The following is a 57,671-nucleotide window of genomic DNA, read 5'->3' on the forward strand; positions in this document are numbered from 1 at the left end:
AGCCACATTATAAAAGCTGGTCAAAGCTAAAGAAAGCTATTCTTTGTATTTTTAAAGAGTATGGTTCAACGTACACCATCAATTTCACAAAACTCATCATGAAAAATACTCAAACTAATATCAAACTTAATTCTGCTTGATTACTTAACAAACGAATCGACCGGGAAGCCGCGCGAAATGGCAACAATGCCCGGGCTGCGGCCGTTTCGACACCGGCTAATTTTAGTTTAGGAGCTTATGGCGGGTTCTTCACCTTTGCGGATCTACCGGTTATTTTTGATCGGATGCGGGCGTTGTATCCCAACCTGATTACCGTAAAAACGTCCATTGGTAACTCGTTGGGCGGTCGGCCGATCTACATGGTCAAAATCAGCGATAACCCCGACGTTGATGAGAACGAGCCAGAGCTGTTACTCAACGCCCTGCACCACGCCCGGGAACCGATTGGCCTGAGTCAGTTGATTTTCTTTATGTGGCACGTGCTGGAAAACTACAACAGCGATAAAGAAATCAGGACGCTGCTCAACAGTTCGGAGCTTTACCTCGTGCCCTGTGTAAATCCCGACGGCTACGTGTACAACCAGTCCACCAATCCCAACGGGGGCGGCATGTGGCGCAAAAATCGGCGGGCCAACGCGGGTGGCTCCTTCGGCGTGGACCTCAACCGCAACTATTCGTTCAACTTTGGTATCGACAACAGCGGTTCCTCCCCTACGCCCTCCTCGGACACCTACCGGGGAACGGCTGCGTTCTCAGAGCCAGAAACGGTGGCCCTGCGGAATTTCATAGACCAGCATCAATTTGTGACCGCCAATAATTACCACTCCTACGGCAACTACTGTCTGTACCCGTATGACAGCCAGAATCCCAATAACAATCCCGAAATAACCACGTGTCGCGCTGCATCGACCTACCTGACGGCCGAAAACGGATTTCGGATTGGCAACTCCTACGAAACAGTCGGCTACAAAGCCAACGGCACCACCCTCGACTATGAGTTTGGGGAACGAGTAGCCAAAAGCAAAATTTACGGCTTCACAACCGAAGTTGGCACTTCGTCGGACGGTTTCTGGCCTGCCTCATCGCGGATTATTCCGATTTGCAACAGCACGATTGAGATGAACCGAAAAACGCTGCGCATCTCAACGTATTACGGCCGCGCCACGCCCACCGGTTCCAATGTTGTTGCTCAGCCGAGTGGAACACTGCGGTACCAGTTTCAGAACTTCAGCATTAAACCCGCCAGTTACACCGTTACGGCGTCGAGCCTGAGCGCAGCCGTCACCGCCGTTGGTCCCGCCAAAACGCACAGCGGTTTGGCGCTGCTGCAAACTACCCCCGACTCAATCACGTTTACGGTAGCAGCCAACACGCCAACGGGAACATCGTTACCCTTTGAATTGACGGTGGACAATGGCCTGTCGGCGATCAAGGACACCGTTACGCTCATTTATTCGCCCTCGTCGTCGTGCGGTACGCCAACCAGTTTAGCCGCCACGAACCTCTCGGAAACCGGGACTACGCTGTCGTGGAGCGCGGTAGCCGGAATTTCGTCCTACGCCTTGTCGGTTAAGCCCCAGAGCGCAACAACCTGGCCCGCCGATATCACCGTCAATGCAACATCGTACGGCCTGACCGGACTGGCACCGGGCACAAATTACGACTGGCGCGTGAAAGCACCCTGCGGCACCTACGCCACAGCCTCATTCCAAACCAGCCTGCAAACAGCGTGTTTCAATGAATCGGGTGGGGTAGTTGTGTTTGAAGCGGAAAGCTACCGCACGGCCGTTGCCGGAACGGGCGCGGCTGCGGGTCGTAGCTGGACACCATTAAATGTAAGCACCGCATCGGGTGGGCGGGCCATGACCATCACGGGCGTTAACCTGAATGTGCAGAACAGTTTAGTGGGACCGCGTTTGGATTATGCACTGAATTTCGCGACTACTGGCACATACAACGTGTGGGTACGGATGGCGGCTGGGGCAGACGGCGTCTACGATGACTCGTTCCACCTCGGTTTGGACGGAACCGCCGTAACGCTCAACCCCAACAGCCCCAATTACAACAATGGCAGCACGGCCTGGACCTGGATTAAAGCCGCCGGTTCAACGGCTTTCCGGGTAGTGGTGTCAACGCCCGGTTCGCACACGCTTAACCTATGGATGCGCGAAGACGGGGTTCGTGTCGATAAGTTCGTGATGACCACCAGTTCGAGTTACGTGCCTTCGGAAACCGGTCCGGCTATTAGCGGCCCGTGTGGAACTTCTCCAGTAACCACCGCATCCAGCCGGGTAGCGGCTGAATTCAGTGGCGAATTAGAGGCAGAGCTGCAAGTCGTGGCCTATCCAAATCCGTTTGAGCAGAGCGTTACGGTAAAGGTAAATCTGAACGGGCGGAGCAGCAGCCTCCGGTTGATTGGTGCCAATGGCCGGACGTACCAGCGGGCAACGATACCCGCCACCGATGCCGAACGGACGATCCAGACCGGTACCCTGCCGAGCGGAGCCTATTTCCTGGAAGTCATCCGCGATAACGAGCGCAAAGTTGTTCCCGTCCGCAAGCAGTAGTCAATAGTTACCCCCATTAAACGGGTCAGTCTCTGCGCAGAGACTGACCCGTTTTGCTTTCGTCCCGGACGGTTCCGATTATTGCGGATAAAACGTACCCGCTCACTCCGACGCTCATGTTACAACCAGCCACGCTCACGTTCCTCGCCGACTTGAAAGCCAACAATAACAAGCCGTGGTTCGACGCCAACCGGCCCGCCTACGATGCCGCTAAGGGTGATTTGATCAACCTCGTTGCGCAATTAATTGAGGGGTTGAACATCCTTGACCCGGCCATTGCCGAAACGCCCCTACAAGCCAAAAGCTGCATCTTTCGCATTAACCGCGACGTGCGTTTCGGTCCAAACAAATCACCGTACAAATCCAATTTTGGGGCGTGGTTCAACGCAGGTGGTAAGAAATTGGCCACGGCGGGGTATTATTTGAATGTGGAACCGGGCGGCAGTTTCGTAGCGGGTGGTCTCTACATGCCCGATGCGACCGTGCTGGCCACAATCCGGCAGGAAATCGACTATAACCTCGGCGATTTTGAGCAGTTGCTGGCTGAGCTTGCTTTTACAAAATACTTCGACGGGCTGAGCCGCGAAGAATCCCTCCAACGACCACCCAAAGGCTATGATGCGGCTAACCCCGCCATTGAGTACCTGAAACTAAAAAGCTTTACGGCTTCGCGGAAGCTACCCGACACCGCACTCACCAAGCCCGGTTTAACGAAGCAAGTGCTGGATGCATTCGGCAGTTTGCAGCCGTTGGTGGCGTATTTGAACCGGGCAGTGGTGTGACCGCTGGATGGAATCTATTCTCTCACGGATGCAGCCTTGCAGTCTCATTTAGCCGACAAAGTCGATCGATAGAAATCAGCTACGGCGCGGGTCATCTGGCCCAGCGACGGCCGGTCGATGTACATCATGTGCCCGGCTTCGTAGAACGACATGGTCACGTTCTTTTTCAGGGCTGGATCGAGCATCATGTGGCTGAACGTGTAGTCGGTAGCGAAGTAAGGCGTCGCCATATCGTAGTAGCCATTGCAGACGTGAACCTTCAGGTACGGGTTCCTGGTCATGGCCGACCGCAGGGTTTCGGCCGTGTTCAGAAACTGATTCTGCACATTGCTGTAGTTCCAGGGTCGTACCCGACCGGTCAGAATCTCGTAGGGCAAATCGTTTTTCACCTTCAGCACCCGGTGCAGATGATCGTTGACGGCCGTCGTGAACGGGCCGTAGATTGTGGCGTTGTAGCTGGGGTCGAACTCGTTTGTGTCGCCCGCCCGGTCGTAGTCCGACGCTGTAAACCGCCCATCCAATCGCCCGACGGTTTTGCCCTGTTTGCGCAGCAGTTCTTTCGTGAACCGGTCGTCCCGAATGCGCAGGTTACTGCCCAGCAAGTACTCCACCGATAAACCGGTAAATTTATTCAATTGAGTAGCTACCGTCTGCCGTTCGGCGGGGGTCAGGCGGTCGCCTTTCATCAGGGCCATCGTATAGTCGCCGAGGGCGTATTTCTCGACGTCGGTCAGCAGCGTTTTCAGGTCGGCGTAGGCGGGCACCTGCTTGTGATACCAGGCCATGGCCGCAAACGTGGGCAGAAACAGGCTGTAGGGTAGTTCATTGCCGCTGATCAGAAATTGAAGGGTGGCAAAATCGAGCACCGACGAAATCAGCACAATACCGTTCAGAAACAGCCCGTGGCGATCCTGCAAATACCCCGACAGCCCCGCCGAGCGCGTGGTGCCGTAGCTTTCGCCAGACAGGAATTTGGGCGAGGCCCAGCGGTCGTAGCGGGTGGTATAGAGCCGGATGAAATCGCCCACCGACTGAATATCCTCCACGTAGCCCGTAAATTCTTTCTTATCGACGCCTTCGGCCGGGCGGCTGTAGCCCGTCATGACCGGGTCGATAAAGACCAGATCCGTGAACGCTAACCACGTAAACTCATTGTCGGAAACGGTGTAGGGCGGGGCCAGCATCCGGCCGTCGTCGCCCATCTGAATGCGCTTTGGCCCCAATGCGCCCATGTGCAGCCAGACCGATGCCGATCCCGGTCCGCCGTTATAAGTGTAGGTAATGGGCCGGGTAGCGGGGTTTGCCACGCCATCGCGGGTATAGGCCGTAAAGAAAATATTGGCTCTGATTTTACCACTTTCGTCGCGTTGCGGCAGGTAGCCCGACGTGGCTTTGTATGTAATTTTCTCGCCCCCCAACGTAATCGTATGCGTGGTAACGGACAGTTCTGGGTCGGCCGCATTACCGGAGATAACAGGTTGTTCAGGCTTTTGGGCGCGGGCCGACAGGCACAGAGTTATCAGCAAGCAAAGATTGAGTAATTGTAATTTCATTCGTTTCGGTGGTAAAAATCAAATGTAGTAAAAAGGCTCTTCACAACGCCAGATGCGCCGACCGAATGGGTTCGCCGTAAAACACCGTCGCCCGCCGGTCGAAGTCGTCAGTTGAATCGGTCGTCAGAAACGTTCGCTGCCCGTGCCGACTGCATTGCACGTTCAGTTCGGGGTGCCGAAGCAGGTAGCTGGCCAAACTGTCGGCGACAATGCCGCCCTGACTCAAAATTGTGATGCCAGTGGGTGCAAACTCACGAATTTTGTCGAGCAACAGCGGGTAATGTGTGCACGCCAGCAACAGTGTGTCAATCTGGGGCGACTGAGTCAACAACCGGTCGATGTGCTGCTTCACGAAGTAATCGGCCCCGACACTGGCGAACTCGCCGTTTTCGACCAGCGGCACCCACATTGGACAAGCCTCCTGAACCACGCGCAGCTCCGGAAAAAACTTCTCAATCTCAACTAAATACGATTCCGAGGTAACGGTGCCGGGCGTTGCCAAAATTCCTACGTGGCCCGTTCTCGAGTAGGTTCCGATAACCTCGGTTGTGGGTCGGATAACGCCCAACACCCGGCGATCCGGGGCGATGTGTGGCAAATCGAGTTGCTGAATATTGCGCAGGGCTTTGGCGGAGGCCGTATTGCAGGCCAGCACGACCAACCGGCAACCCCGGTCGAACAAGTGCCGGACGCATTCGAGCGTATACTGATAAACCGTCTCGAACGAGCGCGTCCCGTACGGCGTCCGGGCGTTGTCACCGAGATAGACGTAATCGTACTGGGGTAATTCGCGGACAATTTCGCGCAGGACGGTCAGACCGCCGTAGCCCGAATCGAACACACCGATGGGTTGACTCATCTACCGCTACGAACGCTTCGGCCCAACGGCGTCATAAATGACCACTTTCTCCCACAACTGGGCGTAGTTGTTCCGAAATTCGTCGTGGATGGGGTGCTTCTGATAGGTTTCTTCATCAGCCGGATTGTCGAAGAAGCATAGCCATGAGAAGGCGTAATCGCGATTAATCACGGCACGGTTCGTAGCGGCCGGCGTACCAATGTGTACCATTCGGATCGTCGGCACCTTAGCTAATTTATTAAGCCCCTCCAGCAGTTTGGCCCGGTCGGTCTCGCTGTCCGGATTTTTCAGGTAGAATAAAACATGGTGAACGAACAGTTCCTTCGGGGCGACTTCGGGCAACCCGGCTCCCAATCCAGCCACTATACTTCCTTTTACGAATGTCCTGCGCGATTGCTTAATCATGTATTTTTTAGGTTAGTTAGGCAGTTTCTCACCGCTTATTGATTGCTCTCCTTTTTTCATCCCAGCAATGCTTTGCCCTGCGCCAGCGCTGCGTCTAATCCCGACGAATCGGAGCCGCCCGCCGTAGCGAAAAATGGCTGACCGCCCCCACCCCCTTTGATGTTCTTTGCGAGTTCCTTTACCACCTGACCGGCGTTTAGGTTCTTACTTTGAATCAGCGAATCGGGCAGCATCACGGCGAGTTGGGGCTTACCGTTGATGTCGGCACCCAGCACGAGCGCGAGGTTATCGACTTTTGCTTTCAGATCGTAAGCGAGTTGCTTAAGCGCATCGGCATTGGGTACGTCAACCCGTTCCACCAGAACCATATGTCCGTTAACGGCCTGCACTTTGGTGAGCAGTTCGTTCTTCAGTTGCTGCACTTTCTCATTCTGCAACGCGTCGACCTGTTTCTGCAAAGCATTGCGCTCGTCCATGAGACTTTGCACAGCTTTGATAATATCTTGGGGAGCCTTGAGTAACTCTTTCAGTTCGCTAACAACGGCCATCTGCTCATTGACCAGCGTCTCGGCACCAACCGACGTTTTGGCTTCAATTCGTCGGATACCGGTCGACACGGAGCCTTCACCTGTGAATTTGAACAGACCAATATGACCCGTTGCCGGAACGTGCGTACCGCCACAAAGCTCGACTGAATAGTTGGGATCGAAGGTGATGACGCGCACGAAGTCGCCGTATTTCTCACCAAACAGGGCCGTGGCACCCATGTCCTTAGCCTGGGCAATGGGTACGTTTCGCTGCTCGTCCAGCGGAATGTCCTGCCGAATTTTCTCATTCACGGTGCGCTCCACCTGAGCCAATTGCTCATCAGTAACTTTGCTAAAGTGCGAAAAATCGAACCGGAGCGCGTCGGGACCAACATAGGAGCCTTTCTGACCAACGTGCGTCCCCAGCACCTCACGCAGGGCCGCGTGGAGCAGGTGTGTGGCCGAGTGATTGCTGGAGGTGAGCATTCGGCGACTGGCATCCACTTCAGCGTGAACTGTAATTGATGTCCATGAATCGTCAAACCAGTCTTCTATTCTACGATCATCACTGATAAGAACTGCTAAGTCGTTCTCCTTTATAGTATTGATTATGCGCACTTGGTGACCAATAATCGCAACTGGTTCCGTTGTTTCAGACCTAAGCCTTACCGAAACAATTTCAAGCAGTCCTGTGTCACCTACTTGACCACCAGATTCTGCATAGAATGGATTTTCGCTCAAAACTATTTGATAGCGAACACCTTCTTTACCCTCGGTTTTCCTCAGCTTCCTGATAGAAGAGTACGACTGAGTTTCATCGTAACCTACGAATCTGTAGTCATCTGTGTAAGTATATTCAATCCAGTCCCCAGCTGACGACGACGCATCTTTCCGCGAGCGGGCTTTCTGTTCCTGCAAGGCTTTCTGAAATCCTTCCTCGTCTATACTCAACCCTTTTTCGCGGGCGATCAGAGCGGTCAAATCAGCCGGGAAACCGAAGGTGTCGTTCAGTTCAAAAACCGTTTCGCCCGGAATTTCAGTCCCCGGCTGGATGGCCTTGCCTTCGCCCGTCAATTGACCAATAATCTGATCCAACCGACCCAATCCACTTCCCAGTGTCCGCAGAAACGCCACTTCCTCCTCCCGAATTACCGTTGCTACGAAATCGCGCTGGGCGTTGAGTTCGGGAAACACGTCAGCAAACTGCATAGCCAGGGTTGGCACGAGTTTGGTCATGAACGGCTCAGTCAGGTTCAGGTACGAATACCCGTAGCGAATGGCCCGGCGCAGAATCCGCCGAATCACATAGCCCGCTTTGGCATTACTCGGTACTAATCCGTCGGCAATGGCGAACGACACCGCCCGGATATGGTCGGCAATGACGCGCATGGCAACGTCAGACTTGGCGTCTTGCGAGCCACCGTACTGCATCCCCGAAATTTCTTCGATGACGTTGATCGTACCCGAGAATACGTCGGTATCGTAGTTCGATTTTTTGCCCTGAATGGCCATGCACAACCGCTCGAAACCCATGCCCGTGTCGACGTGGCGGGCGGGAAGTTCTTCCAGCGAACCGTCCGCCTTGCGGTTGAACTGCATGAACACGAGGTTCCAGATCTCCACTACCTGCGGGTGATCGGCGTTGACTAAGTCTTTGCCGGGCGTTTGGGCAACTTCGTCGGGTGAGCGCAGATCAACGTGGATTTCCGAGCACGGGCCACAGGGACCCGTATCGCCCATTTCCCAGAAGTTGTCTTTTTTGTTGCCGTAGATAATGCGGTCTTTCCCTACAATTGGCTCCCAAAGGTCAAACGCTTCCTGATCGAAGGGAACATTATCGCGCTCGTCACCCTGAAACACCGATACATAAAGCCGGTCTTTGGGTAAGCCGTACACGTCCGTCAGCAGTTCCCACGCCCAGGCAATAGCGTCCTTCTTGAAATAATCACCGAACGACCAGTTGCCGAGCATCTCGAACATGGTGTGATGATATGTATCGAAACCAACATCTTCGAGGTCGTTGTGCTTCCCCGACACGCGCAGACATTTTTGCGTATCGGCCACGCGCCGGGCGGGTGGGTTACCATTTCCTAAGAAAAAATCTTTAAACTGAGCCATCCCCGAATTGTTGAACATCAGCGTCGGGTCGTTTTTGGCAACGAGCGGGGCCGACTGAACAATCAGGTGTTGTTTGGAACGGAAAAATTCGAGAAAATGACGGCGTATTTCAGGGGAAGTCATAGCAATCCAAATCGGTGGTCAGTCAGTATCGGGCAATGCGCCCATGATTTCGTAGACCGTTAAATAAACAAATGCAATCGGTAGCAAAATTACGCCAAAACTTGCATGTTTACAGGTTCGTAATAAGTTTGTCAAATGGAAGGGTCGGGTAAGCTATACTACGGAATACAGGAGGTGGCCGTGATGTTGAGCATCAATGCGTCCAAACTGCGCTATTACGAAAAGGAGTTCCCCACGTTTCAGCCCAAGAAGAACCACGCCGGCGACCGAATCTACACGCAGGCCGATATTGATCACCTGACCGAAATTCTGGACTTGATCGACAAACGGAAGTTTACCCTACCCGGTGCTCGGGAGTACCTGAAAGAACGCGACATTAACCGGCGCAGCAATGCCCGGATCATGTCGAAGCTAACCGAGCTGAAGGCGTTTTTAGAGCAAATGCGGGACAATCTGGACTAACGCTTTCCGATTACAGGGCTTCCATAAACGCCACCAGCGCCTTCTTTTCTGTCCCCGTCAAATTCAGTTTATCGAAGGGCAGCGTCTGATTGTCGAGGTTAAATCCGAGTCCATTTCCTCCGCCTTTGTTGTAAAATTCCACCACCTCATCGAGCGTCCGGTACACGCCATTGTGCATGTAGGGGGCCGTTTTTGCAACGTTTCGCACGGTTGGTGTTTTGAAGGCGTGTTTTTGAATGTTGATCCTGGTCGTTACGTACTTACCTAAATCCGGGTCAACGGTTTTTTCGGCCACAGTCGCGGGGGTGCCGATTATCTCGCTTTCGGTCTTCTGATAGGCGGGCGGCACGGTTCCGTTGAACAGCGGATAAAAATGGCAGGATGCGCATTTTCCTTTGCCCATAAACAAATTGAAACCGTGACGTTCTTCGGCCGTGAGCAGAGCCGGTTTTCCGCGCAACGCCTGGTCCACCCGCGAGTTTAACCCCGTCAGCGAGCGCACGTAGCTGGCAACCGCATTCTTGAGATTTTGCTCCGTCACGCCATCCCGATAAGTTTTGGCAAACGACGCCTGGTAGGTTTCGTTCATTTTCAACGCTTTCACCGCATCGGGTAATGAACCGTGCATCTCGTCGGTGTTTTGAATCACGTCGCTGGCCTGATCTTCCAGAAACGTTACGCGCGAATCGGCAAACTGACTGGCCTGGAAAGCCGCATTCAGCAGCGTAGGTGAGTTACGGGCGATGCGCCGACCACCAAAGCCAACCGCTAGACTCTTCGCTTCCCCGTCGGCAAATGCCCGGTCGGGCTGGTGGCAGGTAGCGCAGGTGCGCTGACTACTTCCTGACAGAATCGGATCGTAGAAAAGTCTCTTGCCCAGCGCAATCCGGGCGGGCGTGGCGCGGTCGTCGTTGGCATTGACAAAATAGCTTGGATCAAAGGCGTCGGGATCGTTGAGCGTTCGGGCCGAGGACGATAGCAGCCGACTCTCCATAAACACGGGAATAGCGAGGGTCTTCTGGGCGTCGAGCAGCAGCCCGCTCAGCATATTAGCATGGTTGGTAATGTATCCCAGCCGGTCGAACTCATTAAAACTGTCCCCTTTCTGTAATGAGCTGATGGCTCCGACAAACGTGCGGTCGAGCCGCCCGGCCAGGTTTGCATCGTGGTCAGCCAGCCCGTAAAAACCGGTGTGCTCTTGCAGACTCCTCAGTGCGCTTGCCGTTTCGGCCAGCGAGTGATTAGCAACGGGCGAATCGAAGCCGGTAATGCCGAGAGTAATCAACCGAAACACTTCCAGCCGTATCGCGTCGAAAACGTGGCTGTCGGTCATTTCATTGTCGGTAGCGACGCGCGTCAGCCGCCCCACGTTCGATTGTAGAACGGCCAACTGAATCAGCAGTTCGGGGCGATTGGCTGAATCATAAGGAAACAGCATCTCCTCCACAACCTGAAAACCCATTGGACTGACGATCTGCTGTAGCCCATCATCCTCTTCAACTTCGGGTAGCGGTGCTCCATTAAGGCTTTTGGCAGTTTCCGGATTGTACAGTTCGGCCAAGAATTCCACGCGCTTGTAAGCTAACCGGGCCGTGTCGAACGCGGCCTGCACCTCATTAACTGGACGAGTGTTAATGACGAGCCGGTTCAGATGCCGCACGGCAGAGTCGAGCTGAGCAATATCGCTCACGTACTGCGCTTTAACCCGTTGCAGGGGCGTTGGACGCGAACGCAGGAACCCGTACAGCCCCATAAGCAACAACGCTGCCGCCAGTACAGGCCACCAAAGAGTAAGACGGGCAGACGGGGCGGGCAATGACGGCTCGGATTGTCGGGAGATCATGAGACTATTCGTGAAAATCAGCTATGTGATGAAGTAAAAAGCCTGACCAGACGACGTCTGGTCAGGCGAAACACTATACGTTTAGTTGCTTAACGGGGCAGCCCTTTCACAACAACCAATTGGCTGGCCTGACGAGCGGTTGCATCGGTACTGATATTCCGGCGGGCACCTCCATCAACACCCTGGTATTTGGCATCGACCCAGGTGTGCGGCTGCACCGAAAGCACAAACGTGTCGGGGTAACCGACCATGTCTGATACGTCGATCAGGGCACCGTATTCCCATTGACCAAACTTCGACAAGCCACCGACATTGTACTTGGCCGCGTCGGCAGCGGTCCGGCGGTGATCCAGTTCCAGCACCGGCTTGAACTCGTTCGTTTTCAGGTTCAGTTGGTAAATGTATGAATCGTGCGTTTCGTCGCCATAGCTGTTTGGGTCTTCCTGGGTATACAGGTAATTCTCCCCAACCATGATGTTGTCCACATTCTGGAACGTCTTGGCAATGCCGCTACGGTCGTCCCCATCGAGTATGACTTCGAGTGTTCCTTTGAGCGGGTCAGCGGCATCCATCGTCATGTGATAGACCCGACCGTACTTGGAACGCGAATAGTCGGCGTTGGTAGTGGTGTTATTCTGGCCCGTCACGTTAAAATACACCTCACGACCCGTACCCTTCTTCCGGTAATCAATGTCTTCGACCCGGCCAAATTTAATGGCTTTCAACTCGTTCACCTTCGCGTCAATCTGCGCACCCGTCAGCGTCTTGTGATTGTCAATCTTCACAAACTCAACGGGAAACTTGGCACCAACTTTCATGTCCATTTCCCGCTGGTTGCCGTCGGTGCGCTTGAGCATGTATAGCGACCCATTATCCAGATCACCTACCGTATTCGAGAGATAGAGCGCCATCTGACCGCCGTTAGTCCCCGAATCGTCGTCGCCAATCAGGACTGCCGTTTTGCCAGTATAGGCTGATTTAGGTAGCGGAACGGCATTCTCAGCGCTCCACCGCCCTAAACCGGCGATCTCTTTCGAGATGCTCGCACTACCCACGTCGACGCGGGGATTGATGCCGTGCGTCCGGGACTCCTGCCCGCTTTCACCACAAGTTAAGTACAACGGCCCGAAGCCGTGCTCTTCCGGCGTAGCCATTGTGGCTGAACACAAGCGCCATACACCCCCATCTGAATTTAAGACATATTCTCCTTTAACCGGCTTGAACGTCTTGTCGAAGGTAATGCGCGACACGGCGAAATTATCTTCATGATTCGCCAGCAGCGTAAACGTACCGTCGGTGTTTTTCAGCATCCCTGTACCGTCAACCGAGCCACCAAATATAAAGTTGGGCGACTGATCCAGTTTGTCATCACTACCAATCAGCGAGAAAATTTCTACACCATTCACCCCGGCCATCGTTTTCACTAATGCAGGCGTAACTGACTGATTTTTTAAAACCACTTCGCTCGTTGGCTGGGTATTTGGATTCTCCTCGGTATTGCAGGCTGCTACCATGAACAGGGAAAGCAGGGCCGTTGATGACAGGAAAAGTTTATTCGTGCGCATGAATTGGGTTTGTAACGTGTGTAATTTCTCCCACAAATTTAGCCGTAAGCCTTTACTCAAATGTGACGCAATCATTATCACAGTGCTATCCTTTCGCGGGTTTGTTCACAGATACTTTATAATTGATGCCCCGGTCCGATAAACTCATTGGCTTTACGGGCAAAAAGCGGTAAGCTTGTGTTCATTGTCTCATCGGCAATTTTCCACCGTACATTCCGCTTACTTCGTTCGTGCCCACCAACAATCCCTATCAAATTGCCCTGACGCTCGTTCCCGGCGTGGGCAGCATCCTGATCCGGCAACTTATCAGCTACTGCGGCTCCGCCGAAAACGTTTTCCGGTCCCCACTGGCCCGGCTGCTCAAAGTTCCCGGCATTGGCGAGGTGACGGCCCGCGCCGTTCTCAAACCCGACATCCTGACTGAAGCCGAACGGGTGAGTCAGCGGGTAGAAAAATTAGGCGCCACGGCCCTCTTCTACACCGATAAAGCGTTTCCAACCCGGCTCAAAACCCTGTACGACGCCCCGGCCCTGCTCTACTTTCAGGGATCAGGAACCCTCAACGCCCCCCGCACGATTGGTTTGGTCGGTACGCGGCAGGCCACGGATTACGGTCGTCGCGTCACCGCCGACATCATCGAAGCGCTCGTGCCCTACGGCGTCCACATCATCAGCGGACTGGCCTACGGCATTGACATTGCGGCCCACCGCGCCAGTTTGGTCAATAACCTGCCCACGATTGGGGTAATGGCCAGCGGCCTGGACGTTATTTACCCAAATGTGCATCAGAAAACGGCCGGAGAGATGCTGGTGCTGGGTGGCCTGCTCACCGAAAGTCAGCCCGGCACCAAGCCCGACGCCCACCTGTTTCCGGCCCGCAACCGCATCATTGCCGGACTGAGCGACGCCGTGGTCGTGGTGGAAGCGGCCGCCAAAGGCGGGGCGCTGATTACGGCCGAATACGCCAACAACTACCACCGCGACGTTTTTGCCGTGCCGGGGCAACTGAATCAAGCGTTTTCAGCGGGGTGTAACAAACTCATCCGCGAGAATAAAGCGCAAATCTACACCAGTCCCAAAGACCTGATCGAGACACTGAACTGGGATACGCCCGCAGACCAGCCCACCCGAAAAAATCAGGCCCCGCCCCTGCCCGTCGACATCACCGAAGAAGAAAGTCAGGTGTTGTCTTTGCTGCGCCAGACCGCCGATCTACACATCGATGAGCTGAGCTGGCAGTCCCAGATTCCGATGGGACGGCTGGCCTCGCTATTGCTCAGTCTGGAGTTTCTGGGATTTGTCCGATCAATGCCAGGGAAGAAGTACGCGGTAACGTATGTATAGGCATATCGTCCTTCAGCATCACGCCCGACAGCCGCCGGGTTTTCATCTCGGTCAGCAGATACATTATCTTCTGGACGGCAAACTCGTGGCTCAATCCCTCCGGGCGAATATTGGAAACGCAGTTGCGCGACTCGTCGGTGAAGCTTGGACGGGGTTGGTAGGTCAAATACGCTCCCATGCTGTCGGGCGAAGACAGACCCGGCCGTTCGCCAACCAGCACAACCAGCAGCTCAGCCTGTAGTTGATGCGCAATTTCGTCGCCGATAGCTACGCGTCCCTGCTCAACCACACACATGGGCGCTATCAACCAGCCTAACTTGTTGGCTTCGTCAATCAATCCAGTCACAACCGGCAGGGTATATTGGTTAATTGCCAGCGCCGACAGGCCATCGGCAACGACGATGGAGAGGTCAAAACCGGTGAGGTCTCCCAGACCCTGCAGGTTTGCGCGGGATGCCTCATCCAGTTTTCGGCCCAGATCCGGTCGCTGTAAATACGTCTGTCGGTCAACGGCCTGACTGTGCAACAGCAACGTGCCGCTGTGAACCGCGTTTAGCTGATCGAGCAACGCGGCCGAATTGAGGGTGGAGTGAACCGCGTCGCGGGCGCGGGCGTGGTCAAGTTGAAAGGAGAGCAGAGCCGACGTGGGCAGACTATGACCGGTGCGCCCCTGTGCAATGCGGGCGGCTGTGTGCGCTTTCAGGAAAAGCCAGGGGTCAGCGTCATTCATGCGTATAAAAAACAAAAAAGCCAAGCGAGACTCTCTCCTGGCTTTCTGATTTACTCAACGTTATGAAAAACTTTTCTTTTCGACACAATAATAAAACAAAAAACTCAAACTTTGATTCGTTAGGGAAAATAATTTCTACCATGGTACGTAACTATTTGGTTTACAGCAACTAAATAATTCAATCTGAGTTAATTTCTGATTAACTTATAAGTATATATACTCAACAGATCAGTCCATCCCGGATCGTTACAGTTCGGTCAGCGAGGGCGGCCAATGCTTCGTTGTGCGTGACAATGATAAACGTTTGACCCAGTTCATCGCGGAGCTTGAAAAAGAGTTGATGCAGGTCTTCGGCATTGCGCGAGTCGAGATTACCACTGGGTTCGTCGGCAAATACAATAGCCGGTTCGTTGATCAGTGCCCGCGCCACGGCCGTTCGCTGCTGCTCGCCACCCGACATTTGGGAGGGTAAATTAGTCAGCCGGTGGCCCAGGCCAAGCGTCTTTAGCAGCGACTCAGCGCGTTGCCGAACCCCCTCCTCTTCCCTATCGGCAATGAAGCCTGGCAGGCAAACATTCTCCAGTGCGGTGAACTCTGGTAATAAGTTATTGAACTGGAATACAAAGCCGATTTTCTCATTCCGAAACCGGGCCAGTTCCCGGTCGTTCAGTGCGAACACATTCTGGTCGGCAATGTGGAGTTCGCCCGAATCGGGCCGGTCGAGCGTACCCAAGATCTGGAGCAGCGTTGTTTTGCCCGCCCCTGATGCTCCCACAATGGACACTACCTCACCCGGCTCGATGGCCAGATTTATTCCTTTTAGAACGGACAAATCGCCGTAATTCCGGCGTAAATCGGTGGTTTGGAGTAGCGGCATTTTCATGAATGATGAATGATGAATGCAGAATGATAAATGATAACAGCGATGAGTCAGTTGATATCATTCATCATTCTGCATTCATCATTCATCATTTAGAACTAATTTGCCACGCAAAAGTACGATTTACAACCCTTCTTGTTGCAGTTGTCATGAATATACACGAGTATCAGGGTAAAGAGATTCTGAAGAAATACGGCGTCCGGATTCAGGAAGGAATCGTGGCCGAATCGCCCGAAAAAGCCGTTGAAGCCGCCAAGCAGATTATGGCCCAGACCGGCTCCAAGTACGTCGTCGTGAAATCTCAGATTCACGCGGGCGGACGTGGAAAAGGCCGGATCGTGGGGTCGGAGCAACGGGGTGTGGCACTGGCTAAATCGGTCGATGAGGTGCGTGACATCGCCAAAAACCTGATTGGCAACGTGCTGGTTACGCATCAGACAGGTCCCGAAGGCAAAAAAGTAAGCAAAGTGCTGGTGGCGCAGGACGTGTTTTACCCCGGTGCCTCGGAGCCGAAAGAAATGTACATCGGCATTCTGCTCGACCGCAATAAAGGCTGCAACGTCATCATGGCCAGCACCGAAGGCGGCATGGACATTGAAGAAGTAGCAGCCAACACGCCCGAAAAGATCGTGAAGGAGTGGATCGACCCGGCCGTGGGACTACAGCCGTTTCAGGCCCGCAAAGTAGCCTTCGGACTGGGCCTGGAGGGCGAAGCGTTCAAGGAAATGGTGAAGTTCGTGACGGCCCTGTACCGGGCGTACGTCGATACCGACGCGTCGATGTTTGAGATCAACCCAGTACTGAAAACGTCAGACAATAAAATCATGGCCGTCGATGCGAAGGTGAACTTAGACGACAACGCCCTGTACCGCCATCCCGATCTGGCTAACCTGCGCGACATTGCGGAAGAAGACCCGCTCGAAGTTGAAGCCTCGGCCAACGACCTCAACTACGTTAAACTCGATGGCAACGTAGGCTGCATGGTCAACGGCGCTGGACTGGCGATGGCGACGATGGACATTATTAAACTGTCGGGTGGCGAACCTGCCAACTTCCTCGACGTGGGGGGCGGTGCCAATGCCAAAACGGTTGAAGCCGGTTTCCGCATTATTCTGAAAGACCCGAACGTAAAAGCCATTCTGATCAACATTTTCGGCGGTATCGTGCGGTGCGACCGCGTGGCAACGGGCGTTGTGGAAGCGTACAAAGCCATTGGCAACATTCCCATCCCGATCATTGTGCGGCTCCAGGGCACGAACGCCGAAGAAGGCGCCCGCATCATCGACGAATCAGGCCTGAAAGTTTTTTCGGCTGTGTTACTGAAAGAAGCAGCTGAGAAGGTAGAACAGGTATTACAGGAAATGGGAGCCTAAGAAGGTGTGCCTACATTTCGCTTATGACAATGCCCACTATGTGGGCATTGTTTGTTTACAATGAGCTAAGGAAGCAATCAGGGCAGCTTACTGATAGCCCCGCGCCTGCAACCCGAACAGTTCAGCGTAGCGACCGTCCTTTTCGAGCAGTTCATAATGACTACCGATTTCGAGCAGCGTACCGTTTTCCAACACCAGAATCCGGTCGGCCATGCGAACAGTGCTAAACCGGTGCGAGATGATCACCGATGATTTGCCCTCGGTCAACTGCCCGAACCGCTGAAACACTTCGTACTCGGCGCGGGCGTCAAGAGCGGCCGTGGGTTCGTCCAGAATGATGAGCTGGGCATCGCGCATGTAGGCCCGTCCGAGCGCCACCTTCTGCCACTCCCCACCCGACAGTTCCACGCCTTTCCCGAATGAGCGCCCCAATTGCTGATCGTAGCCACCCGACAGTTTAGCGATGACCGTGTCGGCTAAGCTCCGGTGCGCGGAGGTCTCGATGCGGGGCTGGTTGGTGCGCTGGTCAATATCGCCCACGGCGATGTTGATCCCCGCCGACATTTTGAAGCGGGTATAATCCTGAAAAATAACACCGATGTTGCGCCGAAGCTCTTCCAGGTCGTATTCACGTAGGTCGTGACCGTCGAGCAGGATACGGCCCTCGGCGGGGTCGTAGAGCCGGGCCAGCAGTTTAACAAGCGTGGTTTTGCCCGCGCCGTTCTCCCCAACGAGCGCCAGTTTCTCGCCCGCTTCGAGCGTAAACGACAGGTTTCTCAACGCCCATCGCTCACTGTTTGTGTACTTAAATCCAACGTCCTCGAAGACGAATCCTGTTCGGATTGGCTTCGGAAACGGGCGTATCGTTTTGGGTGAATGAATGAGCGGTTTAATGGCGAAATAATCGAAGAGATCCTGCAAATAGATCGCTTCCTGCGTCAGGCTGCTGAACTGGAGCAGAATTCCTTCGAGCGATGCCCGCACCTGCCGGAACGACCCGGCTAAGAACGTCAGATCGCCGAGCGAAATTTGCCCGCTGACGGCCCGCGCCACAATCCAGAGGTATGCGCCGTAATAACCCGCTGTGCCGAGTGCCGTCAGCAACACGCCCCAGCCCGCCCGGCTGATGGCCAGCGCCTTATTCTTCTGGAAAAACTCGTTCGACAGGCTGCGAAACCGGTCGATGAGAAAACCCGACAGCCCGAAGATTTTGACTTCTTTGGCCGTCTCGTCGCTGGCCCCTACGTAGCGCAGGTAATCGAGTTCGCGCCGTTCGGGGGTCCAGGAACGGGAAAGCGAGTAACTGCGCTGATTAAAATAGTTGTCGCCGATGAACGAGGGCGTCACAGCCACCAGAATCAGCAGCAGCAACCACGGGTTGTACACAGCCAGACCAGCCGCCAGAAAGCCCACCGAAATTAGTTCCTGTACCTGCCCGAACACCCCCGACAAAAGGACCGTGCGGCCGGTGGTTTGACGGCGGGCACGTTCGAGTTTGTCATAGAATGTAGCGTCCTCAAACTGCTCCAGATCGAGCGTGGCCGCGTGTTCCATCAGCCGGACCGATGTGCGGTTCGCGAACAGATCGCCGAGCAACCCGTCCATAAGCGCCACCGCCCGACCCAGCGCCGTGGACAGAATAGCCAGCCCGAATTCAGCCCCGACGAGTGTCCAGAGGTATGTTGTATCATCAGTGCCGCCCGGTGCCGACAGCCGCACAACTTCGTCGATGAGCAGTTTGCCGATGTAAAGCGTTGCGGCTGGAATAGCCGCCCGAACGAGCCGCAGCAGCGCATTGCCAATGAACAGGCCGGGCGACACCTCCCAAACTAACCGGAAAAAAGCGGGCAGGTTGCTAAGGGCCGCGAATCGTTCGCGCCAGGTAAGTTCTTCCTTCGGATCGGTGGAATTAGTATTTGTTATCTTCTTTGCCATGTACAAAAAAGACAAGTGCAATCAGGGATTAGTTCACCTACATTTGTCGCATAGCCGCGCCTGTTCGGGCTATTGATAATCTGTGAAAATCATTATCTTCTGCCTGTTACTATGGCTTACTGCGAACAGCCTCCGCACCCAACCGCCAACGGGCGTTCAGTTCTTCACGGGCTCGTGGCAAGCCGCGCTGACGGAGGCCAAACGTCAGAACAAGCCTCTATTTGTAGACGTATACACAACCTGGTGCCCGCCCTGCCGTCGAATGGATCGGGAAGCGTTTCCCAACGCGAAAGTGGGCGAAACGTATAATGCCCGCTTCATCAATTATAAGATAAACGCTGAGTTTGGGGAGGGGGCCGACGTTGCCCGATCCTACGCAGTTGCCAGCTATCCCACGTCCCTGTACATTGCTCCCACTGGTGAGCTGATGCAACGGTCCGTCGGTTACGGTGGTGTCAACGCCCTGATTACGCAGGCCAACATGGCGCTGGCGATACCCAAACTGCGTCGATATCTACGGCAACATCGTCAGGACGGCTCACTTTCCCGCTGAGATCATGTTGGCAAACAGGCGGTACGCGCCCGGCACCCCGGCGGGCAATTCGCGGAAGAAGACCAGGCCCGTGTACATAAAATGACCTTTGCCGTAGTTAGCGTAGAGCAATCCACCTGATTTGGCCGCTTCATTTTGATCGTTAGCCGAGAAAATTGGTTGGTACTGGTTGGTCCATTCCTGCGCAAAATAAATGCCGCGTTCCTGCACCCAGCCGGCAAAATCAGCGTCGGTGATTTTGTTGGGCGTGTTCAGTAGTGGGTGCTGCGGATTCACGAACGTCATCTTAGCGTCTTCCTCGGTCACGCGTTCGCGGCCGATGGTGAACGGGTACGGGCCGAGGGGCGGCAGGGGCGGTTCGTTGCGCAGAAATCCGCTGCTTGGCGTCACATATTGCACAATCAGTGTCCCGCCGTTTTTGACGTAGTCCATCAACTTCGGCTGGTAGCGGGCCAAACCCGGATCGGTGTTGTAAGCACGAACGCCCGTTATGATGGCGTCGTAGCCCGCCAGACTGCCGTTCAGTTCAGCAGGGCCGAGGAGAGTGACGCGGCAACCCATCTGCTGCAACGCGGCCGGAATCTCGTCGCCCGCGCCAACGATATAGCCGATGTTTTTGGCGGTCACCTTCACGTCTAACTTAACCAGTTTAGCCTCGGCGGGCGGGAACAGCGTTTGCGTCGGAATGTGCTTATAGGCAACGTAACGCAGTCCGGTCGTGAACGTACCCGTTCCAGTTTTCATAACAGCCTGTAACTTGCCGTTGGCGGCTTTGGCTGTTGGCGATAGGGAGAACGACACCCGTTGCTCATCGCCTTTGTTTTTCAGGTCGAACGGCAACGACGCCGGCTCCACGCGCCAGCCCGTTGGTACGGTCAGCGTCAAAGTTCCAGTTACGTTGCCGCGACCAGCCTTCAGAACAACTTCAGCGGTTTTAGACTTGTCGTCGGCGAATGTGAAAACGCGCTCCGTAAGGTTGGCCGTCACGTCAGGCTGAACGATGAACGGCCGATAAACCTCCCCATCAACGGCATCGGTCGATTTGTAAACGACCGGGCGCGTGAAGGTGAACCGCTGCCCTTCGATCTCGAACGTGTAACTGGCCGTGAGCGCGGGCGGGTTTTCGGGCAGGCCGATGAGCTGTTGATTATCGACCTGGAACACGCCTTTCTCAATCGGCTTTTCAAGCCAGTACGGTTGCGAGATTTTCTGCGTTTTTGGAATAACCAGCGTCGTTGGGAACAGTACCACATCGTTTGGCTTGAGCGTCAGGTTCAGCGTCGTGTCTTTCCCGGTTGAATACTGAACATTAACCAACCGAACCGGCGAATCAACGCGGCCGACGATGTTGGTTGTCACTTTAATCGTTTCGCCTGGCGTGGCGGCATAATCAGCAGGGTTGGTCTCGAACCACAAGCCTAAGCACTGCTGAAGCAAATTTTGCACGTCCTGTCGCTTACTTCTGACGTACACGTTCGCCGTGTCCAACTTGCCCATTGCCCCGTAAAGTTGTACCAAAGCAGGCACCGAAGCCGCCGGGTTATCGGCCCGAAAACCCGCTATGAGTTTGGTTACGAGCGCCTGTACCCCATCACTATTTCCTACGCGCTTCCACGTCATATCGACGCCGTCGAACGGGTCTTTCTCGGTTAGGTCGCCGTTTTTGAGCAACAGGTAATCGATTTTAGCCCCGCGACTGGCCGGTACGCCGAATCCCTGACTTTTGTGCTGACTACGGCTTTCGGCTGCAATTTCCCCGTACGACCGACCCAATAACGAATTGAACAGCCCCGTTTCAACGCCAATGAGATTGCCCGCTTCTTCGGGTTTTTTATTGCTCAGAAACTGCCCCGGAATAAACATGTTCCACATCACGCGCCGGGCTTGCCAGGGTTTCACGTAGGCTAACTGCTCCGGAAATTTAGTCGGGTCGCCGGAGATTTTGAACGCTTCTTCGGCCAGAAAACCCGATGCGCTGTGGTGCCCGTGTCCGGCGCGGGCGTCGGGCGGAAACCGGGTGACAATCACGTCGGGCTGGTGTTTGCGGATCATCCAGACCACGTCGGCCAGCACTTTCTCCTGCCCCCACGTCCGCACAGCCTCGTCGGTCGATTTGGAGAAGCCGAAGTCATACGCCCGGCTGAAATATTGGTCGGGGCCGTCGATGCGACGGGCGGCCAGCAGTTCCTGCGTTCGAATGATACCGATGTTTTCGCCCTGTTCGGGGCCAATCAGGTTCTGCCCCCCGTCGCCCCGCGTGAGCGAAAGGTAGGCCGTGCGCACAAGCCGCTCTTTGGCCATGTAGGCCAGCAGCAGCGTATTTTCGTCATCGGGGTGAGCGGCCACATAAAGCACCGAACCGAGCACGTTTAACTTCTTAAGATTCGACAGAATTTCGCCGGGCGGGGTGGGTTTGATGGGGCCGTAGGGAACCTGAGCAACGACGATCTGGCAGATGAAAAAGGTAGCGAGCGTAGCGAATGGGCGGAGGTATTGACGCACAGGAAATAGACAGTTAGGCATTGACGTTCAGCAAAGATAATCGTAGTAAAAGAACGGCACGCGGATGACCCGAATATTACGAATCAAAACGGATTTTTCCCCAAATATTATCCGTGTTTATTCGCCCTATTCAGGTAATCCACGTGCTATTTATTCGTGAAAAAAGTCAACCAATTTGGCGGCTTGTTGGGCGTTATGCACGGGCAAATTCTATCTTTGCGGGCAATCGAAAATTTAACACATACTTATTTCTATGAATTACAGTGTTTATCTGGTCCCCATTCTGGGTGTTGTCGGCCTGCTGGTGATGTATACCAAATTCATGTGGGTGTCGAAGCAGGCCGCTGGTGACGCCCGGATGCAGGAAATTGCGGGTTACATTGCCGACGGCGCCATTGCGTTTCTTAAAGCCGAGTGGAAGGTTTTGACCTACTTCGGCATCATCGTCGCCATCTTGCTGGCCTACATGGGCAGTTTAGTACCTAACTCCAGTCCAATCATTGGTCTCTCCTTTCTGCTCGGCGCGTTTCTATCGGCGCTGGCGGGCTACATCGGTATGAACATCGCCACGAAGGCGAACGTCCGTACCGCCCATGCCGCCCGCACGAGCCTGACCAAAGCCCTTGAGGTGTCGTTCACGGGTGGCTCCGTTATGGGCATTGGCGTGGCCGGTATTGCTGTGCTGGGTCTGGGCAGCCTGTTCATCGTTCTTTATAAATTGTACGTCGAACCCTCCGGCGACGTCAACGGCCTGCCGATGGAAAAAGCCCTCGAAGTGCTGGCGGGTTTCTCGCTCGGGGCCGAATCCATTGCGTTGTTTGCCCGCGTGGGCGGTGGTATTTACACCAAAGCGGCCGACGTGGGAGCCGATCTCGTTGGCAAAGTGGAAGCGGGAATTCCCGAAGATGACCCGCGCAACCCCGCCACCATCGCCGACAACGTGGGCGACAACGTGGGCGACGTAGCCGGAATGGGTGCCGACCTGTTCGGTTCGTACGTAGCCACGATCTTAGCCACGATGGTACTGGGCCGCGAGATTGTCATTCCCAACGACCCGATTATTGGTCACGCGCCCATCGTATTGCCGATGGTCATTGCCGGTCTGGGCCTGATTTTCTCAATCATCGCGACCTATTTCGTGCGGGTGAAAGACGATAACGGCAACGTGCAGGGTGCGCTAAACCTCGGTAACTGGGCGTCGATTGGCATTACGCTGGTGGCGTCGTATTTCTTAGTCAACGCCATATTGCCAGCTGGCATAATGGAGATTCGGGGTGTCGAGTTCGACCGGATGGATGTGTTCTATGCTATCGTGACGGGTCTTGTCGTGGGTGCGCTGATGAGTATCATCACTGAGTATTACACCGCCATGGGTCGGCGTCCGGTAATGTCCATTATCCGGCAGTCGGCCACGGGCGCGGCTACCAATATCATCGGTGGGCTGGCCGTAGGGATGGAATCGACCGTGCTGCCGATTCTGGTGCTGGCGGCTGGTATTTACACCTCGTATCACTTCGCGGGTCTGTACGGCGTGGCTATTTCGGCGGCTGGAATGATGGCCACTACGGCCATGCAGTTGGCCATCGACGCCTTCGGCCCCATTGCCGATAATGCCGGTGGTATTGCCGAAATGAGTTACCTGCCCGAAGAAGTGCGCGGCCGTACCGATATTCTCGATGCCGTTGGTAACACGACCGCTGCGAGTGGCAAAGGGTTCGCTATTGCCTCAGCTGCGCTGACCGCCCTGGCCCTGTTTGCAGCGTTTGTAGGCCTGTCGGGCATTTCGGCCATCGACATTTACAAGGCCGACGTGCTGGCCGGGTTATTCGTAGGCGGCATGATTCCGTACATCTTCTCGTCGCTGGCGATTGCCGCCGTGGGCCGGGCCGCTATGGCGATGGTGGAGGAAGTGCGTCGTCAGTTCCGCGAGATTCCGGGCATCATGGAAGGCACGGGTAAACCCGAATACGAAAAGTGCGTGGCTATTTCGACGCAGGCCTCCATCCGCGAGATGGTGCTGCCAGGAGCCATTGCCCTGACGGTGCCGGTTATTGTCGGCTTCATTTTCGGCCCCGAAGTACTCGGCGGTCTGTTGGCGGGTGTCACGGTGTCGGGTGTGTTGATGGGTATTTTCATGAACAACGCCGGTGGCGCGTGGGACAACGCCAAGAAGTCGTTTGAAAAAGGCGTGCTGATTAACGGTGAGATGTTCTACAAAAAATCGGAGCCTCATAAAGCGTCCGTCACGGGTGATACCGTCGGTGATCCGTTCAAGGACACGTCCGGCCCGTCGATGAACATTCTCATCAAACTGATGTCGATTGTGTCGCTGGTTATTGCGCCCTACATCGCCGTGAAATCGTCGGAAACGCCGGGCTTCAACCGCGAAGGCAAAACGGCTGCGGGTACCGAAGTGCCACTGGAGCAATCCACAGCCGCCGACAATAATAAAGTCAGTACGCCAAACCGGGAGTTCACCCCTACTGATTTGGACTTGGACGGTGGTGTATCGCTAAAGGGTGTGGACGTGGACGGTATCGAAGCTAACCTGCTAAACTTCATCAAGTCTGACAAGCCCGTTGACAAAACGACCTGGTTCGACTTCGACCGGCTGACCTTCGAGACGGGCAGTGCAACGCTGAAACCCGAATCGCAGGAGCAACTGAAAAACATTGCCGAAATCCTGAAAGCTTACCCGGCGGTGAACGTCAAACTCGGCGGCTACACCGACAACACAGGTAGCGCCGACGCTAACTTGAAACTGTCTAACGACCGGGCTAAATCAGTGCAGGCCGAATTAGTGCAGTTGGGCATCGCCAACAGCCGGTTAGATGCCGAAGGGTACGGACAGGAAAACGCCATCGCCAGCAACGATACTGAGGAAGGCCGCGCCCAGAACCGTCGGATTTCGATTCGGGTGACGAAGAAGTAAGAATCACGATTTTTAGAGAAGTTGAGCCAGACCAGTTTCCAGCAAGAGACTGGTCTGACTTTTTCTGTAAGGATTTTATTAGTAACTGGACCGCAACGGCGACCGTAAAGAATTACTCTAAGAGTTTTAGTCTAAATCCAACGGGTCTGACGGCCGCCCCACTTATATAACCGCGTTGAAATAACTGATTATATCGCAAAGTAGACTGTTATTTTTTCGGCTTATCGGCGGGAGATGGGCGAGTGCTGATTTGGGCTTGTAAAGCCACTAATTTTTTTCGCGTTGCGGGCGTTTCTTTCAGCGAAAGCGCTTTCTGGAAATTGGCTATGGCACTGACTGTGTCTTTTTGGGCCACAAAGTAATCACCATACGAGTCATAGGCGTTGAAACTGGCTGGGTAATTCGCCACATTGAGTTTGAATAGACTTTCGGCTTTTTTAAACTTCTTTTCGGATACCATATACGAGCCCAGATCATTGACCAGACTTTCCGGTGGCTTCACCTTATAGCCCAACTGCCTGGTGGCGGCCGTAAAATGGGTTGTCAGTTTATCGGCTAACCGGGTATTGTCTTCCTCATAGTCTTGGTCGGTCAGCTTTAATCGGTAGGAATCAAAAATGAAATGGAGCGCGTCGTATTCTGTGATGAGTGGCACGGAGCTATGGTCATCGAGGCCGTAGTATTTCCCCTGGTAGCGTAAGCCGGTTTGTCCATTGGCTTTTAGTAAGCGATCCAGGGCTAAGATGGAGCGGATGTGTTTAGTAGAGCCACTCGTATCCGCCTGTACCCGTAAGGTATCCATCTCCGGCTCCATCGTATTGGCGATACCGACAAACAGGACTTTCTCCGCATACGTCTGGCTGGCTATGACCTCCTTAGCGGTATTGAGCAGCTTTTGATTCGCCCACCACATACTCGGGTCGATGGCCACGTAGGCGTTGAACAGGTTTGGGTGATGAATCAACGTATTGATGACCAGCAGCCCAGCCAGCGAATGCCCGATGAATACTTTGTAGGGCTCAGTGGGATATAGGGAGTCAATGTAAGGAATCAGTTCGCGTTCGATGAAGGCGGTGAATTTCTCCCCTCCGCCCGAGTTCTTCAGTCTTGTACTGTCGGCAGCCGATGGAATCATTCCGCCCCCCGGTGTGGGAGTCAGATCCCGCAGCCGGTTGGTATTGGGAATTCCCACCACGATCATCTCCGGGCAAATCGTGTTGCCATTGACGGTGCTTAGTTGGTGGATCATCCCCACCACCGACGGAAAGTGGCTATCGCCATCCAGCAGATAGACGACCGGATACCGTCGTTTGGATGATGTTTCCTGTCTATAACTGTCTGGGACATGCACCCATATTTTACGTTTCTCGTTGAGGATTTTCGAAGACAGGCTGTCAATCTGACCGATGACAATTTGCTTGGTAGATTGGGATCGTGTTAGCAGGGGTAAGAGGACAGACAGGGTAAGTAGAAACCATTTTTTCATAGAATTCAGGGAAGAGGATGATTGATGGCGTAAAAGGGCACAAGTCAACGCATAAAAGACGCAAAACTAATTGTAAGGACGATATGGGTTAAGTACAACCGTTTATTTTACAGTAAGTTAGCGCTATTCATAGACGTGTTGTATGACCAGCTACAGTTTAGCTAAAGTACAAAAAACGTTAAACTAACTACGCATGATTATTAGTCTCTGTGATCGCTACTTTTCGTAAACTACTAACAATCAATAAAAATAGATAAATGATTTTCTTAACGTAATTCTTTACCATCCGCGGCCGCGGTCCGTTTACTTTAATAAGCCGCTCTGTACTATGTAGCCCCACTCAACAAAGTAGTAGAATCATGAAATCAGAACTTACATTTCGCTTAGCAACGGAGGACGACTTAATTGCCATTATTCAACTGCTGGCCGACGATTCGTTGGGCGCAATAAGAGAAAAGATAGAAATACCGCTTCCGGCGACTTATTTACAGGCGTTCGCCCGAATCAAAAAAGATAGCAATCAGGAGTTGACCGTTGTCGAAATTGGTAAAGAAATCGTCGGCACGTTTCACCTGACATTCATTCAATATCTGACGCATCAGGGTCGGCTGCGGGCGCAGATCGAAGCGGTGCGGGTCAGTTCAGCCCATCGCGGGAAAGGAATCGGCACGCAACTATTTAGCTACGCCATTGCCAGAGCGAAACAAAAAGGTTGTTACGTCGTGCAATTGACAACCGACAAGCAACGGCCGAGAGCGATACAATTTTATGAAACGCTAGGCTTTGTTGCCACGCACGAAGGCATGAAACTGACGTTGTAACCAGCCAATTCCCAATTCGCTCATTTTGGCGCTTGTTCCACTTTGGGCCTGAGCGTGCCCCGGGCGATGGGTTCTGGTTTGGATTTGGGCGTGGCGAAGCGCAACAAGGTCGCCGTTGGGAATTCCTCTTTGGGTGGTTTAATAATCACCAATTGGTAAGAACGGGTGCCGATAACCAGATTGTAATAAGTCATCTCGCCGGACTCCTGCGCCAGGCCCCAATTGGCTACCGGCTCCTTTGCCAGCAACGTTTTGTCCTCCTCCGACAACGCAGTGAAAACCGTGTCGGGCAGAAAGCGTTTGGCCGTGATGTCCTCAATTACCGAAACGACCGAGGGGGATGTAGTCGACGCGGGCTTGGTTTGGGCTGCGGCTGACATTCCCGTCAGCAATACAGCCAGTAAGGTCAGTAATCGGTTCATAGTTTCGTGCCAGACGATGCCGGGCCATGTAGTCAGGGTTGTACTACTGAGTGAAACTATGGTCGTGCTGGAACTGTTCAGGTCGATTGACCGGGCTGGCAGTAAGTTGTTGCAAACGCAGGTGCTGCAGCAGCATAATTGTTTTTCCATCCATGATCTCCCCACTCTGCATCATGGATAGTGCCTCGCTAAACGGAAGCTCTAAAATTTCAATTTCTTCTTCGTCAATGCCGCCCCCGGCGTTGCGTTCGGTATCGGCGGTGTATTCGGCGAGGTAAAAAAACAGCTTTTCCGTCACCGAGCCGGGACTCATGTAGGCTTCCATCACCTTTTGCACCGACTGAATGCGGTAGCCGGTTTCCTCTTCCGTTTCGCGCAAAATGGCCGTTTGCGGGTCGTCGTTGTCGAGCAGACCGGCGCAGGCTTCGATTAACATTCCCGACTCCGGTCCCCCACTGCGGTTGCCGTTGACGAACGTGGGCAGTCGGAACTGCCGCGTGAGGATGACGGTGTCGGTCTGCGGATTGTGGAGCAAAATCGTCGCGCCATTACCCCGGTCGTAGGCTTCGCGCTGTTGGGTTGTCCACTTTCCGTTTTTGCCGAGGTAGTTGAACGTGTACCGTTTCAGCACGTACCAATTGTCGGAAAGCAGTTTCTCCTCTGTTATTTGCACTTGTTCTGTAGTCATCTTGTTCAAAATTGATTGATTTTGTTTATTTTTGAACAAAAGAACAGATTCACGATGAATTTCCAAAATAGGAAGCAACTTATTTTACGAACGGTCGACGATCGAGGCTCGGTCGATGTGCAGGAACTGGCTGACTTACTGCAAACGTCGGCGATGACTGTCCGGCGCGATTTGATACAATTAGCCGCGTCGGGATTGCTGTACCGAACGCGGGGGGGAGCCATGAAAATTAGTTTGGCGACGGCGACGGATAACCACCGGTTTGCCAACAAAGCGGCCGTTAACGCCGAACGGAAAGATTACATCTGCCAGATAGCCGCCGGAGAAATTCAAGAGGGCGACGTTATTTTTATGGATTGTGGCAGCACGGTGTTTCGACTGTGCCCCTTCATCCGCCACAAACGCATCACTGTGGTCACGAATTCGTTGCCTGTGGTGGCCGAATTGATGGCCTCGGAGGTGTCGATAAATTTGGTAGGGGGTGAAGTAGACAAAGACCGGCATGCCATTCACGGACTCATGGCCGAAGAACACATGACCCGCTACCGCGCCAACCGGGCGTTCATTGGTGTGGACGGCATTTCGTTGCAAAACGGCCTGAGTGCCAACAGCGAGCGCGAAGCCAGCACGGCCGTGGCTATGGCCCGGCAATCCGACAAAACGTATTTGCTCTGCGACTCCTCGAAGTTAGAAACCGAAAAATACCTCTGTTTTGCGTCCCTAAGCCTGTTCGACGTGCTGATTACCGACGACAAAGCCAAACCCGAAACGGTGACGGCTTACCGGCAGGCGGGCGTTAATGTCTTGAATTGATACCGCCGTCAGTTCTGTTTAGGTGCTGTTGTTGTCAACCCCTGATTATAATCCAGCAGTAATGCTACTACGCGGGCATACTTAGCACCGTATTGTTGCGTCAGTTGATCCAAAAGCCTATCAATAATGTAGGTCTTACCTGTTTTGTACCAGATTACGTTCTTGACTGCCACAACGCTTATTTGTCCGGCTACATTGCTGGTAACGGAGTTAGCGGCTGGAACGTGAAGTTCATCGAGGTCGGCCGACAGTTTGTCACCGGTTGGCAGCAAAACTAAACCGTGTTCGCTGACAATCGGCCCCTGATCCAGCGTAAATGACTGAATCGACGCCGGAAAACTACGATGGTAGGTGTCCAACACAGCGGCTACATCCAGTTCGTTCACCCCGTCACGCACCAGAACACCGATGTGTCGATTCTTACCGAACAAAATTTTTCGAGCGATGAGCCATTTTTCTGTATTGGTGATTTTATCATTAACATGGACTAACCGAAACGCGGACGACGGATAGCAAATCTGTTGCATAGCCTTTTGCATGACTTGCTGATTAAGTAAATGATCTATCAACAACAACGACCCTTCTACCGCACTCGACACACCCGCCGTGCTGAAAAATCGACCGTCTTGAGTTACACTAACGCCTTTAGTCCACTTCATCCGTGGAAATTGACGTTCGTTGACAGAAAGGTTATAGGCGTGGGTTGTAATCCGTTTACCATCGAACAGGCCCGTTTCAGCCGCCACCCTCGACCCCTCACAAATCGACATGAACAAGGTCTGTTCAGATTGTTGCGTCTGAATCCAGGCTGCAATTTGATCTACACTATCAGACAAAGCTGGTATCACTATCGCGTCCGGCTTTATTGTTTGAGCCGAATCTAACTGGTGAAACGTATAATGTGGTAGTATAAACAGCCCTTTCCGTAAGAGAATTGGCTTAGAGTCAGAGGCTACTATGTACACGTTAAGCTGGCCTGTTCCACTCAGAATGGCGAATGGAGCCATCAGATCAAAGATTTCAGTACCTCGGTTGTCAGCCAGAATAAAGACTGTTTTATAATTGGAGTGGTGCGCCGGTAGACTCAGCGGCCCATAGCTACTAACGGGAGGGGGATGATACCGATGAAACTCGCGGTAAGGGCTACAGGCGTGGAAGAGCATGGCTCCCCCGGTTACCAATAAAAAGATCAATAGTAAAGCGCGTTTGCGAACAAGCATTGGATTACAGAAACGGGTAGACTGCAAACTTATCTACCTGACAAGTACCGACGTGAGGACATTTGTCTATATTTTCTGCACCATTAACCTTCGGCGTATACGACTTAAATGACGAGGGGTGCTGTTCAGCATAGATGCCAGATAGCGGAGTGGCACCCGATGCAGTAAGTTAGGGTATTCACGAGCGAGGTTCACGTACCGGGCTTCAGCCGTTTGTACAACCGACTCATGAACTCGTTTCTCCATAACTACGTAGTATTGCTCAATCTGTCGACACCACCCCTCCCGCACCGATTCGTAGCGAGCGTATAAGGCATCAAAATCGCGTTTATCGAGAATATACACAACACTCGCTTCCAGTGCTTGTATATTCTCAACAGTAGGCGTTTGATTAATGAAGCTGCCTAACGAAGATACAAATGATCCTTCAGCCGAAATCCAGCGGGTGACCTCGTCCTTCGGTGACTCGTAATAATGCCGAAACAGGCCGGACTCAATAAATGTAAGTTGGCGGCAGACGTCACCGGCCTGCAAGACATGTTGACCCCGCTTTATAGCCCTGACCTGGAATAAAAGAGTAACTCGCTGCCTTAAATCAGCATCAAGCCTAAACCCCTGCTTTAATAGTGCGTCTAATTGGGTCATACATACTGCTCTGGCAGATTTACTAATACATCAACCGGTTGTTTTCTCAAAAATAGCCTCTTCCTGCACAAATACCGATTTTACATAGGGTAGATTTGGATAGGCACCGGGGCAACCTGCTGTGCGACTCCTCGAAGTTAGAAACCGAAAAATACCTCTGTTTTGCGCCCCTAAGCCTGTTCGACGTGCTGATTACCGACGACAAAGCCAAACCCGAAACGGTGGCAGCCTACCGGCAAGCGGGGGTGCTTGTAATGAATTGATTATACGATTCGCTAAACCACCGACGTCCCGCCCAACAGCGAAAACGTGCATTCTACATACAGCTCAGCTCGAACGGTGGTACGGATAGTACCACCGTTTTCGTCACCGGCGACGGTGAATAAATCGGTATGCTGCTGAAGCAGACGCGGATTTTTGGGGTCGTCGGAGGACACGTAAGTTATGGAGCGCCGATTAAATTCGTCAATGAGTTTTTCGTACGGAATGGGCCAGTCATTGTCGGTGGCCGTCTGTTTTGATACCGGAATCAGCGCAATCAGATCATCGCGACTCATCAAATCAAGCCCCTGCCGCCTGGGCGTGGCATTGTGGCTGCCGTGGTGACTGACCTTATAAAGAACCGTGCGACTAAGCAAATCCTCCACCGTCACGATACGGCGGGATTCAGTAGCCGTTTTTTCAATCTTCCATTCGTATTTTTTCGCGAACCACGACCGCCAGTTGCCATACTGCGCGTCGCCGGGAAAAAGCAGCACTTGCTTCGTCTGGTCAAGTTCAATAGCCAGCACCAAACTGGTGTTGTTGGTGTGTGAGTTCATGTTGAGCGCCAGCGACTGCGAAGCCCGGAGCCACTCGTGGTCGATTCGGCGCTTTTGATTCCCAGCCAGGCCAATGTCATTCGCTTTATCACCCAAAAAATACGTCTCGTACACGGCGCAGGTTTTCAGGTAACTGAGTCGTTTTAACGTAGCAGCCCGGTCCCGCGCCGGTATTTTTAGTCCGTCGAGAACGGCTTCGGGCGTGTCAGGATTCGCCTGTTCAAACGAAACGGGGCAGAAATAATCGTCATCGAACGGCGAATTGCTGATCCATGACTGATAGTCCGTCCCGAAGTCAGAGAACGCCGATGCAAACGAATACATGTCGCCGACCATGTTGGCATTCAGGTACAGTTCGCCTTCTCGCTGCGACTCGTTCTGGCGCAGAAAAGCGTGGTCTTCGGGTGGGCCAAGCACGTAGAACTGAACACCGGGATCGTTTCCCACGTGCGCATCTTCCACCGGGAAGCCGCTGATTCGCTGGTTGGGTTTGAGATACTCAACTTTTTCGGCTTTCTGTTTGAGCCAGTCGAGCGCAGCTTTGTTGAACGAGCGGGATTTTGGCGCGGCAGCCGGTTGGGTGTCCATCGCCCGTTCGTGCCCGTTCACGCCCGGAGTAGATGGCACCTGCTGCGGGCTGACTAACGGGTTTGGAACCTGAGTTGATTCAGGGAATTCGTCTTCGCTGCCTTCTTCCAGTTCGAGCAGGTGGCGCGTCAGTTTACTCAACTCAGTCAAACCCAGCGCAGTGGCCTGACCGTTCATGCGCTGCAACTGATCGTTGGCCATCTGAAGCGAATCAACGGCCCGGTCGTACTGCTGAGCCAGATCCCGTGCCAACTGGTTGTTTTCAATGTCTTCCGTCCAGGCCAGCCATAGCCGCTTGATGGTCAGATTTTTCAGAATGCCCTCCCGTCGTTTTCGGTAAAAGCCCGACAGGTGATCTTTGTGCTGGTGGGTGATTACCAATAAATCAAGCTGCCCGCCGGTCTCGTCCATTATATTTTGGGCAATGTCGTCCATGCAGTTCTTGTCGTCGCGCCAGACGCCGTAATCAATCAGCATGTGCTTTTTTTTGATCGTCTGCCCGCCCGCCCGGTACGAAAAGGTCAGCAGAAAACAGTCACCGAAACCCTGACAGTACATTCTGACCCGGACCGAATCAAGCGTTGGCGCATTCATAAGTTCTGTGTTTAACGGATTGACTTCATTTTAGCGCTCATGCAATGCAGCAAATGGTTCGGCTACCTGATGATTCCGCGAGGGCGCGTTGAAGGGCGAGCTTTCGGGAGCGAGTTCAACCTTTTTCAGTCGCTCCATAAACTTGTCGAGCCGGACTTTGTCACGGGTGGCTTTGGCCATAACCTTGAGCGTCAGGCGATCCATATCCAGCACCAGCGTACAACCGCTTCTGAATTCGGGCACATCGGCCGCCGGTTTGTCGGGGTCAACAATCCGGCACGTTTGCACTAAGGTGAGAATGACCTGATTCAGAATGACGTTGTCCGGCCCCACGCGCTGTGAGCGGTGCAGCGAGTGAACCTCAAACGATGGGCAATAGTAGTGCTTCTCCTCGCCCTGCACGTTTTTTTCAGTATAGATTTTCATTTCAATCTGCAATAAACGGTCGGGCTGACCCGGCTCCGATGGAAGGATGCGTTTTACGACCAGGGCATTTTCGATTGGATAGTCCATCTCCGGCATCGACAGCGTTAACTCGGTGATGTGTTCCAGCATCCGGCGCTCCTGCTCGTCGGCCTGGTGCACCAGCCGGTGCAGTTCTTCTTTGGCAATTAGTGTCAGTTGAAATAAATCGCGCCGGGAGTGATCATTACTGGCTTCGTTGAAATACAGCCGGAGCCGCTCCCGCAACCGAATCAGCAGATTTGGCGACCCGGCGGTTTGATCCGTTTGTCGGGGCGTAAATAAATCGGTTAGTTCTTCGGCCAGATACGTCGTGTAGGAAAGATTTTCTTCCGAAAGCGTTCGGATACCGTCCGGGTAGATGCCCCGCCGTTTGAACGACTCAATAAAAGCCACCCGGTAGCCCAGCGGGTCGTTCGGGACCAGATCGAGATCAGCCGTAACAATGGCCCGCAGGAAGTCGCCGAACGTTACGTAAACCGGGGGGCAGTAGTCCAGTGCCCGAATCAACATGGACAGAAAGTGCCGGGCGGTGCGGGAGGCTTCATACGCCAGCCGCGTTACCAGGTCGGGATGGATATTGCCCTGCGGCAGAACGCCCGTGCCATTCGTCGCAATTCGGAAGAGGTCGGCTACGCGCTTCCGGTAGACGTTCAAAAAGGCAGAAAAGACCGTTGCTACCAGGATACTACCGCGCTGGTGTGGTTTCATGACGGTTTTGTAAGCGCTGGCGTTCGGCTCCAGCGGCACCCAGTCGCCCGACTCATTGGTGTGACCGATGGCATCGCGCAGGGCACCATAATTACCAATGGCAAAGCCAAACTGCTGGGCCAATTGACCCAGCAAGTGTTCATTCTCCAGTTCACCCCGGGATTTGGCAATCTGATATTCGAGCGCTTCGGGGAAGGTAAAGTGCTGAAACAAAGCGACCAAATCGGAAAAAGCTTCGTGGAGCGCCGTCGTATCGGGGTGATAGGCATACACAAACCGCTTGCGTAACCCGTCGATCAGCGCGTGGGTAACTTCGTGAGCCACAATATCGTGCGACAAACAAGTGAACACCAGGCTACCCGGCATGAGCAGCGTTTCATCGCTGGGGCGGGCCGGAAAATAACCGAACAGCAGGGCTTTTTTGTCGGGACTGTAGTAGGCATTGGCCTGCCGAACGGCGTGGGGATAGATGCGCAGCCGCTGCACGAACCGCTCACGCTCGTAGGTCCGCGTTTCGTCTTTCTCTTCGTAGTTGATGGATGACCAGAACGCTTTCCGGCCCAGCGCTTTCTCAAAATTCTGGATGGTCGTCATCACCACCGCGTACACCATTTGCTGGTGAAACTGCGGATTACTCTCCGAGGGCGGCAGGCCATCCTGGGCCAGCACGGCCGGATCGTTTAAGTTTACGGGCAGGTAAAAGGCACGGCTGGAGGGGTCCGCGTCGATCACCTCCACGTATTCGCCAATCGGCCCCGGCTCCAGTTCTTCCCATTTCACCTGAAACGTTGCCCGGTTGACCAGGATCGCATCAAGGCTGATCGACAGGCTGGGGTCGTAGGCATAGCCCCTCAGTTTACGCACCAACGGGCGCAGGGCCGGGTTCAGCGGGGGCGGGTGAGGTTTTGCCGTCGCTTCCATGCTTTAAACTATTGATTAGTAGATTATTGATGTCAGCTTGAGTTGCACAAACCAATCGTCACGGATTAATTCTGTAGTTGTGAGTGCGTGTGCAGCCAGAGCGGGTCTTGCTGAAACCGATCCCAATCAGTTAGTAACTGCGTTTTGAGCTGTTGCACCGACTGCTTCACGTCGTCGGTGAGCCGACCGTAACCCTTCTCTTCCTGCTCCAAGCGAAACAGGTACTTAATCAGGTTGTAACAAGTCGTAAACTGGCCCGTGGCAATTACGGCGTCCAAATGATCCTGATGCGCTTCATCGAACCAGAGCGTGGTGTCCATCAGCCGGGCTTTTTCGGCCAGGGCAGCTAATGCGGGCAACGGAGTCAGGCGGATTTTTTCTGGGCCACGCCAGTCCGGCTTTTCCGGTTTCGTTTCTTTCTTGGGTGTGTCCTTCGTATCGGTGTCTTTGTTAAGAGGTGCCTCGCGGTTTGGCTGATCACCTTCGCTGAGGTCATAGATGAAGTTAGCAACCCGCCGAAACTGCCAGGCCGGGTCTTCGTACAGTTGGGTATAATCAGCCCGGCGAATGCGTTTTAGAAACAGATCACTCGCCAGAATTACTACCGACTGAATTCGTTCGCTGAGCATTCCGACGAGGGTGCCAAGTGGAAGGTTAGCCAGGAAACTCAACAGGGGCCGGATGCCTTTATCCGACAGTAGGGGTGATTTGGCCGTAAACGTTTTAACCGATTGAGTCGCTTTTCGCTCCGCCTGTCCGGCCAGCCAATCGAGCAGGCTAATGAGTAGTGAGGGAACGATGAACAAAGCTCCGGTTACTTTCAGCCAGACGTTTGTTGCCAGAATGACCAGCAGTAAACTGACCACAAAGGCAAAAAGTCCCAGCAGGAACAAGCGATTAGTCAACCGCCGAACGCCCTTCCAGACACCGGGTACGGTCATTTGCTGCCAGGGTTTCCCGGCCGTTGGCTGGCCCGGCACAAAGGGCGGAATGTATTGGTTCGATACGTCGGTGACGATCACTATGGTGAAGCAGGCACCCACTTTCGTGCGTCGGCGGTCGGCTTCCAGCATACTGCCGATGGCCTGATTATCCACGATGCCGCCGTCCATCAGTCCGAACGTTCGTTTAGGATAGTTTTTGCCTATTTCCACCGGTGGGCGTTCGGGGAAGTGGATGGCCCGTTGCAGCACGTCTTTGGGTAACTGATCGTGCGCAAAATCGTCAGGAAACCGCATGGGTTCAAAACCCGCCGGGAAGCACGACGAAGCAGCAATGATGTCGCCAATCTTAATTTTTTTAGCCGCATCAATGCCTTTTGCCTGAAAATTGAGGTATTTGTTACCGATCAAATTAGTCATGCCCGTCTGCCGGGTCTGAAACCGAAAGGGCAAACCCTGGTAAAATTCGGTAGTGTTGAAACACATTTCCTGAACGGGAACGGCCGGATTGCTGGTAAAAAAGTCACCCAGCGTAAGGCCTTCTAATTGCTGATCGTACACCTTCGCGAAGGCGTTAATCAAATTTCGGCGCTTTCCATCGACTGGCCAGGCGGTATCGTCGGCGAGCAGTTTGGAAACGGCCTGTACCGTTTTTGTTCCGGTCAAGAACTCGGTCATTGTTTGGTAATAGCCGCCAAATGGCTGGTTGTCGAACAGCGCTTTGCGGTAAAATGCCGTTGCCAGCGAACCACCCGACGCGCTGGCTAAGTACGTTACCTGCGCCAACAAGGGCTTCTGATCAAACTGCGCGTGATTCAGGTACGAGAGAGTACCAAGCATATAAGCAGCGGCCCGAAAACCGCCCCCCGACGCGGCAACCGCGATATTGGTGAAGGGTTGGGTTGGATACAGGACGTGGGCCGGGTTGTTGGGTAACCACTCAAAAAAGCTTGGGATTGACACGGGGGGTAACTCGTCAGGGCGCGGTTCAACGGGGGTGTTCATAACAAAAGAGGATAGCGGTCAAACGTACTCAGAGCGAGCCAGTTAGTCAAACTAATTCAGCGCGTTTGAGTAAACGGTAAACGACCATCAAGCGTACCTTCGCCGTTTTTACCTTGTTTTGTGCCATGACTCATACTGTCTCCGCTGTTGCTGCTGCGCAGTGGCAAATCTGGATCGACACCGGCGGCACCTTTACCGACGGCCTTGCCCGCGACCCCGCCGGGAACCTGCACCGCACAAAAGTGCTCAGCAATAGCCGTTTGCGCGGCCAGTTGATTGATGGCCGCATCATGGCACCCTGGCTGACGGCTCCAATTTTTGATGGCTACACACTGCAGGTGGTTGAGACGGATGAGGTATTCATAGTTGAGTCACTGGCGGCAGATGGAACGTTGGTTGCGGGTAGCCTGCTCACCGACCAGCTACTCACCATCGAACTATTCTCCGGTGAAGAAGCTCCGGTGCTGGCCGCTCGTCTGCTTACGCAAACGCCGTTGAACCAACCCTTTCCAGCAATAGAAATGCGACTCGGCACAACCAAAGGCACCAACGCCCTGCTCGAACGAAAAGGGGGCCGGGTGGCCCTGCTCGTAACAAAAGGCTTTCGGGACTTGTTGGCGATTGGGACGCAGCAACGGCCGAATTTGTTTCAGTTAGCCATACCACCCGCTGAACTACTGCATGACACAGTCCTGGAAGTAGATGAGCGCGTAGCCGCCGATGGGCAAATTCTAACCCCGCTATCCAGCGAAACCACTGCCGAACTAATCCGGCAGCTTCGACAAACCGAACCCGACGCGGTTGCCGTTTCGCTGCTGAACGCCTACCGCAACCCGGCTCACGAACACCAGCTTCTCGACGCACTCAGAACGGCCGGTTTTGAGCTTACTACGGTATCAACGGCTGTTTCGACCACGCCCGGCTACGTGGCCCGCACTCAAACTGCCGTAGTCGATGCGTATCTGACCCCGGTACTGCGCACCTATCTGGCCGACGTTCAGCAACAATTGGGTGGTCGTACGGTGCGAATCATGACCAGTGCCGGTGGTCTAGTCCGGGCCGATCTGTTCCGACCTAAAGACAGTCTGCTCAGTGGTCCGGCGGGGGGTGTAATCGGCGCGGCTGCGGTGGGCAACGGTGCTGACATTCTTACCCTCGACATGGGCGGCACCAGCACCGACGTAGCCCGGATTCAGGAGCGGCCCGATTACCGGTTTTCAACGCCCATTGGGCCGTTTGAGCTACAACTGCCGTCATTGGCTATCGAAACCGTTGCGGCCGGGGGTGGCTCGGTCTGCTGGTTTGAAGAACATGGTGCGACACTCGCCGGTGCGACGTTCGCTGGTTCGACACCCGCCGGTGCAGCATTCGGTCAACTTCGCGTGGGTCCGCACAGTGCAGGAGCCAGTCCCGGCCCGGCGAGTTACGGGGCTGGCGGACCGGGTCAACCGTCGCTGTTAACTATCACAGACGTAAACTTACTGCTGGGCAAGCTGCATCCTAAGCAGTTTGGCATTCCCATCTTTCCGGAGAAAGCACAGGCTGCCCTGGCGGACATTCGTACCCAAATTGAAACCAGAACGGGTACTTGTCCCGATGCGACAGAACTGCTACGGGGTTTTGAGCGGATTGCCAATGAAACGATGGCCGGGGCTATTCGCAAAATTTCCGTTACGCGGGGCTTCGACCCGAAAGAACACAGTTTACTCGCGTTTGGCGGAGCGGGCGGGTTGCACGGCTGCGCCATTGCCCGGCTACTGGGTATGGAGCGAATTATCCTGCCTTTCGACGGGGGCTTACTGAGTGCGTATGGCATTGGTCAGGCACGAATCGAGCGTATGGCATCGCAATCGGTACTGCGCCCACTGGCGGACGTTGAAGTCCAGCTTGCAGAATTAGCGACTAAGTTAGTTGATCAGGCCACTCGCGATTTGCGGCAGGATATTGGTAGCGATGCATCCATAAATAGTGAATCGGTAAACATTTCTCTACGGCTTCAGGGTCAGGAATCTGCCGTTGACATTCCCTTCACCCAGCGTTTAGAGACTGATTTTCGGGAGAAATACCAGCAACGTTACGGCTACTACCCCGAAGACACCAACGGGCAACCGCGCCTTATTGAAGTCGAAAGCATCCGCGTCACCGTCAGCACCGTTGCCGACGAACCACCGGCCAGTGCCCCCCCCGCGAGCCACCGTCATGCCGCTCCTTCGTTTCAAGCGGGGGAGTACCCTGTTTACGACTGGACGGAGTTACGGGAAGGTGACACCTTTCGCGGTCCGGCGCTGCTGCTCAACGCCACTTCCTCGGCCTTCATCGAACCCGGCTGGCGGGTTGTTGTGCAGAACAGCCGGGACGCGGTAGTTGACTATATTGAAGATGTGGAGACCCTTATTTCCCTCACCGACCCCTCTCTCATAGGGAGAGGGGTCGGTGAGGGAAACGAAGTCATTCAACTCGAACTCTTCACCCAGCGTTTCCGGGCTATTGCCGAGGAGATGGGCGCTCAGCTGCAGCGAACGGCATTCTCGACTAACGTGAAAGAGCGGCTCGATTTTTCCTGCGCGCTGCTCGATGCCAACGCCCAATTAGTGGCCAACGCTCCCCACATTCCGGTGCACCTGGGCAGTTTGGGCGTTTGTGCACGGCTCTGTCTGGAAAAACTGCCCCTCGGCCCCGGCAACGTACTCATCACCAATCACCCGAAGTATGGTGGTTCACACTTACCCGACGTAACGCTGCTGCAAGGCGTTTTTACGGACGCAGGCGACTTGATTGGCTACGTCATTAACCGGGCGCACCACGCCGAAATTGGCGGCAAAGTACCCGGCTCAATGCCACCCGACGCCACGTCATTAGTCGAAGAAGGTGTTGTTCTGGAGCCGCAGTACGTCGTGAAAGCAGGCGCGTTTTTGTGGGAACGGGGTACCGATGGCGTTGAGAATGGAGTGAAACACCAGTTTACGAATGCCCCCTACCCCACTCGCTCTCTATCCGAAAACCGTGCCGACATTGAAGCGGCCTTAGCCTCGCTGCGGGCGGGCGAAACGGCGCTGCAAAACCTCGTCCGTCAGCATGGCTTACCAACCGTGCATCACTACATGGCCCGGCTCCAACAGTCCGCCACCGATGCGATTACAGCTGTACTTAATCCACTCGACGGGCGTACGTTCGCGGCCGAAGAATTCCTCGACGACGGCCACACGATCCGGGTCAATATTGCGGTGAATGACGGACGTATCTCAGTTGATTTTAAGGGCACGTCGGGCGTTCACCCGAACAACCTGAACGCTAATAGTTCGATTCTGCACAGCGCCATTCTATATGTGCTACGGCTGTGGTGCGCGACCGATATCCCGCTCAACGAAGGCCTGATGGCCCCGGTTGATATACGCTTGCCGAAATCATCATTTCTCAATCCGATCTTCCCCGACGAGTCGGCCAAGTGTCCCGCTGTTGTTGGGGGCAACACCGAAGTCAGTCAGCGGTTGGTCGATACGCTGTTAAAGGCGTTGAAATTAGCCGCCTGTAGTCAGGGAACAATGAATAATTTTCTGTTTGGCAGTGACGATTCAATGAACCAGATATTTGGCTATTACGAAACCATTGGCGGGGGCGCGGGGGCAACGGTCGGGGCTGATGGCCGTTCAGCGGTGCATCAGCACATGACCAACACCAAACTCACCGACCCCGAAGAACTCGAACGGCGCTACCCCGTCCGGCTCCATCAGTTCGCCATTCGTGAGGGGTCGGGGGGCGCGGGTCACTGGCGCGGGGGCGACGGCATCGTCCGCGAAATTGAGTTTCTGGAACCCGTTCAGGCCACCCTCCTGAGCCAGCATCGCACCGTCGCGCCCTACGGCCTGAACGGGGGCAAACCCGGCGCCGTCGGTCAGCAGACGCTGATTTATGCCGATGGTAGTAAAGAAGATTTGCCGGGCATTTTCACACGGGCGATGGCGGCTGGCGAGCGAATCCGAATCGAAACGCCGGGGGGCGGGGGCGCTGGCAGCAGCATTGATTATGAAGCGGCTGAATTGGTTCAGGACCAAAAAACAAAATAAATAATCACCGGGTTAAGCGCGTAATTCTGGTAGTCAATCCTTATAATTTACCCAAATCTGCGCTTATGGAAACACTGCACATGCCTACGCTACTGTTGCAAGCAGCGGAACTACGTCCGGGGGACGTCGTTGGCTTCACCTTTTTCACGGGCTACATGGCCATGTTTGCCGCTGCCGTGTTTTTCTTCCTGGAACGCTCGCAGGTAGAAGGCCACTGGAAAACGTCGCTCACCGTTTCGGGTCTAATCACCCTGATTGCGTCCGTTCACTATTACTACATGCGCGATCAGTACTTAGCGACCGGCGAGTCGCCGACCGAATTCCGGTACATCGACTGGACGCTGACCGTACCGCTGATGTGCGTTGAGTTCTATTTGCTCATCAAACCTTTTGGTGGGAAGATAAGCACCATGTGGAAACTGATTGCCTACTCGGTGTTCATGCTATTGTTCGGTTACATAGGCGAATCAATCGACAAAAACAACAGCATACTGTGGGGCAGCGTGTCAACGCTGGGCTACCTCGGTATTCTGTACGAAATTTACTTAGGCGACGTCAAGAAAGTTGCGGATGAGTCCAATGACCGCTCCACGCTGAAGGCAGTGTCGCTGTTGCGTTGGTTCGTGCTGGTCGGCTGGGCCATTTACCCAATCGGGTACATGCTGTTGCCGGGCAACCTGCTGGCCGGTCTGAATGTCAACATTGACCTGGTCTACAACGTTGGGGATGCCATTAACAAAATTGGCTTTGGCTTAGTCGTGTATTCAGCCGCCGTCAGCAGTTCGAACGCCCACAAGGAAGAGCCTTATCAGGGACAGGGCACCAGGGATCGGCAGCCAAAACGAGATCTCGACCCCGTCGGCGCACGGTAAGCCAGATTGGAGCAAAAGCAGGCCATTCGGATAGTTTCCGAATGGCCTGCTTTTTTGTTGAATACGTCGCGGGGGGACCACAACACTGACCGATGCAAATTAGTCCACGACCACAAAATCAGGACTGGCGGCCTTTTTCTCTTCCTTGTCTAAAGGCTGGCGCATTACCTCATGCACATCCACCCGAATACGCTGGGCAAGTTGATTCAGAGGCAAATCGTTCCGATCCGTCCCGAACGGCTCTTCGATCTCGACACCGATCATCTCCAGACCAATTAAGAAATAAGCCGTTACCAACATCACCGGAATTGTAACGTAACCGTAGGCTTCAATCAGTGTAAAAGGCAGAATAATTAAATAAACCAGCGTAAAAAACTTGATGAACAGGCTGTATGAGAATGGAATTGGGGTGCTCTTAATGCGTTCGCAGATACCTGACACATCCAGCAATCGGTTGATCTGGTCGTTTAAATTAATCAACTGCGCATCGGATATGATTCGCTCGGCGTATAGGCGCTCAACTCGGCCGCGTAGTTGATTTACCACCTCATTAGGCCAATTACTAACCGACTCAAATTCGTGCTGTTGCCAGTCCTCGGGTAGCTCGAGTTCGGTAATTTGGGGGGTTTCGCGGAGGTGATTTTTCAGTGCAACCCCAAAGTTGCTGATTGTTTTGGCCATGAATACCCGGTCTGCCTGTGCACTTTTGGGTAGTATCGTATTGAACAATACCGACAAATTTCGCGTCGTATTGATTAACACGCCCCACGTACTGCGTCCTTCATAGAAACGATCATAGGCCGTATTCGTACGAAAAATAAGCAGTAAGCTAAGCAGAATACCCAACGCCTGCACGTACTCAGTGGGCGTATTCGCCAGGCGCAGGTCTAAGTAACGCAATTGAATGACCGTAATAACAGTAACGTAGACTATAACGGCACCCAGCCGCTTAAGCAACGATATCGCCGACTCGCTCGTGTGAAAATGCCGGAGTGCGTCGAGCCAGTGTTTTGTTTTATAAATAATCATCAGGACAGTGAATTATTGTTGCGTGAACGTTAAAAAACTACTGGTCAACCGGCTGTACAGAGTAAGTGTTTAGGTAGCTGCGAACGTCCAGCAGCTTGTATCTATTACTGACCTCTAACACATTAGTTGTCTTATGTCAAGACATTATTGTAATTTGTAAACCTAACCGACATACACAATCGTTTTATTAACACGACTATAGTTTTTAGCCACATGATTCAGACGAAACTGATTCCCCGCACGGCCGAAGCCCACGAGCCACCGATGCTCATAAAAACGATGCTGGCCCAGTCACTCAAATACGAGCCGCACCGCGAAATTGTGTACCGCGATCTGTTCCGCATGAACTATGTGGAATTCAACAAACGCGTCCGGCAGTTGGCCAACGTGCTGACGGGGCTGGGTGTTGGGCCGGGCGATACGGTCGCCGTACTCGATTGGGACAGTCACCGCTACCTCGAATGTTTCTTCGCCGTCACCAGCATTGGCGCGGTGTTGCACACGGTTAACATCCGGCTATCGCCCGGCCAGATTCTCTACACCATGAATCACGCGCAGGATAAGGCGGTGCTGATTCACGACGATTTCCTGCCCATCCTGAAGGCAATAAAGGATCAGCTTACGACGGTTGACAAGTACGTCCTGATTTCCGACAAAGTATATACCGATCTCAACGCGGTTGGCGACGTACCGGCCGGTTTTTCGGGTGAATACGAAGCCCTGCTTAAAGGCACGTCGGCAGAGTACGATTTCCCGGACTTTGACGAAAATACGTGGGCCACGACGTTCTACACCACCGGCACCACGGGCAACCCAAAGGGCGTTTACTTCTCCCATCGGCAGTTGTTCATGCACACGATGGGACTGGCTACTTACGTTTGTGGGTATCAGGCGGTGCCATTTTCGGCCATCACGGACGTGTACATGCCCATCACGCCCATGTTCCACGTCCACGCCTGGGGCTTTCCCTTTCTGGCAACTATGCTCTCGGCCAAGCAGGTCTATGCGGGCCGCTATGATCCCGAACTGGTACTGAAACTGCTGCTCAAGGAAGGGGTGACCTTCTCGCACTGCGTACCAACCATCCTGAACATGCTCGTCAACAACCCGGCCGCCCAGCAGTTTAGGGAGCAGTTGAGCCGCTGGAAAGTTATCATCGGCGGTTCGGCTCTGACAAAAGGACTGGCCAAAGGAGCGCTCGATCTGGGTATTGAAGTGTATCAGGGCTATGGCATGTCCGAAACCGCCCCAATCATGTCGCTCACGCAGTTGAACGATACCGAACGGGATTTGCCCATCGACGACCAAATCGAGTTGCGGACCCGCGCCGGACGCATTGCACCATTCATCGAAATGCGGCTCATGGACGACGACGGCAATTTTGTTCCGCACGATGGCCACGCATTGGGCGAGGTGGTGGCGCGGGGGCCGTGGCTCACGCAGGGCTACTACGAAGACGCCGAACGGGGTGCCGAACTCTGGAAAGGCGGCTGGCTCCACACCGGCGACGTAGCCAGCATCACGCCCGACAACTGGGTACTCATTGCCGACCGAACCAAAGATGTTATAAAAACCGGGGGCGAATGGGTGTCGTCCCTCGATATGGAAGACGCGCTATCGCAAATTGAAGGCGTAGCTGAATCGGCCGTTGTTGGCCTGCCCGACGAACGCTGGGGCGAACGGCCACACGCGCTGATCGTGCAGAAGGCGGGTTACGAATTAACAGCCGACGGCATAAAAGCGGGGCTACAGTCGCGGGTGGAGCGGGGCGAACTGCACAAATGGTACGTGCCCGATCGAATTATAATCGTGCCCGAGATTCCGAAAACGAGCGTCGGCAAAATTGATAAGAAGCTCATCCGCTCAACCATGAAAGATCTAATTCTGGGAACAGTAAGCGCGTAATCTAAACACGGAGTCACGGAGAAGACAGAGGAAAATTCCGTGTCCTCCGTGACTCCGTGTTTAAACTATATGACTCGCATTGGCCTGCTTTCCGATACGCATTCGTATCTGGACCCCCAAATTTTCACTTATTTCGACACCTGCGACGAGGTTTGGCACGCGGGCGACGTGGGAGATCTCTCCGTTATGGAGCAACTCAAAGCGTTCCGGCCGCTGCGCATTGTATCGGGCAACATTGACCGGGAGGCCAGCGACCTACCCGGTAGTCAACGGTTTACGCTCGACGGATTAGACGTTTGGATGACGCACATTGGGGGTACACCTCCACGCTACAACCCAGCCGTGCGCATGAACCTTCAACTCAATCCGCCGAGCATCTTCGTTTGTGGACATTCGCATATTCTGAAAGTCGTGCGTGACCCACTCATGAAGAATCTGCTGTTCATCAATCCTGGCGCGGCTGGAAAAACGGGCTTTCACGTTATGCGAACGGCCATCCGCTTTTCGCTCGACGCGGGCCAAATCAAAGATATGCAGGTGATTGAACTGGGCAAAAAGTAAACAGTGCTGGTTAATCATAGACTGATACAAACAAAAAAGGGATTCCCAAATAGGAATCCCTTTTTCTAATCAATGCACTATGACTTATAACGGAATTGATGGTTCGATCTCGGCCGGTTTCGACTCCTTACCTATCTCTTCCTTAACCTCTTCGCTATTTTTATACGCCTGATACACGGTCTCGCGCTCAAACGGACGCTTACCAATCAACCGTACCAGATCATTCTGATACAAGATTTCTTTCTCAAGCAGTTCTTTCGCCAGAATTTCCAACGCATCCCGGTGCTCGGTCAGCATACCTTTCGTGCGAACGTAGGCTACGTCGACAATCTTGCGAACTTCCTGGTCGATCTTTTGGGCCGTCTCTTCCGAGTACGGCTTATTAAAATTGTAGTCCGACTGCTTTGAATCATAGAACGATACATTGCCGATGACGTCGTTCAGGCCGTACATCGTCACCATGCTGTAAGCCAGTTTGGTGATGCGCTCCAGATCACTCAGCGCACCGGTCGACACTTTGCCAAAAATAATATCCTCAGCGGCCCGGCCACCCAGCGCCATGCACATCTCGTCCATGAGCTGCTCGGTGCGGTACAGATACTGCTCGCGCGGCAGGTACTGCGCGTAACCCAATGCAGCTACACCACGTGGCACAATCGACACTTTCACGAGCGGATCGGCAAACTCCAGAAACCAGCCCGCAACGGCGTGACCGGCTTCGTGATAGGCAACGATCTCTTTTTCTTCCGGCGAAATAAGCTTGTTCTTCTTCTCCAAACCACCGATCACCCGGTCCATCGCGTCCTGGAAGTCCTTCATATCCACCGACTCTTTGTCACTACGGGCGGCAATCAGGGCGGCTTCGTTACAAACGTTGGCGATTTCAGCACCGGCAAAGCCGGGCGTCTGAGCCGCTAACTGTTTTGGATCAACGTCGTTCGACAGCTTGATCGGCTTCAGGTGAACCTTGAAAATGGCTTCCCGCCCAATAACATCGGGCTTGTCGATGCTGATTTGCCGGTCGAAGCGGCCGGGCCGTTGCAAAGCCGGGTCCAGTACATCAGGACGGTTGGTTGCCGCGAGGATGATGATACCAGAGTCGGTAGCGAAGCCATCCATCTCCACCAGCAGCGAGTTCAGCGTGTTCTCACGCTCATCGTTGGCACCGGGCATTGAACCCCGTCCGCGCGAACGGCCCACGGCATCAATCTCATCAATGAAGATAATACAGGGCGCTTTTTCTTTTGCCTGCTTGAACAGGTCACGAACCCGTGCTGCACCCACACCAACGAACATCTCCACGAAGTCGGAACCCGACAGCGAGAAGAACGGAACGGCGGCTTCGCCCGCTACGGCTTTCGCCAGCAATGTCTTACCCGTTCCCGGAGGGCCAATCAGCAGCGCACCTTTGGGAATTTTAGCGCCCAGCTTGGTAAACTTGGTCGGATTCTTCAGGTAGTCGACAATCTCTTTGATCTCTTCTTTCGCTTCGTCCAGACCCGCCACATCGTTGAAGGTAATCTTCACTTTGCTGTCAGCGTCGAACAAAGCCGCTTTCGACTTACCGATATTAAAGATCTGGCCACCCGGACCACCCGCTCCCGACATCCGGCCGAGCAGAAAATACATGGCCAGCAACATCACGATCAGGAAGCCCCACGTACTGATTATGCTGCCAAAGTCGCTGCGTTGCTCAAACCGGTATTCAATCTTCTCATTGTCCGGTATTCCCTGCTGTAGCGCGTCAAGGTCCTTTTTGAAGGAATCGGGCGAGGCAACGTTGAAGTAATAATGAGGACCGTGGTTTCCACCAAAGTACGGCTTATCGGCCGTTAGGTTGCGGTACTTGGAACTTTGGGTAGCCTGCTGGGTTAGCGTTATCTCGGCAACCCGATCATTGACCACGACAACCTCAGCCACCTCGCGGTCTTTCATCATCCGCTCAAAACGCTTCTGCGTAATTTCGCGGGTAGCGGAACTCTTGTTAAAAAATGTGATGCCGAGAATAGCGGCAATCAGCACGGCTACGATCCACCCCTGAAAATTGGGCTTGCGCGGCCCACCTCTGGGTGCTAACGGATTTCTATTGTTGTTATCTGACATTTGTTCAGGTTGTACAAACGGATTTAAAGAATAACGTGGTTTTACAAATTAATGTTTCTACAGCCAAACGGTTCGGATAAGCGGTAACTGAAACCCATAAACGGCCCCAAACGCGTGTGTTCAAAACCTATTGGTTCAATGGCACCAGCGTTCCTTCGTCGACATGATGAATTTCGGCATCGCCCCATAATTGTTCGAGGTCGTAGAAAGACCGGCGCTCTTTTTTGAAAACATGAGCGACGACATCGACGTAGTCGAGCAAAATCCACTCCCGGTTGGTTTTACCTTCCCGGTGCCAGGGGTCCTGCTTACTCACTTTGTAAACCTCTTCTTCCACTGAGGTCGAGATGGCGTCAATCTGCGTATCGGAGTTTCCCGAACACAGGACGAAGTAATCACATATTGCGTTTTTTACACGACGCAGGTCCATAACGACGATGTCCTGCGCTTTTTTTTCCTGCATACCCCGAACTACGAAATCACGAATTTGCTCGGCGGTGAATTCACTATTTTTGTTGATTCTCATGCGTTTTGATTAATGGGACACGATCAGCCAATCAGCGGGTACCCTGCCTTGCCGACACGACCTGTCGACGGCACCATTCATTAACTTTCCCCTACTAAACTATACAATCTTTTGTACAAAATCTATCCCAAAACTCTTTTTACCGGGCAAATAATCAAATACCTGCCAAGCTGTCAGTCTACCAACGACGAAGCGGCTAATCTGTTCGCTGAGAACGATCCGGTGGAAGGAACAATTGTCGTAACCGACTATCAAACCGCCGGGCGCGGGCAGCGGGGTAATGCGTGGGAAGCACAGCCGGGTCAGAACCTGATGTTGTCACTTATTCTGAAACCAACATTTCTGCGGGCAACCGATCAGTTCTGGCTCAATATGGCCATTTCGCTCGGCATCACCGACACGCTGCACCCGTTGCTTGGCGACGCGCTGCGTATCAAATGGCCGAACGACATTTACGTCGGCGACCAAAAACTGGGCGGCATTCTGATTGAAAATACCCTGCACGGCTACCACATCGCCTGGTCGGTTGTGGGCGTGGGGCTGAACGTGAACCAAACCGAATTTGCTCACCCAACTGCCACGTCAATGCAACAACAGGCTCCCCTGCCAAACGGCTACGACCTGCCGGGCCTGCTCAGCTCCCTCTGCGAACGCATCGAGCAACGCTATCTACAACTCCGTTCGGGACAAAGTAACGGCCTGAAGACGAACTATTTGGAGTTGCTCTACCGCTACAAAGAAACCCACGCATTTGAGAGCGATGGCCGGACATTCAGGGGAACAATAGTCGGCCTGGACCCATCGGGTCGGCTGTCCATTGCCGAAGCCGGACATGTGCGGCACTTTGGCTTTAAGGAGGTGACGTTTCTGATGGGTGAAAGAGCGAAAGAGTGAATGAGCGAAATGTATTACCGCTGATTTTCGCTCTTCACTCTTTCACTTAATCGCTTCCCCCAACGGGTCGCCGATGCAGCCACTGGGTTCGAGGATGCCGAGCAGCGCTGTTATAGTTGGGGCAATATCGTAGATGTGCGTTCGGCGGAAGGTTTGGCCCGGCCGAACGCCCCAGCCATAAAGCACGAACGGAACGTGGGTATCGTAGGCGTAGCTGGTGCCGTGGGTAGTTCCCTTGGCGCGGCCCTCAAACCAGCCTGCCTGTTGCAGTACGTATAAATCGCCACTCCGGTTGGGAAAATACACATTGCGGAACAGGTCGGCCTGGGCTTCGGGCAAGGCATCGGCGTTCAGGTTGTGCAGGTTCAGCACGTTGACTACCCCCCGCTGTTTCAGCAGCGTTCGTTTAATCAGTTCATAAGCCTCAACCATCGCTACCTTTTTCTCCGCCATCAGGTCGTGGTTGAGGTAGATTTCCTGATTGAAATAGGCCAGTACCCACTGGCCCGGCCCGTAGGCCTTTTCTAAGGCGGTTTTCACCGCATCATTCACTTCACCGTAGCTTTTCACGCCTGCCGGAATGCGGTACTGCTGGGAGAAGGCGGGCACGTCGGCCACGCCATGATCGGCCGACAGAAACGTCAGCCACTGCCCCTTACCAACCGTTGCATCCAACTGCGCAAACAGATCAGCCAACTGCCGGTCCAGCCGGATGTAGTTATCTTCTGTCTCAACGGCGTGTGTACCAAATGAATGACCAATATAATCGGGCGATGAGAAGCTCACGCAGAGCAGGTCCGTCACGTTATCCTGACCCAGTTTTTCCCCTTTGAGAGCGGCCAGCGCAAAATCTTTGGTGAGTTGATCGCCGTAGGGGCTGGTCCGCAGCACTTCGTATTTGGCCCCGCCCGCCTGCACCGCGAACTCGTGCGGAAACACCGGCTTCGCTTCACCGGGCAGCGTCGCTTCGTAGGCTTCGTCGTCGGCGGTACTTTCCGTGTACTGGTTCATGGCCAGCAGCGGTTCCCACTTCTGACCGATAAATTGTTCGGGTAGTTTGCGGGCGTTGAAAGCCTGCACCCAGGCAGGGAGTTCTTTCCCGTAAAATGTACTGCTGATAAAGTTGCCGTCCTTAGAATCGAACCAATAAGCCCCATCAGCCGCGTGACCAGCCGGTAAGATAGCGCCCCGGTCTTTGAGCGCAACGCCCACGACTTTCGCCCGGCCGTCGGTGGCTAACTTGAGCTGGTCGCCAATGGTCGTGACGAGCATATTGCGGGGCGACATTTTACCGGCGGTGCCCGTGTTTCCGAGCGTACTGACGGTCGTATCTTCGGCGCAGTAGACCATTCGGCCGACGTTCCGGTCGTAAAAATCATTCCCAACGATGCCGTTCAGGGCCGGGGCCGAGCCGGTGTAAATGGCCGCATGGCCGGGACCCGTGTAGGTAGCCGCGTAATGATAGTGGTTATTGCGGGCGTTGAATCCACCATCCATCATCCGCCGAAAGCCATTGGTTGTGTATTTGTCGTAGTACCGGTATAGGTAGTCGTACCGCATCTGATCGACCACAATTCCGACCACCAGCTTGGGCCGGTTTTGGGGAGTAGCCGGTCGGGGTGCGGGGGCATTTGTGGTATTTTTGGGTTGGGCAAACGTCGTTACTGTCGCTAACAGCAATAGAAAAGCGGAGGTAGTCAGGCGCATGGAGCCGCTAAGTTGATGGTCGAAAACTACCCGCAAAGCTACGAACAAATCAACCCGGCGACGTACCCCCGTATGTGAACGGTTTGTGAAACAGCCACCTGCATACACTCACCGTTCTACCAGCCCCGGACCGAAACGAATTTTTTTTAACATTGCCGTGTACTTTAAGTTGACTCAGGGACGGCTTCGCTGACCTAACCTATATATGATCCAACTTAATACGCCAGCTTCGTTTTTGCTGACGGCGCTGATTCTGTTCACGGCCATTTTTGGTCGATACGCTCTTTTTTCGTGGAGTTTCTGGTGGCTGTTTAAAGTATCTATGAAAGACCAGTTTGCGCACCGGGCTGTGCAAACCCGCCCCCGCAAGCCCGGTCAGGACCGGCGCGAAATCGGTTGGTCGGCCCTGACGGCTCTCATTTTCACGGCAATTGCACTGGCCGTATTGGTTGCGTATCAGGCGGGCTATACGCAGGTTTACACCGACTTAACTGACTACCCGATTATCTGGTATCCGGCCAGCATTGTCATCGTGCTGTTCATTCACGAGACGTACTACTACTGGCTTCACCGCTGGATGCACCGACCCGGCGTGTACCGCCGGGTTCACCAGACGCACCACGACAGTATCACGACTTCGCCCTGGACTTCTTTTTCGTTTCACCCCCTGGAGAGTACGCTGCAAGCCATTGTCGTTCCGGCACTGACCTTTGTGATGCCGCTGCATGTCTCGGCGATAGGGCTTTTGCTGCTCATCATGACTATTACAAGTGCCATCAACCACCTGAACACGGAGATTTATCCGCGCGACTTCAACCGGCACTGGCTGGGCCGCTGGCTGATTGGGGCCACCCACCACAGCCTGCACCATACGCAGTTCCGGTTCAACTACGGCCTGTATTTCACGTTCTGGGATAAATGGATGAAGACCGAAAGCCCGGACTTTCACCGCCTTTTTGGGGAAAAGACGAAGGGAATGATGAATGATGAATGATGAATGCGCCTACCGGGTGCTTTTGGCCGTTATGATGATGCTGCGAATCAGTTTGAGCAGTTCACCTGCATCCTGATGTATGCTATCAAATTCATTTGATGCCAGATAATCTGTTTCCTTTAATAGTTCAAGCCAGTACATCGTTTCATCAACTTCCTTTTGAGCGATACCCATTTTGTGAATGAAATCGGCTTTGCTCTCAGCGTCGTCCGCTTCACGTACATTGGCTCCAACTGACGTAACCGAGCGAAGCATTTGCTTGCTTAGTACGTATTCCTCCTTGATTTCTGTCAGATATTGGTATAGGCTTATAATACGCACTGCAAATCGAAAACTCTTTTCACGAACTATATTCTCTTTCTTCATTGCACAAGTCCCTCTATTTTATTACTAATCATTCCCTTCTCACTTGCTCCGCTCAATTGTGTACTGCACTAACTGGTGCAGCGACCGGCGGTACGGGGAGTCGGGAAAGGAATCGAGCAGGGTTTGTGCTTCGGCCACGTACGTGTTCATGGCCTCGGTGGCGTAGTCGATACCCCCCGAATTTTTAACGAAAGCGATTACCTCGGCTACTTTTTTTGGATTCTCACTTTCGTTCTTAACGATGTTGATGATCCGGCGTTTCTCCAGAAAGCCCGCTCTGTTCAGTGCATAAATCAGGGGCAGCGTCATCTTTTTCTCTTTGATGTCGATACCCAGCGGCTTGCCAATCTCAGCCGTGCCATAGTCGAACAGGTCGTCTTTTATCTGAAACGCAATCCCAACTTTCTCACCAAACGCGTGCGCCTGTTCGACAGTTGCTTTATCGCTCCCCGCCGATTGCGCCCCCACCGCACAGCAGGAGGCAATGAGCGAAGCCGTTTTCTGACGAATAATCTCGTAATAAACGGTCTCCGTGATGTCTAACCGGCGGGCTTTTTCAATTTGCAGCAATTCGCCTTCGCTCAGTTCACGCACCGCCGTCGACACGATCTGGAGCAGTTCAAAATCACCGTTGTCAATGGATAGCAGCAACCCCCGCGAGAGCAGGTAGTCGCCCACCAGCACGGCAACTTTATTTTTCCAAAGGGCATTGATCGAGAAGAAGCCGCGCCGGTAGTTGGAGTCATCGACCACGTCGTCGTGAACGAGGGTAGCGGTGTGGAGCAGTTCGATAAGCGACGCCCCCCGGTAGGTTGATTCGGTAATTTGACCACACACGCCCGACATCAGAAAAACGAACATCGGCCGAAGTTGCTTGCCCTTCCGCTTCACGATGTAGCTCATAATCTGATCGAGCAGCATAACGTCGCTCTTCATCAAGCCCCGAAATTTTTGCTCAAACAACTCCATTTCAGCAGCAATTGGGGCTTGTATATCGGCAACGGTCAGGGCCATCTTTTCAGTCAGTAAGTTAGTCAGTCGATAAGTTGGTCAGTTAACCAGTCAATGAGTTTATCAATGGCTGACTGATTAACTGACCAACTTACCGACTGACTAACTGAATTTCTGGCAAGTATAGCAAGGAAAGCGCAGACGCCGAAAAAGCCGATCACAAAAGCAATGCAGGCCTACCGGCGGGCCTGATCCGTTTCGTTTTGTTTACTACGTAAAAATTCTCAATTTACCCCAACCTGTCGCACAAACGTCTCCTGTATGGTCAATAACCCAACGCCCCCCGTCCCGCATTCCTCCGATGTTGCCCCCGAGAGCCACCCACCCAAAAAAGCCCTTGTGCTCGGTGGCGGCTCACTAAAAGGGGCGTTTCAGGCGGGGGCCGTCATGGCGCTGTTCGAGTCAGGATTTGTACCGAATCAACTCTACGGCATTTCGGTGGGCAGCCTGAACGCTACGTTTCTGGCCAACGAAGCCGCTCGTCAGCAGGCCGAAACCGGGCAGGTAGATTGGGTAAAAGTAGGGAAATACCTCATCGAGTTCTGGATTCGGAACATTACCAAACCCGGCGACGTAGCCGTGCTTCGGTCGCGGTTCAGAATGGGCTACAACACGCTCATGAGTCGCTTCAATGGGTTATTAGACAACTCCCCTATACAAAATCTTATCCGCCAGAACGTTGATCTGGAAGCCCTCAAAACCGGCCCCGTAACGCTCAAAGTGGGCGCGGTCGACATCATCGAAGGCGACATGCGTTATGCCGATGCCCACGATCCCCACTTTCTGGATTACATTTTCGCCAGCAGTTCACTGCCGTTTCTGATGCCCGCCGTCCAGATTGGGGGCGACCACCGCCGGGCATTTTTAGACGGTGGTTTGCGCGAGGTAGCTCCGTTGCGGGTAGCCATTGAAGATGGCGCGGGCGAAATTGCCTGCGTTGCCTGCCATTCCAAACGGATTTACAACGAGAAGTTCAACTACCACAACCTGCTCAATCTCGCCGACCGGGTGAAAGACATCACTGTCAATCAATTGGTTAACAACGACATTGCCTGGGCCGAACGCTTTGCCGAGCGCGAACAACTCCACGGCCGCCACCTGCACCTGACCATCATACGCCCCACCGATCCGCTTACCCTCAACCTAATGAAATTTACCTCCGACGATATTGGCCGGGTAATCGTGCAGGGCTATCAGGCCGGAACCGACGTGGTGAAACTGAGACAGGCCGATGGCAAGGCGGCTGTGCTGCCGTAGACGTTGTGTCAACGCAGGTCAGCGAAAGCACGATTAAGTCGATTGGTCGTGCTTGTCAAATTCAGCTAAAGTCTGCCAGGTTATTACCTGCGCTTTAGTTCGCTGTTGCGGCTGCTCGCCCCCATAGACCAGATACGGCTTCACAACTTCGGTTACGTGAGGTAACTGAGCGTAAAAATCCAGTCCGTCGAAGAAAGATGGATTAATCGTTTGGCCTGATTTAATCTCTACCGCCCGTTGTACCATTCCTTCATCGGACAACAGGTCAATTTCGTGCCCTGTGCTATCGCGCCAAAAGTAAAATGAAGGTTTTTCGCCGATGTTTAATTTATTTTTGGTTAGTTCATTGATAATCAGATTTTCAAACAGAGCACCCCGCAGAAAATGCGTTTGTAACTGTTCGGTTGAGCGAATGCCGAGCAGCGAACAGGCTAACCCGGTATCGTAAAAATAAAGCTTGGGCGACTTGACAATTCGCTTGTTGTAGTTGCGAAAATAGGGTTGCAGCCGGTAAGCGATAAAGCTGGTTTCGAGCACCGATACCCAACGGGCAACCGTCTTGGCATCCAACCCTAATTCCAAACCAAGTTGAGCGAAGTTTACTAACTGACCGATTCGGCTGGCACAGCTAACCAGGAAAGCTTGGAACTGACTTGTATCCTGCACATTGACAATCTGCCGTACATCGCGCTCAACGTAGGTAGTCAGGTAGTTCGGATAAAAATCAGCCGGGTTTAGCTGTTGCTGATACAGCCGGGGATAGCTGCCCTGCCACAAGTAATCAGCCCAAGCTTCGACCTCGCAGTCAGTTCCCCGAATCTCGTTCAGCGCAAAGGGCAACAGGGTGAACACGGCCACTCGTCCCGCCAGCGACTGGGTGATTTGCTCCAACAGAAGAAAATTCTGCGAACCACTCAGAATATATTCTCCCGGCTGATTGCGCAAGTCGGTGTAATATTGCAGATACGGAAATAAACCCGGCACAGCCTGCACCTCGTCTAAAATCACACCGTTCTTATACGTCTCCAAAAATCGCCGGGGGTCCTGCTCGGCAAATTGCCGGTTATCGGGTAACTCCATGTTCAGATACGTATAATCTGGACACATTAACCGACACAAGGTAGTTTTGCCTGACTGACGAGGCCCGTTAATGGTCAAAATTGGATACTTTGCTAATAATTCTTTCGCCTTCCCTGCTAACAGTCTGTCAATCATCATTTTTACAGATCAGGAATATAATTCCCGATCTGTAAAAATAAGCTATTTTTAACTGATTGGACAGTATTTCTTTAGCTCATCAAGAGTAAATCGTCGGCTAAAGTTGTCATCGTTCTGTTTCAAAAACATCGGCCGGGTAATCGTGCAGGGCTACCAGGCCGGGACCGACGTGGTGAAATTGAGGCAGGCCGATGGCAAGTCGGCTGTGCTACCGTAGTTCATTTATATCTGCCTTTAACCAAAAAAGCCCCGATCATAGTTGACCGGGGCTTTTTTGGCATGAAAACCTTTTTCTCTTAATTGAAGATGTAGCGCAGACCAAGTTGCGCCTGCCAGCGGTTAGCAATAGCCGAACCCGCCTGAAAAGTACTTGTACGGGGCGTTCTAGCGGCCGCATCAAGGTATGGGAACTGGAATACTGGACGACCAGTAGCAGTTGCTCCTGTATTGTCATAACCTACAAAGGTGATAGGCGTGACCGTCGTAGCGAACTGCGCATTACCATATTCCGAGTTAATTAGGTTGGCTGCGTTGAATACATCGAGCGATACTTGGAACGCGTGACGGGTATTACCCAGATTTAGTGAGAACTCCTGTAGCACCTTCAGGTCTATGCGGCTAACAAACGGTGTCATACCACCATTACGCTCAACGTATTGACCGCGACGTGTACTTAAATACGGGTCCTGCTCAATGAAATTGTTCAGATCTCTGTACTGATCTGCTCGTGAGTACGTGACAACAGTGGCCGCACCGGTGCCTGTCGTGATATCACGTAGTTGGATATCGCTCTCATTACGCGGCACGAAGATTAGATCATTCTGATTCTGAGCGTCACCGTTTAGGTCGCCGGCGTACGCGTATGAGATGCGGTTACCCGATGCGCCGTTATAGAACAGAGAGATGGTTGTGGCTGCGCGTTTGTTGAGGTACTCGAGCCGGTAAGCAGCTACACCAATAATCCGGTGAGGTGTTAAAAAGCCGGAATACGAAAGCACGTTAGCGTTAGGATCGCCGGAGATAGAGCGGTCACGCCAGATCGACTGAGCAATCGAACCACCGTCGTTTACCGAACGCGAATCCGTGTACGAGTAGGCCGCCTTCATGTAGAACCCATTGGCAAACTGCTTCTGAATCTCGGCCGTCAGGTTATAGGAATAACCTAAGTTCGTGTTGCGCATCAGAATGGCATCCGAAATATTCGGATTAGCCGCCGAAACCGCCGTTGCCGACGTCACGCCACCCTGCCCAGCCTGACCATAAATCCGGTTGAGTTGAGTTGCCGGGAAACCAGCCGCGTTGTTACTGTAATAAATGGGCCGGTTGTCGCCACCGTCCGAACTGCGCAGATTTTGCGTCGAAACGGGCAGATTGACGTTCTGGTGGTAAACCGCGTTTATATCCTTCGTATAGATACCTTCCAGCGTTAAAATATAGCCGTTTCCTAAGTTGCGGTCAATTCCCAAGTTAGCCCGGAACACCTGCGGAAACTTAAAATTCTGATCGGTGATAGCAATGTTATACGACGTATTGGCAGGAGCACCCACGGGCCGATACGCGTTCACGTCCGGGTTGAAATTACGGGCCGGAATAGCGGTTGTCGAACCTGGATTGTTAATCAGCGATGAGCCGAAAAGAACCCCGTTGTTGCTGGCCTGATTAGATACCCATACGTAAGGCACACGACCCGTGAAAATACCGGCACCACCCCGCACCTGCGTAATTTTATCATCTCTCACGTCCCAGTTGAAACCAACACGGGGTGAAAATAATAGCGACGTTTTCTGAAACTGCGATGTATTCAGTCGTACGCCTTCGCGGAAACCAGTCAGGGCTGCTAAGTTGGTGTTTTGTTGAATTTCAGTTGGTACCGATGGAATATCAGCCCGCAAACCGATGGTAAACTTCAGATTTCGGCGGGCCTGAAGTTCGTCCTGTACGTAAAAACCGTATTGAGCGGCTTTGATTTCGGCA

The 57,671-nt window shown here is 53.5% G+C and carries 43 protein-coding genes (1 of these 43 running past the window's edge); 17 read left to right on the plus strand and 26 right to left on the minus strand.

From position 1 onward, the window contains the following. The first annotated feature begins 284 nt into the window (after positions 1 to 284). Complete coding sequence (locus tag ACYVHB_RS07290) at positions 285 to 2,567, plus strand: M14 family zinc carboxypeptidase (protein WP_461051040.1); 2,283 nt, start codon at positions 285 to 287, stop codon at positions 2,565 to 2,567. A 116-nt stretch (positions 2,568 to 2,683) separates the two neighbouring features. Beyond that, the gene (locus ACYVHB_RS07295; protein WP_461051041.1) at positions 2,684 to 3,349 is read left to right on the plus strand and encodes a DUF2461 domain-containing protein; all 666 of its coding nucleotides are present in this window, start codon (positions 2,684 to 2,686) and stop codon (positions 3,347 to 3,349) included. A gap of 44 nt (positions 3,350 to 3,393) precedes the next feature. On the opposite strand, the gene ACYVHB_RS07300 is transcribed toward ACYVHB_RS07295, so the two are convergent. From ACYVHB_RS07300 to alaS, 4 genes are read right to left on the minus strand one after another with little or no spacing between them, the layout of a single operon-like run. Beyond that, positions 3,394 to 4,902 carry a S10 family peptidase gene (locus tag ACYVHB_RS07300; RefSeq protein ID WP_461051042.1) on the minus strand — a complete coding sequence of 503 codons (1,509 nt, stop codon included), beginning with the start codon at positions 4,900 to 4,902 and terminating at the stop codon, positions 3,394 to 3,396. 40 nt (positions 4,903 to 4,942) lie between these two features. After that, positions 4,943 to 5,761, minus strand: a complete 819-nt coding sequence (gene murI, locus ACYVHB_RS07305; RefSeq protein WP_461051043.1) for a glutamate racemase — start codon at positions 5,759 to 5,761, stop codon at positions 4,943 to 4,945. A 6-nt stretch (positions 5,762 to 5,767) separates the two neighbouring features. Continuing rightward, a complete protein-coding gene (locus ACYVHB_RS07310) occupies positions 5,768 to 6,166 on the minus strand; it encodes a Dabb family protein (protein ID WP_461051044.1) in 399 nt (132 codons plus the stop codon). A gap of 56 nt (positions 6,167 to 6,222) precedes the next feature. After that, a complete protein-coding gene (gene alaS, locus ACYVHB_RS07315; RefSeq protein WP_461051045.1) occupies positions 6,223 to 8,934 on the minus strand; it encodes an alanine--tRNA ligase in 2,712 nt (903 codons plus the stop codon). A 135-nt stretch (positions 8,935 to 9,069) separates the two neighbouring features. Here alaS and ACYVHB_RS07320 point away from each other — a divergent pair, with 135 nt between their 5' ends. Beyond that, complete coding sequence (locus tag ACYVHB_RS07320) at positions 9,070 to 9,396, plus strand: MerR family transcriptional regulator (RefSeq protein WP_461051046.1); 327 nt, start codon at positions 9,070 to 9,072, stop codon at positions 9,394 to 9,396. 10 nt (positions 9,397 to 9,406) lie between these two features. Here the strand turns inward: ACYVHB_RS07320 and ACYVHB_RS07325 are convergent, their stop codons facing one another. Together ACYVHB_RS07325 and ACYVHB_RS07330 are read right to left on the minus strand one after the other, a co-directional pair. Beyond that, positions 9,407 to 11,239, minus strand: coding sequence for a cytochrome c peroxidase (locus ACYVHB_RS07325; RefSeq protein WP_461051047.1), 1,833 nt, complete (start codon positions 11,237 to 11,239; stop codon positions 9,407 to 9,409). Between the two features lie 89 nt (positions 11,240 to 11,328). Continuing rightward, the gene (locus tag ACYVHB_RS07330; protein ID WP_461051048.1) at positions 11,329 to 12,804 is read right to left on the minus strand and encodes a hypothetical protein; all 1,476 of its coding nucleotides are present in this window, start codon (positions 12,802 to 12,804) and stop codon (positions 11,329 to 11,331) included. A gap of 230 nt (positions 12,805 to 13,034) precedes the next feature. Between ACYVHB_RS07330 and dprA the strand changes: the two genes are divergently transcribed. Then, positions 13,035 to 14,147, plus strand: coding sequence for a DNA-processing protein DprA (gene dprA, locus ACYVHB_RS07335; protein ID WP_461051049.1), 1,113 nt, complete (start codon positions 13,035 to 13,037; stop codon positions 14,145 to 14,147). Here the strand turns inward: dprA and eutC are convergent. After that, positions 14,080 to 14,877, minus strand: coding sequence for an ethanolamine ammonia-lyase subunit EutC (gene eutC, locus ACYVHB_RS07340; protein WP_461051050.1), 798 nt, complete (start codon positions 14,875 to 14,877; stop codon positions 14,080 to 14,082). The genes dprA and eutC overlap by 68 nt on opposite strands. Before the next feature lie 220 nt (positions 14,878 to 15,097). Next, on the minus strand, positions 15,098 to 15,754 hold the full coding sequence (locus ACYVHB_RS07345) for an ABC transporter ATP-binding protein (protein ID WP_461051051.1): 657 nt from the start codon (positions 15,752 to 15,754) through the stop codon (positions 15,098 to 15,100). A 152-nt stretch (positions 15,755 to 15,906) separates the two neighbouring features. On the opposite strand from ACYVHB_RS07345, the gene sucC reads away from it, so the two are divergent. Continuing rightward, the gene (gene sucC / locus ACYVHB_RS07350) at positions 15,907 to 17,130 is read left to right on the plus strand and encodes an ADP-forming succinate--CoA ligase subunit beta (protein WP_461051052.1); all 1,224 of its coding nucleotides are present in this window, start codon (positions 15,907 to 15,909) and stop codon (positions 17,128 to 17,130) included. An 87-nt stretch (positions 17,131 to 17,217) separates the two neighbouring features. Here the strand turns inward: sucC and ACYVHB_RS07355 are convergent, their stop codons facing one another. Further along, positions 17,218 to 19,065, minus strand: a complete 1,848-nt coding sequence (locus tag ACYVHB_RS07355) for an ABC transporter ATP-binding protein (protein ID WP_461051053.1) — start codon at positions 19,063 to 19,065, stop codon at positions 17,218 to 17,220. 82 nt (positions 19,066 to 19,147) lie between these two features. Here ACYVHB_RS07355 and ACYVHB_RS07360 point away from each other — a divergent pair, with 82 nt between their 5' ends. After that, positions 19,148 to 19,618, plus strand: coding sequence for a thioredoxin family protein (locus ACYVHB_RS07360; protein WP_461051054.1), 471 nt, complete (start codon positions 19,148 to 19,150; stop codon positions 19,616 to 19,618). On the opposite strand, the gene ACYVHB_RS07365 is transcribed toward ACYVHB_RS07360, so the two are convergent. Then, complete coding sequence (locus tag ACYVHB_RS07365) at positions 19,604 to 22,141, minus strand: PIG-L family deacetylase (RefSeq protein WP_461051055.1); 2,538 nt, start codon at positions 22,139 to 22,141, stop codon at positions 19,604 to 19,606. The two genes, ACYVHB_RS07360 and ACYVHB_RS07365, sit on opposite strands and share 15 nt — an antisense overlap. 232 nt (positions 22,142 to 22,373) lie before the next feature. On the opposite strand from ACYVHB_RS07365, the gene ACYVHB_RS07370 reads away from it, so the two are divergent. Next, complete coding sequence (locus ACYVHB_RS07370; protein ID WP_461051056.1) at positions 22,374 to 25,052, plus strand: sodium-translocating pyrophosphatase; 2,679 nt, start codon at positions 22,374 to 22,376, stop codon at positions 25,050 to 25,052. Positions 25,053 to 25,260: 208 nt separating this feature from the next. Here the strand turns inward: ACYVHB_RS07370 and ACYVHB_RS07375 are convergent, their stop codons facing one another. Next, on the minus strand, positions 25,261 to 26,538 hold the full coding sequence (locus ACYVHB_RS07375; protein ID WP_461051057.1) for an alpha/beta hydrolase: 1,278 nt from the start codon (positions 26,536 to 26,538) through the stop codon (positions 25,261 to 25,263). A 359-nt stretch (positions 26,539 to 26,897) separates the two neighbouring features. Here ACYVHB_RS07375 and ACYVHB_RS07380 point away from each other — a divergent pair, with 359 nt between their 5' ends. After that, on the plus strand, positions 26,898 to 27,359 hold the full coding sequence (locus ACYVHB_RS07380; RefSeq protein ID WP_461051058.1) for a GNAT family N-acetyltransferase: 462 nt from the start codon (positions 26,898 to 26,900) through the stop codon (positions 27,357 to 27,359). Between the two features lie 20 nt (positions 27,360 to 27,379). Here ACYVHB_RS07380 and ACYVHB_RS07385 read toward each other — a convergent pair whose 3' ends face one another. Continuing rightward, entirely contained in the window at positions 27,380 to 27,781 is a 402-nt protein-coding gene (locus ACYVHB_RS07385) for a hypothetical protein (protein WP_461051059.1), read from the minus strand. Positions 27,782 to 27,824: 43 nt separating this feature from the next. Beyond that, on the minus strand, positions 27,825 to 28,469 hold the full coding sequence (gene nudK / locus ACYVHB_RS07390) for a GDP-mannose pyrophosphatase NudK (RefSeq protein WP_461051060.1): 645 nt from the start codon (positions 28,467 to 28,469) through the stop codon (positions 27,825 to 27,827). A gap of 54 nt (positions 28,470 to 28,523) precedes the next feature. Here nudK and ACYVHB_RS07395 point away from each other — a divergent pair, with 54 nt between their 5' ends. Then, positions 28,524 to 29,282, plus strand: coding sequence for a DeoR/GlpR family DNA-binding transcription regulator (locus ACYVHB_RS07395; protein ID WP_461051061.1), 759 nt, complete (start codon positions 28,524 to 28,526; stop codon positions 29,280 to 29,282). An 8-nt stretch (positions 29,283 to 29,290) separates the two neighbouring features. Here the strand turns inward: ACYVHB_RS07395 and ACYVHB_RS07400 are convergent, their stop codons facing one another. Continuing rightward, entirely contained in the window at positions 29,291 to 30,502 is a 1,212-nt protein-coding gene (locus tag ACYVHB_RS07400; protein ID WP_461051062.1) for a DJ-1/PfpI family protein, read from the minus strand. 66 nt (positions 30,503 to 30,568) lie between these two features. After that, positions 30,569 to 31,147, minus strand: a complete 579-nt coding sequence (locus ACYVHB_RS07405) for a Crp/Fnr family transcriptional regulator (protein WP_461051063.1) — start codon at positions 31,145 to 31,147, stop codon at positions 30,569 to 30,571. Positions 31,148 to 31,242: 95 nt separating this feature from the next. Here ACYVHB_RS07405 and ACYVHB_RS07410 point away from each other — a divergent pair, with 95 nt between their 5' ends. After that, the gene (locus ACYVHB_RS07410) at positions 31,243 to 31,410 is read left to right on the plus strand and encodes a hypothetical protein (RefSeq protein WP_461051064.1); all 168 of its coding nucleotides are present in this window, start codon (positions 31,243 to 31,245) and stop codon (positions 31,408 to 31,410) included. 12 nt (positions 31,411 to 31,422) lie between these two features. On the opposite strand, the gene ACYVHB_RS07415 is transcribed toward ACYVHB_RS07410, so the two are convergent. The 3 genes from ACYVHB_RS07415 to ACYVHB_RS07425 form a co-directional block, all read right to left on the minus strand. Beyond that, positions 31,423 to 33,150 carry a ComEC/Rec2 family competence protein gene (locus ACYVHB_RS07415; protein ID WP_461051065.1) on the minus strand — a complete coding sequence of 576 codons (1,728 nt, stop codon included), beginning with the start codon at positions 33,148 to 33,150 and terminating at the stop codon, positions 31,423 to 31,425. 30 nt (positions 33,151 to 33,180) lie between these two features. Then, positions 33,181 to 35,244, minus strand: coding sequence for a hypothetical protein (locus ACYVHB_RS07420; RefSeq protein ID WP_461051066.1), 2,064 nt, complete (start codon positions 35,242 to 35,244; stop codon positions 33,181 to 33,183). A 65-nt stretch (positions 35,245 to 35,309) separates the two neighbouring features. Continuing rightward, positions 35,310 to 37,190 carry a patatin-like phospholipase family protein gene (locus tag ACYVHB_RS07425; RefSeq protein WP_461051067.1) on the minus strand — a complete coding sequence of 627 codons (1,881 nt, stop codon included), beginning with the start codon at positions 37,188 to 37,190 and terminating at the stop codon, positions 35,310 to 35,312. 125 nt (positions 37,191 to 37,315) lie between these two features. Between ACYVHB_RS07425 and ACYVHB_RS07430 the strand changes: the two genes are divergently transcribed. Both ACYVHB_RS07430 and ACYVHB_RS07435 read left to right on the plus strand, forming a co-directional pair. Further along, the gene (locus tag ACYVHB_RS07430; RefSeq protein ID WP_461051068.1) at positions 37,316 to 41,254 is read left to right on the plus strand and encodes a hydantoinase B/oxoprolinase family protein; all 3,939 of its coding nucleotides are present in this window, start codon (positions 37,316 to 37,318) and stop codon (positions 41,252 to 41,254) included. Between the two features lie 65 nt (positions 41,255 to 41,319). Then, positions 41,320 to 42,126, plus strand: coding sequence for a bacteriorhodopsin (locus ACYVHB_RS07435; RefSeq protein ID WP_461051069.1), 807 nt, complete (start codon positions 41,320 to 41,322; stop codon positions 42,124 to 42,126). Between the two features lie 99 nt (positions 42,127 to 42,225). On the opposite strand, the gene ACYVHB_RS07440 is transcribed toward ACYVHB_RS07435, so the two are convergent. After that, positions 42,226 to 43,155 (minus strand): bestrophin family protein, encoded by a 930-nt coding sequence (locus tag ACYVHB_RS07440; RefSeq protein WP_461051070.1) that lies wholly within the window; start codon positions 43,153 to 43,155, stop codon positions 42,226 to 42,228. Positions 43,156 to 43,368: 213 nt separating this feature from the next. Between ACYVHB_RS07440 and ACYVHB_RS07445 the strand changes: the two genes are divergently transcribed. Next, positions 43,369 to 45,060, plus strand: coding sequence for a fatty acid--CoA ligase (locus ACYVHB_RS07445; RefSeq protein WP_461051071.1), 1,692 nt, complete (start codon positions 43,369 to 43,371; stop codon positions 45,058 to 45,060). A gap of 69 nt (positions 45,061 to 45,129) precedes the next feature. Next, on the plus strand, positions 45,130 to 45,621 hold the full coding sequence (locus tag ACYVHB_RS07450) for a metallophosphoesterase family protein (RefSeq protein WP_461051072.1): 492 nt from the start codon (positions 45,130 to 45,132) through the stop codon (positions 45,619 to 45,621). An 84-nt stretch (positions 45,622 to 45,705) separates the two neighbouring features. Here ACYVHB_RS07450 and ftsH read toward each other — a convergent pair whose 3' ends face one another. Together ftsH and rsfS are read right to left on the minus strand one after the other, a co-directional pair. After that, positions 45,706 to 47,724, minus strand: a complete 2,019-nt coding sequence (gene ftsH / locus ACYVHB_RS07455; protein WP_461051073.1) for an ATP-dependent zinc metalloprotease FtsH — start codon at positions 47,722 to 47,724, stop codon at positions 45,706 to 45,708. A gap of 127 nt (positions 47,725 to 47,851) precedes the next feature. After that, complete coding sequence (gene rsfS, locus ACYVHB_RS07460) at positions 47,852 to 48,250, minus strand: ribosome silencing factor (RefSeq protein WP_461051074.1); 399 nt, start codon at positions 48,248 to 48,250, stop codon at positions 47,852 to 47,854. Positions 48,251 to 48,361: 111 nt separating this feature from the next. Between rsfS and ACYVHB_RS07465 the strand changes: the two genes are divergently transcribed. Then, positions 48,362 to 49,144 carry a biotin--[acetyl-CoA-carboxylase] ligase gene (locus tag ACYVHB_RS07465; protein WP_461051075.1) on the plus strand — a complete coding sequence of 261 codons (783 nt, stop codon included), beginning with the start codon at positions 48,362 to 48,364 and terminating at the stop codon, positions 49,142 to 49,144. Positions 49,145 to 49,186: 42 nt separating this feature from the next. Here ACYVHB_RS07465 and pafA read toward each other — a convergent pair whose 3' ends face one another. Further along, the gene (pafA, locus tag ACYVHB_RS07470; RefSeq protein ID WP_461051076.1) at positions 49,187 to 50,851 is read right to left on the minus strand and encodes an alkaline phosphatase PafA; all 1,665 of its coding nucleotides are present in this window, start codon (positions 50,849 to 50,851) and stop codon (positions 49,187 to 49,189) included. Between the two features lie 205 nt (positions 50,852 to 51,056). Here pafA and ACYVHB_RS07475 point away from each other — a divergent pair, with 205 nt between their 5' ends. Continuing rightward, positions 51,057 to 51,845 carry a sterol desaturase family protein gene (locus ACYVHB_RS07475; RefSeq protein WP_461051077.1) on the plus strand — a complete coding sequence of 263 codons (789 nt, stop codon included), beginning with the start codon at positions 51,057 to 51,059 and terminating at the stop codon, positions 51,843 to 51,845. A gap of 9 nt (positions 51,846 to 51,854) precedes the next feature. Here ACYVHB_RS07475 and ACYVHB_RS07480 read toward each other — a convergent pair whose 3' ends face one another. After that, complete coding sequence (locus ACYVHB_RS07480) at positions 51,855 to 52,211, minus strand: four helix bundle protein (protein ID WP_461051078.1); 357 nt, start codon at positions 52,209 to 52,211, stop codon at positions 51,855 to 51,857. 39 nt (positions 52,212 to 52,250) lie between these two features. Beyond that, positions 52,251 to 53,225, minus strand: coding sequence for a polyprenyl synthetase family protein (locus ACYVHB_RS07485; protein WP_461051079.1), 975 nt, complete (start codon positions 53,223 to 53,225; stop codon positions 52,251 to 52,253). Between the two features lie 258 nt (positions 53,226 to 53,483). Here ACYVHB_RS07485 and ACYVHB_RS07490 point away from each other — a divergent pair, with 258 nt between their 5' ends. After that, positions 53,484 to 54,479: a patatin-like phospholipase family protein gene (locus ACYVHB_RS07490; RefSeq protein ID WP_461051080.1), complete on the plus strand. Its 996-nt coding sequence runs from the start codon at positions 53,484 to 53,486 to the stop codon at positions 54,477 to 54,479. Positions 54,480 to 54,512: 33 nt separating this feature from the next. Here ACYVHB_RS07490 and ACYVHB_RS07495 read toward each other — a convergent pair whose 3' ends face one another. Beyond that, positions 54,513 to 55,697, minus strand: coding sequence for an ATP-binding protein (locus tag ACYVHB_RS07495; protein WP_461051081.1), 1,185 nt, complete (start codon positions 55,695 to 55,697; stop codon positions 54,513 to 54,515). 296 nt (positions 55,698 to 55,993) lie between these two features. Next, positions 55,994 to 57,671 carry the final stretch of a TonB-dependent receptor gene (locus ACYVHB_RS07500; protein ID WP_461051082.1) on the minus strand. Its footprint extends 1,736 nt past the window's final position, so only the last 1,678 of its 3,414 coding nucleotides appear in the window; its start codon lies beyond the right edge, outside the window; it ends in the stop codon at positions 55,994 to 55,996.

It is taken from the genome of Spirosoma arcticum (assembly GCF_054779955.1).

Bases quoted from the DNA above. Each gene is read 5' to 3' on its own strand.
- ACYVHB_RS07290 (WP_461051040.1), top strand. From the start codon at position 285: ATGCGGGCGTTGTATCCCAACCTGATTACCGTAAAAACGTCCATTGGT.
- ACYVHB_RS07295 (WP_461051041.1), top strand. From the start codon at position 2,684: ATGTTACAACCAGCCACGCTCACGTTCCTCGCCGACTTGAAAGCCAAC.
- ACYVHB_RS07300 (WP_461051042.1), bottom strand. From the start codon at position 4,902: ATGAAATTACAATTACTCAATCTTTGCTTGCTGATAACTCTGTGCCTG.
- murI (WP_461051043.1), bottom strand. From the start codon at position 5,761: ATGAGTCAACCCATCGGTGTGTTCGATTCGGGCTACGGCGGTCTGACC.
- ACYVHB_RS07310 (WP_461051044.1), bottom strand. From the start codon at position 6,166: ATGATTAAGCAATCGCGCAGGACATTCGTAAAAGGAAGTATAGTGGCT.
- alaS (WP_461051045.1), bottom strand. From the start codon at position 8,934: ATGACTTCCCCTGAAATACGCCGTCATTTTCTCGAATTTTTCCGTTCC.
- ACYVHB_RS07320 (WP_461051046.1), top strand. From the start codon at position 9,070: ATGGAAGGGTCGGGTAAGCTATACTACGGAATACAGGAGGTGGCCGTG.
- ACYVHB_RS07325 (WP_461051047.1), bottom strand. From the start codon at position 11,239: ATGATCTCCCGACAATCCGAGCCGTCATTGCCCGCCCCGTCTGCCCGT.
- ACYVHB_RS07330 (WP_461051048.1), bottom strand. From the start codon at position 12,804: ATGCGCACGAATAAACTTTTCCTGTCATCAACGGCCCTGCTTTCCCTG.
- eutC (WP_461051050.1), bottom strand. From the start codon at position 14,877: ATGAATGACGCTGACCCCTGGCTTTTCCTGAAAGCGCACACAGCCGCC.
- ACYVHB_RS07345 (WP_461051051.1), bottom strand. From the start codon at position 15,754: ATGCCGCTACTCCAAACCACCGATTTACGCCGGAATTACGGCGATTTG.
- sucC (WP_461051052.1), top strand. From the start codon at position 15,907: ATGAATATACACGAGTATCAGGGTAAAGAGATTCTGAAGAAATACGGC.
- ACYVHB_RS07355 (WP_461051053.1), bottom strand. From the start codon at position 19,065: ATGGCAAAGAAGATAACAAATACTAATTCCACCGATCCGAAGGAAGAA.
- ACYVHB_RS07365 (WP_461051055.1), bottom strand. From the start codon at position 22,141: ATGCCTAACTGTCTATTTCCTGTGCGTCAATACCTCCGCCCATTCGCT.
- ACYVHB_RS07370 (WP_461051056.1), top strand. From the start codon at position 22,374: ATGAATTACAGTGTTTATCTGGTCCCCATTCTGGGTGTTGTCGGCCTG.
- ACYVHB_RS07375 (WP_461051057.1), bottom strand. From the start codon at position 26,538: ATGAAAAAATGGTTTCTACTTACCCTGTCTGTCCTCTTACCCCTGCTA.
- ACYVHB_RS07380 (WP_461051058.1), top strand. From the start codon at position 26,898: ATGAAATCAGAACTTACATTTCGCTTAGCAACGGAGGACGACTTAATT.
- ACYVHB_RS07385 (WP_461051059.1), bottom strand. From the start codon at position 27,781: ATGAACCGATTACTGACCTTACTGGCTGTATTGCTGACGGGAATGTCA.
- nudK (WP_461051060.1), bottom strand. From the start codon at position 28,469: ATGACTACAGAACAAGTGCAAATAACAGAGGAGAAACTGCTTTCCGAC.
- ACYVHB_RS07395 (WP_461051061.1), top strand. From the start codon at position 28,524: ATGAATTTCCAAAATAGGAAGCAACTTATTTTACGAACGGTCGACGAT.
- ACYVHB_RS07400 (WP_461051062.1), bottom strand. From the start codon at position 30,502: ATGCTTGTTCGCAAACGCGCTTTACTATTGATCTTTTTATTGGTAACC.
- ACYVHB_RS07405 (WP_461051063.1), bottom strand. From the start codon at position 31,147: ATGACCCAATTAGACGCACTATTAAAGCAGGGGTTTAGGCTTGATGCT.
- ACYVHB_RS07415 (WP_461051065.1), bottom strand. From the start codon at position 33,150: ATGAATGCGCCAACGCTTGATTCGGTCCGGGTCAGAATGTACTGTCAG.
- ACYVHB_RS07420 (WP_461051066.1), bottom strand. From the start codon at position 35,244: ATGGAAGCGACGGCAAAACCTCACCCGCCCCCGCTGAACCCGGCCCTG.
- ACYVHB_RS07425 (WP_461051067.1), bottom strand. From the start codon at position 37,190: ATGAACACCCCCGTTGAACCGCGCCCTGACGAGTTACCCCCCGTGTCA.
- ACYVHB_RS07430 (WP_461051068.1), top strand. From the start codon at position 37,316: ATGACTCATACTGTCTCCGCTGTTGCTGCTGCGCAGTGGCAAATCTGG.
- ACYVHB_RS07435 (WP_461051069.1), top strand. From the start codon at position 41,320: ATGGAAACACTGCACATGCCTACGCTACTGTTGCAAGCAGCGGAACTA.
- ACYVHB_RS07440 (WP_461051070.1), bottom strand. From the start codon at position 43,155: ATGATTATTTATAAAACAAAACACTGGCTCGACGCACTCCGGCATTTT.
- ACYVHB_RS07445 (WP_461051071.1), top strand. From the start codon at position 43,369: ATGATTCAGACGAAACTGATTCCCCGCACGGCCGAAGCCCACGAGCCA.
- ACYVHB_RS07450 (WP_461051072.1), top strand. From the start codon at position 45,130: ATGACTCGCATTGGCCTGCTTTCCGATACGCATTCGTATCTGGACCCC.
- ftsH (WP_461051073.1), bottom strand. From the start codon at position 47,724: ATGTCAGATAACAACAATAGAAATCCGTTAGCACCCAGAGGTGGGCCG.
- rsfS (WP_461051074.1), bottom strand. From the start codon at position 48,250: ATGAGAATCAACAAAAATAGTGAATTCACCGCCGAGCAAATTCGTGAT.
- pafA (WP_461051076.1), bottom strand. From the start codon at position 50,851: ATGCGCCTGACTACCTCCGCTTTTCTATTGCTGTTAGCGACAGTAACG.
- ACYVHB_RS07475 (WP_461051077.1), top strand. From the start codon at position 51,057: ATGATCCAACTTAATACGCCAGCTTCGTTTTTGCTGACGGCGCTGATT.
- ACYVHB_RS07480 (WP_461051078.1), bottom strand. From the start codon at position 52,211: ATGAAGAAAGAGAATATAGTTCGTGAAAAGAGTTTTCGATTTGCAGTG.
- ACYVHB_RS07485 (WP_461051079.1), bottom strand. From the start codon at position 53,225: ATGGCCCTGACCGTTGCCGATATACAAGCCCCAATTGCTGCTGAAATG.
- ACYVHB_RS07490 (WP_461051080.1), top strand. From the start codon at position 53,484: ATGGTCAATAACCCAACGCCCCCCGTCCCGCATTCCTCCGATGTTGCC.
- ACYVHB_RS07495 (WP_461051081.1), bottom strand. From the start codon at position 55,697: ATGATGATTGACAGACTGTTAGCAGGGAAGGCGAAAGAATTATTAGCA.